54 protein-coding genes, 1 tRNA gene and 1 other RNA gene (2 of these 56 only partly in view) are annotated in these 57,671 nt (G+C 54.6%); 38 read left to right on the forward strand and 18 right to left on the reverse strand.

Translation table 11 applies throughout. The annotated features are described in order from the left end of the window. The 3 genes in view from EUU23_RS03420 to EUU23_RS03430 are tightly spaced (at most 4 nt apart) and all read left to right on the forward strand, a layout consistent with a single transcriptional unit that may run on beyond the window. Nucleotides 1-1,041, forward strand: the 3' portion of a protein-coding gene (locus tag EUU23_RS03420) for a thiamine pyrophosphate-dependent enzyme (protein ID WP_160352702.1). It extends 246 nt beyond the left edge of the window; only the last 1,041 of its 1,287 coding nucleotides appear in the window; its start codon lies off the left edge, out of view; the stop codon is at nucleotides 1,039-1,041. Continuing rightward, nucleotides 1,041-2,069, forward strand: a complete 1,029-nt coding sequence (locus tag EUU23_RS03425) for an alpha-ketoacid dehydrogenase subunit beta (RefSeq protein WP_160352703.1) — start codon at nucleotides 1,041-1,043, stop codon at nucleotides 2,067-2,069. The genes EUU23_RS03420 and EUU23_RS03425 overlap by 1 nt, the downstream gene beginning before the upstream one ends. Nucleotides 2,070-2,073: 4 nt before the next feature. Continuing rightward, nucleotides 2,074-3,339 (forward strand): dihydrolipoamide acetyltransferase family protein, encoded by a 1,266-nt coding sequence (locus EUU23_RS03430; RefSeq protein WP_160352704.1) that lies wholly within the window; start codon nucleotides 2,074-2,076, stop codon nucleotides 3,337-3,339. Nucleotides 3,340-3,349: 10 nt separating this feature from the next. On the opposite strand, the gene EUU23_RS03435 is transcribed toward EUU23_RS03430, so the two are convergent. The 4 genes from EUU23_RS03435 to EUU23_RS03450 all read right to left on the reverse strand — a co-directional run bounded on the left by EUU23_RS03435 (nucleotide 3,350) and on the right by EUU23_RS03450 (nucleotide 11,138). Beyond that, the gene (locus EUU23_RS03435) at nucleotides 3,350-8,101 is read right to left on the reverse strand and encodes a carboxypeptidase-like regulatory domain-containing protein (RefSeq protein ID WP_246156069.1); all 4,752 of its coding nucleotides are present in this window, start codon (nucleotides 8,099-8,101) and stop codon (nucleotides 3,350-3,352) included. A 383-nt stretch (nucleotides 8,102-8,484) separates the two neighbouring features. Further along, on the reverse strand, nucleotides 8,485-9,582 hold the full coding sequence (locus EUU23_RS03440; RefSeq protein ID WP_160352706.1) for a hypothetical protein: 1,098 nt from the start codon (nucleotides 9,580-9,582) through the stop codon (nucleotides 8,485-8,487). A 66-nt stretch (nucleotides 9,583-9,648) separates the two neighbouring features. Further along, the gene (locus tag EUU23_RS03445; protein WP_160352707.1) at nucleotides 9,649-10,122 is read right to left on the reverse strand and encodes a DUF11 domain-containing protein; all 474 of its coding nucleotides are present in this window, start codon (nucleotides 10,120-10,122) and stop codon (nucleotides 9,649-9,651) included. Continuing rightward, complete coding sequence (locus tag EUU23_RS03450) at nucleotides 10,119-11,138, reverse strand: DUF11 domain-containing protein (protein ID WP_160353516.1); 1,020 nt, start codon at nucleotides 11,136-11,138, stop codon at nucleotides 10,119-10,121. The genes EUU23_RS03445 and EUU23_RS03450 overlap by 4 nt, the downstream gene beginning before the upstream one ends. A 348-nt stretch (nucleotides 11,139-11,486) precedes the next feature. On the opposite strand from EUU23_RS03450, the gene EUU23_RS03455 reads away from it, so the two are divergent. Beyond that, a tRNA-Asp gene (locus EUU23_RS03455) sits at nucleotides 11,487-11,563 on the forward strand. Between the two features lie 12 nt (nucleotides 11,564-11,575). Here the strand turns inward: EUU23_RS03455 and EUU23_RS03460 are convergent. From EUU23_RS03460 to EUU23_RS03480, 5 genes are all read right to left on the reverse strand, one after another. After that, nucleotides 11,576-11,812 carry a DUF2842 domain-containing protein gene (locus EUU23_RS03460; protein ID WP_160352708.1) on the reverse strand — a complete coding sequence of 79 codons (237 nt, stop codon included), beginning with the start codon at nucleotides 11,810-11,812 and terminating at the stop codon, nucleotides 11,576-11,578. Further along, a complete protein-coding gene (locus tag EUU23_RS03465; protein ID WP_160352709.1) occupies nucleotides 11,809-12,378 on the reverse strand; it encodes a 5-formyltetrahydrofolate cyclo-ligase in 570 nt (189 codons plus the stop codon). The genes EUU23_RS03460 and EUU23_RS03465 overlap by 4 nt, the downstream gene beginning before the upstream one ends. A 25-nt stretch (nucleotides 12,379-12,403) precedes the next feature. Beyond that, a non-coding RNA gene (gene ssrS, locus EUU23_RS03470) (6S RNA) lies at nucleotides 12,404-12,560 on the reverse strand. Between the two features lie 25 nt (nucleotides 12,561-12,585). Further along, a complete protein-coding gene (locus tag EUU23_RS03475) occupies nucleotides 12,586-12,912 on the reverse strand; it encodes a cell division protein ZapA (RefSeq protein WP_160352710.1) in 327 nt (108 codons plus the stop codon). Continuing rightward, on the reverse strand, nucleotides 12,912-13,103 hold the full coding sequence (locus EUU23_RS03480; protein ID WP_160352711.1) for a hypothetical protein: 192 nt from the start codon (nucleotides 13,101-13,103) through the stop codon (nucleotides 12,912-12,914). Before EUU23_RS03480 ends, EUU23_RS03475 begins: the two co-directional genes overlap by 1 nt. 257 nt (nucleotides 13,104-13,360) lie before the next feature. On the opposite strand from EUU23_RS03480, the gene tkt reads away from it, so the two are divergent. The 27 genes from tkt to EUU23_RS03615 all read left to right on the forward strand — a co-directional run bounded on the left by tkt (nucleotide 13,361) and on the right by EUU23_RS03615 (nucleotide 39,323). Continuing rightward, nucleotides 13,361-15,328, forward strand: a complete 1,968-nt coding sequence (gene tkt / locus EUU23_RS03485) for a transketolase (RefSeq protein WP_160352712.1) — start codon at nucleotides 13,361-13,363, stop codon at nucleotides 15,326-15,328. Between the two features lie 11 nt (nucleotides 15,329-15,339). Next, entirely contained in the window at nucleotides 15,340-16,347 is a 1,008-nt protein-coding gene (gap, locus tag EUU23_RS03490) for a type I glyceraldehyde-3-phosphate dehydrogenase (RefSeq protein WP_160352713.1), read from the forward strand. An 11-nt stretch (nucleotides 16,348-16,358) separates the two neighbouring features. Further along, the gene (locus EUU23_RS03495; RefSeq protein WP_160352714.1) at nucleotides 16,359-17,555 is read left to right on the forward strand and encodes a phosphoglycerate kinase; all 1,197 of its coding nucleotides are present in this window, start codon (nucleotides 16,359-16,361) and stop codon (nucleotides 17,553-17,555) included. A 78-nt stretch (nucleotides 17,556-17,633) separates the two neighbouring features. Further along, nucleotides 17,634-18,521 carry a fructose bisphosphate aldolase gene (locus EUU23_RS03500; RefSeq protein ID WP_160352715.1) on the forward strand — a complete coding sequence of 296 codons (888 nt, stop codon included), beginning with the start codon at nucleotides 17,634-17,636 and terminating at the stop codon, nucleotides 18,519-18,521. Between the two features lie 70 nt (nucleotides 18,522-18,591). Continuing rightward, nucleotides 18,592-19,215: a thiamine phosphate synthase gene (thiE, locus tag EUU23_RS03505; protein ID WP_160352716.1), complete on the forward strand. Its 624-nt coding sequence runs from the start codon at nucleotides 18,592-18,594 to the stop codon at nucleotides 19,213-19,215. Nucleotides 19,216-19,295: 80 nt separating this feature from the next. Then, nucleotides 19,296-19,859 (forward strand): elongation factor P, encoded by a 564-nt coding sequence (efp, locus tag EUU23_RS03510; protein WP_160352717.1) that lies wholly within the window; start codon nucleotides 19,296-19,298, stop codon nucleotides 19,857-19,859. Continuing rightward, a complete protein-coding gene (locus tag EUU23_RS03515; RefSeq protein WP_160352718.1) occupies nucleotides 19,859-20,677 on the forward strand; it encodes an inositol monophosphatase family protein in 819 nt (272 codons plus the stop codon). The genes efp and EUU23_RS03515 overlap by 1 nt, the downstream gene beginning before the upstream one ends. Before the next feature lie 98 nt (nucleotides 20,678-20,775). Next, the gene (ndhC, locus tag EUU23_RS03520; protein WP_158898634.1) at nucleotides 20,776-21,150 is read left to right on the forward strand and encodes an NADH-quinone oxidoreductase subunit A; all 375 of its coding nucleotides are present in this window, start codon (nucleotides 20,776-20,778) and stop codon (nucleotides 21,148-21,150) included. Then, the gene (locus tag EUU23_RS03525; protein ID WP_160352719.1) at nucleotides 21,141-21,677 is read left to right on the forward strand and encodes a NuoB/complex I 20 kDa subunit family protein; all 537 of its coding nucleotides are present in this window, start codon (nucleotides 21,141-21,143) and stop codon (nucleotides 21,675-21,677) included. Before ndhC ends, EUU23_RS03525 begins: the two co-directional genes overlap by 10 nt. Then, complete coding sequence (locus EUU23_RS03530; protein WP_343032672.1) at nucleotides 21,674-22,429, forward strand: NADH-quinone oxidoreductase subunit C; 756 nt, start codon at nucleotides 21,674-21,676, stop codon at nucleotides 22,427-22,429. Before EUU23_RS03525 ends, EUU23_RS03530 begins: the two co-directional genes overlap by 4 nt. Further along, complete coding sequence (locus EUU23_RS03535; protein WP_160352720.1) at nucleotides 22,426-23,637, forward strand: NADH-quinone oxidoreductase subunit D; 1,212 nt, start codon at nucleotides 22,426-22,428, stop codon at nucleotides 23,635-23,637. Before EUU23_RS03530 ends, EUU23_RS03535 begins: the two co-directional genes overlap by 4 nt. After that, nucleotides 23,634-23,816 (forward strand): hypothetical protein, encoded by a 183-nt coding sequence (locus EUU23_RS03540; protein WP_160352721.1) that lies wholly within the window; start codon nucleotides 23,634-23,636, stop codon nucleotides 23,814-23,816. Before EUU23_RS03535 ends, EUU23_RS03540 begins: the two co-directional genes overlap by 4 nt. Then, nucleotides 23,809-24,480 carry a complex I 24 kDa subunit family protein gene (locus EUU23_RS03545; RefSeq protein WP_160352722.1) on the forward strand — a complete coding sequence of 224 codons (672 nt, stop codon included), beginning with the start codon at nucleotides 23,809-23,811 and terminating at the stop codon, nucleotides 24,478-24,480. Before EUU23_RS03540 ends, EUU23_RS03545 begins: the two co-directional genes overlap by 8 nt. A 124-nt stretch (nucleotides 24,481-24,604) precedes the next feature. Then, nucleotides 24,605-24,742: a hypothetical protein gene (locus EUU23_RS03550; RefSeq protein WP_160352723.1), complete on the forward strand. Its 138-nt coding sequence runs from the start codon at nucleotides 24,605-24,607 to the stop codon at nucleotides 24,740-24,742. Next, the gene (nuoF, locus tag EUU23_RS03555; protein ID WP_160352724.1) at nucleotides 24,742-26,031 is read left to right on the forward strand and encodes an NADH-quinone oxidoreductase subunit NuoF; all 1,290 of its coding nucleotides are present in this window, start codon (nucleotides 24,742-24,744) and stop codon (nucleotides 26,029-26,031) included. The genes EUU23_RS03550 and nuoF overlap by 1 nt, the downstream gene beginning before the upstream one ends. Nucleotides 26,032-26,160: 129 nt before the next feature. Then, nucleotides 26,161-28,161: an NADH-quinone oxidoreductase subunit NuoG gene (gene nuoG, locus EUU23_RS03560; RefSeq protein ID WP_160352725.1), complete on the forward strand. Its 2,001-nt coding sequence runs from the start codon at nucleotides 26,161-26,163 to the stop codon at nucleotides 28,159-28,161. Nucleotides 28,162-28,279: 118 nt separating this feature from the next. Continuing rightward, nucleotides 28,280-29,326: an NADH-quinone oxidoreductase subunit NuoH gene (gene nuoH / locus EUU23_RS03565; RefSeq protein WP_160352726.1), complete on the forward strand. Its 1,047-nt coding sequence runs from the start codon at nucleotides 28,280-28,282 to the stop codon at nucleotides 29,324-29,326. Further along, entirely contained in the window at nucleotides 29,323-29,811 is a 489-nt protein-coding gene (nuoI, locus tag EUU23_RS03570; RefSeq protein WP_143775498.1) for an NADH-quinone oxidoreductase subunit NuoI, read from the forward strand. Before nuoH ends, nuoI begins: the two co-directional genes overlap by 4 nt. A gap of 12 nt (nucleotides 29,812-29,823) precedes the next feature. Then, on the forward strand, nucleotides 29,824-30,444 hold the full coding sequence (locus EUU23_RS03575; protein ID WP_160352727.1) for an NADH-quinone oxidoreductase subunit J: 621 nt from the start codon (nucleotides 29,824-29,826) through the stop codon (nucleotides 30,442-30,444). Between the two features lie 130 nt (nucleotides 30,445-30,574). After that, nucleotides 30,575-30,880, forward strand: coding sequence for an NADH-quinone oxidoreductase subunit NuoK (gene nuoK, locus EUU23_RS03580; protein WP_143775500.1), 306 nt, complete (start codon nucleotides 30,575-30,577; stop codon nucleotides 30,878-30,880). A gap of 7 nt (nucleotides 30,881-30,887) precedes the next feature. Beyond that, on the forward strand, nucleotides 30,888-32,891 hold the full coding sequence (gene nuoL / locus EUU23_RS03585) for an NADH-quinone oxidoreductase subunit L (RefSeq protein ID WP_160352728.1): 2,004 nt from the start codon (nucleotides 30,888-30,890) through the stop codon (nucleotides 32,889-32,891). Continuing rightward, nucleotides 32,891-34,456: an NADH-quinone oxidoreductase subunit M gene (locus tag EUU23_RS03590; protein WP_160352729.1), complete on the forward strand. Its 1,566-nt coding sequence runs from the start codon at nucleotides 32,891-32,893 to the stop codon at nucleotides 34,454-34,456. The genes nuoL and EUU23_RS03590 overlap by 1 nt, the downstream gene beginning before the upstream one ends. Continuing rightward, nucleotides 34,456-35,898 carry an NADH-quinone oxidoreductase subunit NuoN gene (gene nuoN, locus EUU23_RS03595; protein WP_160352730.1) on the forward strand — a complete coding sequence of 481 codons (1,443 nt, stop codon included), beginning with the start codon at nucleotides 34,456-34,458 and terminating at the stop codon, nucleotides 35,896-35,898. The genes EUU23_RS03590 and nuoN overlap by 1 nt, the downstream gene beginning before the upstream one ends. A gap of 5 nt (nucleotides 35,899-35,903) precedes the next feature. Then, nucleotides 35,904-36,611: a biotin--[acetyl-CoA-carboxylase] ligase gene (locus EUU23_RS03600; RefSeq protein WP_160353518.1), complete on the forward strand. Its 708-nt coding sequence runs from the start codon at nucleotides 35,904-35,906 to the stop codon at nucleotides 36,609-36,611. A gap of 14 nt (nucleotides 36,612-36,625) precedes the next feature. Then, nucleotides 36,626-37,408, forward strand: coding sequence for a type III pantothenate kinase (locus EUU23_RS03605; RefSeq protein WP_160352731.1), 783 nt, complete (start codon nucleotides 36,626-36,628; stop codon nucleotides 37,406-37,408). After that, complete coding sequence (locus EUU23_RS03610) at nucleotides 37,408-39,051, forward strand: ribonuclease J (RefSeq protein WP_160352732.1); 1,644 nt, start codon at nucleotides 37,408-37,410, stop codon at nucleotides 39,049-39,051. The genes EUU23_RS03605 and EUU23_RS03610 overlap by 1 nt, the downstream gene beginning before the upstream one ends. Continuing rightward, a complete protein-coding gene (locus tag EUU23_RS03615) occupies nucleotides 39,048-39,323 on the forward strand; it encodes a DUF1467 family protein (protein ID WP_160352733.1) in 276 nt (91 codons plus the stop codon). Before EUU23_RS03610 ends, EUU23_RS03615 begins: the two co-directional genes overlap by 4 nt. A gap of 4 nt (nucleotides 39,324-39,327) precedes the next feature. Here EUU23_RS03615 and EUU23_RS03620 read toward each other — a convergent pair whose 3' ends face one another. Next, nucleotides 39,328-41,073 (reverse strand): coiled-coil domain-containing protein, encoded by a 1,746-nt coding sequence (locus EUU23_RS03620; RefSeq protein ID WP_160352734.1) that lies wholly within the window; start codon nucleotides 41,071-41,073, stop codon nucleotides 39,328-39,330. A gap of 625 nt (nucleotides 41,074-41,698) precedes the next feature. On the opposite strand from EUU23_RS03620, the gene EUU23_RS14110 reads away from it, so the two are divergent. From EUU23_RS14110 to EUU23_RS03635, 4 genes are all read left to right on the forward strand, one after another. Continuing rightward, complete coding sequence (locus EUU23_RS14110; protein ID WP_246156071.1) at nucleotides 41,699-42,013, forward strand: Hpt domain-containing protein; 315 nt, start codon at nucleotides 41,699-41,701, stop codon at nucleotides 42,011-42,013. Nucleotides 42,014-42,196: 183 nt separating this feature from the next. Next, nucleotides 42,197-43,429, forward strand: a complete 1,233-nt coding sequence (locus tag EUU23_RS03625) for a hypothetical protein (RefSeq protein WP_160352735.1) — start codon at nucleotides 42,197-42,199, stop codon at nucleotides 43,427-43,429. A gap of 95 nt (nucleotides 43,430-43,524) precedes the next feature. After that, nucleotides 43,525-44,445 (forward strand): hypothetical protein, encoded by a 921-nt coding sequence (locus tag EUU23_RS03630; protein ID WP_160352736.1) that lies wholly within the window; start codon nucleotides 43,525-43,527, stop codon nucleotides 44,443-44,445. Beyond that, the gene (locus EUU23_RS03635) at nucleotides 44,442-45,785 is read left to right on the forward strand and encodes a sensor histidine kinase (RefSeq protein WP_218939495.1); all 1,344 of its coding nucleotides are present in this window, start codon (nucleotides 44,442-44,444) and stop codon (nucleotides 45,783-45,785) included. The genes EUU23_RS03630 and EUU23_RS03635 overlap by 4 nt, the downstream gene beginning before the upstream one ends. A 6-nt stretch (nucleotides 45,786-45,791) precedes the next feature. On the opposite strand, the gene EUU23_RS03640 is transcribed toward EUU23_RS03635, so the two are convergent. Continuing rightward, complete coding sequence (locus EUU23_RS03640; RefSeq protein ID WP_160353519.1) at nucleotides 45,792-47,078, reverse strand: citrate synthase; 1,287 nt, start codon at nucleotides 47,076-47,078, stop codon at nucleotides 45,792-45,794. Between the two features lie 340 nt (nucleotides 47,079-47,418). On the opposite strand from EUU23_RS03640, the gene EUU23_RS03645 reads away from it, so the two are divergent. After that, nucleotides 47,419-49,506: a ComEC/Rec2 family competence protein gene (locus EUU23_RS03645; RefSeq protein WP_160352738.1), complete on the forward strand. Its 2,088-nt coding sequence runs from the start codon at nucleotides 47,419-47,421 to the stop codon at nucleotides 49,504-49,506. On the opposite strand, the gene lexA is transcribed toward EUU23_RS03645, so the two are convergent. The 3 genes from lexA to moaC form a co-directional block, all read right to left on the reverse strand. Further along, the gene (lexA, locus tag EUU23_RS03650; RefSeq protein ID WP_160352739.1) at nucleotides 49,500-50,186 is read right to left on the reverse strand and encodes a transcriptional repressor LexA; all 687 of its coding nucleotides are present in this window, start codon (nucleotides 50,184-50,186) and stop codon (nucleotides 49,500-49,502) included. The two genes, EUU23_RS03645 and lexA, sit on opposite strands and share 7 nt — an antisense overlap. 92 nt (nucleotides 50,187-50,278) lie before the next feature. Further along, the gene (locus EUU23_RS03655; protein WP_160352740.1) at nucleotides 50,279-51,460 is read right to left on the reverse strand and encodes a molybdopterin molybdotransferase MoeA; all 1,182 of its coding nucleotides are present in this window, start codon (nucleotides 51,458-51,460) and stop codon (nucleotides 50,279-50,281) included. Then, nucleotides 51,454-51,930 (reverse strand): cyclic pyranopterin monophosphate synthase MoaC, encoded by a 477-nt coding sequence (gene moaC, locus EUU23_RS03660; RefSeq protein ID WP_160352741.1) that lies wholly within the window; start codon nucleotides 51,928-51,930, stop codon nucleotides 51,454-51,456. The genes EUU23_RS03655 and moaC overlap by 7 nt, the downstream gene beginning before the upstream one ends. Before the next feature lie 184 nt (nucleotides 51,931-52,114). Here moaC and EUU23_RS03665 point away from each other — a divergent pair, with 184 nt between their 5' ends. Beyond that, nucleotides 52,115-53,086 (forward strand): NAD(P)H-dependent flavin oxidoreductase, encoded by a 972-nt coding sequence (locus EUU23_RS03665; RefSeq protein WP_160352742.1) that lies wholly within the window; start codon nucleotides 52,115-52,117, stop codon nucleotides 53,084-53,086. Between the two features lie 793 nt (nucleotides 53,087-53,879). Beyond that, nucleotides 53,880-54,356: a YHS domain-containing (seleno)protein gene (locus EUU23_RS03670; RefSeq protein WP_160352743.1), complete on the forward strand. Its 477-nt coding sequence runs from the start codon at nucleotides 53,880-53,882 to the stop codon at nucleotides 54,354-54,356. A gap of 53 nt (nucleotides 54,357-54,409) precedes the next feature. On the opposite strand, the gene EUU23_RS03675 is transcribed toward EUU23_RS03670, so the two are convergent. The 4 genes from EUU23_RS03675 to EUU23_RS03690 form a co-directional block, all read right to left on the reverse strand. Then, nucleotides 54,410-55,039: a YceI family protein gene (locus tag EUU23_RS03675; protein ID WP_160352744.1), complete on the reverse strand. Its 630-nt coding sequence runs from the start codon at nucleotides 55,037-55,039 to the stop codon at nucleotides 54,410-54,412. A 74-nt stretch (nucleotides 55,040-55,113) separates the two neighbouring features. Beyond that, nucleotides 55,114-56,133: a ketol-acid reductoisomerase gene (gene ilvC / locus EUU23_RS03680; RefSeq protein WP_160352745.1), complete on the reverse strand. Its 1,020-nt coding sequence runs from the start codon at nucleotides 56,131-56,133 to the stop codon at nucleotides 55,114-55,116. Between the two features lie 72 nt (nucleotides 56,134-56,205). Then, on the reverse strand, nucleotides 56,206-56,721 hold the full coding sequence (gene ilvN / locus EUU23_RS03685) for an acetolactate synthase small subunit (RefSeq protein ID WP_160352746.1): 516 nt from the start codon (nucleotides 56,719-56,721) through the stop codon (nucleotides 56,206-56,208). Beyond that, nucleotides 56,721-57,671: the 3' portion of an acetolactate synthase 3 large subunit gene (locus EUU23_RS03690; protein WP_160352747.1), read on the reverse strand. Its footprint extends 792 nt past the window's final position; only the last 951 of its 1,743 coding nucleotides appear in the window; its start codon lies off the right edge, out of view — the gene reads right to left on this strand; its stop codon occupies nucleotides 56,721-56,723. Before EUU23_RS03690 ends, ilvN begins: the two co-directional genes overlap by 1 nt.

Raw genomic sequence — 57,671 nt, forward strand, 5'->3', positions numbered from 1 at the left:
CGATTGATGCTGCGCAAGATGTTGACCTTGCGCGCCTTTGATGACCGGATGTTCCGCGCGCAGCGGCAGGGCAAAACAAGCTTTTACATGAAATCATTTGGTGAGGAAGCGACATCGGTCGCGACCACAATGGCTTTACACCGGGATGACATGTGTTTTCCGAGCTATCGCCAGCAAGGCATTTTAATTACACGCGATTATCCACTGGTCGACATGATGAACCAGATATATTCCAACCGTGGTGACCGGTTGAAAGGGCGGCAATTGCCGATCATGTATTCCGCCAAAGACTATGGCTTTTTCAGCATTTCGGGAAATTTAACGACGCAATATCCGCAAGCCGTAGGTTGGGCAATGGCGTCGGCGTCGCGGGCCGATACCCGTATTGCAGCTGTATGGTGCGGTGACGGCTCTACGGCCGAAGGTGATTTCCACAGCGCGCTAACGTTCGCCGCCGTTTATAATGCGCCAGTTATTTTTCAGGTTGTGAACAACCAATGGGCTATTTCCTCTTTTTCAGGATTTGCCGGAAGTGAACGGACGACCTTCGCTGCGAAAGCCATCGGCTATGGCATTGCTGGACTACGGGTCGATGGAAACGATGTGCTGGCAGTTTATGCCGCGATGCAATGGGCGGCCAATCGGGCGCGGACCAACAATGGCCCGACCCTGATCGAATATTTCACCTATCGTGGGGAAGGGCATTCGACCTCCGACGATCCCAATGCCTATCGCGCCGCTGAAGAATATGCCCTGTGGCCCTTGGGCGACCCTGTTGAACGGTTAAAAGCGCATCTGATTGCGACGGGGGAATGGACGCACGAGCAGCATGAGGCGCTGGTTGCGACTTTGTCCGATGAGGTCAAAGCCAAGCAGAAAGAAGCCGAGCAAAATGGCATTTTGGGCCATGGTCTGCATCATCCATTTGAAACCATGTTTGAAGATGTCTTCGAAGAAATGCCGGCGCACTTGAAAGAACAATGCGCGCAAATGCTCGAAGAACAGCACGACAAATTCGGTCCGGAATGGGAGGCGCGCTGATGTCTGACGCTGCGACCAAAACCATGAACATGATCGAAGCAATTAACAGCGCACTTGACGTCATGTTAGGCCAGGACCCGGATGTTGTGATCATGGGTGAAGATGTTGGCTATTTTGGCGGGGTGTTTCGCGCCACGGCAGGTTTGCAGAAAAAGCATGGCAAGACCCGGGTGTTTGACACACCGATCAGCGAATGCGGCATCATCGGTGTTGGTGTGGGCATGGCAGCCTATGGCCTGCGTCCCGTGCCAGAAATCCAGTTTGCCGATTATATCTACCCCGGTCTTGATCAATTGGTCAGCGAAGCGGCACGTATGCGCTATCGGTCCGCAAATGACTTCATCTGTCCGATGACCGTGCGATCCCCCTTTGGTGGCGGCATTTTCGGGGGCCAAACCCATAGTCAAAGCCCGGAAAGCCTGTTCACCCATGTTTGCGGCATAAAAACGGTTATCCCTGCCACGCCCTATGACGCCAAGGGACTGCTGATCGCCGCCATCGAGGATAATGATCCCGTCGTCTTTTTTGAACCCAAGCGTATCTATAATGGCCCGTTTACAGGCTATTACGACCGACCCGTCGAGCCTTGGTCAAAACATGAAGGCAGCGCAGTGCCGGAGGGGCATTACCGGATAGAATTAGGCAAAGCGGCGATCGTTCGCGAAGGCGGGGCCGTCACCGTTCTCACCTATGGCACCATGGTCCATGTGGTCAAAGCCGTTGTCGCCGAACATGGAATCGATGCGGAAATCATAGATCTGCGTACTTTATTGCCACTCGATATTGAAACGATCGAAGCCTCGGTCAAAAAAACCGGGCGTTGCATGGTGGTGCATGAGGCGACACGGACGAGTGGTTTTGGCGCCGAATTATCAGCGCAGGTGCAGGAACGCTGCTTCTATTATCTGGAAGCGCCTGTTGAACGTGTGACCGGTTTCGACACGCCCTATCCACACAGCCTTGAATGGGCTTACTTCCCGGGACCGGTGCGGCTTGCACGCGCATTTGACAAGATCATGAAGGATTGAGCTGATGGCCAAATTCACATTCAACCTCCCCGATATTGGCGAAGGCATTGCCGAGGCAGAAATTGTGGCGTGGCATGTCAAAGTAGGCGACCATATTACAGAAGACCAGCCGCTTGCCGATATGATGACCGACAAGGCCACGGTTGAAATGGAAAGTCCGGTCGCCGGCGTGGTGACTAGGGTCGCGGGCGATGAAGGCGATGTTATTGCCATCGGGTCCATGCTGGTTGAAATCGAAACGACGAGTGACGTCAGTGACGTCAGTCCGAAGATACTGGAAGCTGTGGCGGTACCTGCCGAAACAAAAGCGGATGAGGATGAAATACAGCAAGCGCCGGTGCTTGCCACCGTAGCTGTTGAGGCCCAAACGGAAAAGGCAACGGTACCGGAATCTGCCATTACGGCCCACCGCGTCGTTACCGCATCGCCCGCTGTGCGCGCTCGTGCGAAGGATCTGGGTGTGGATTTGAGTGACGTCAAGGCGGCAGGCGGGCATGTGCGCCATGCCGACCTTGATGCCTATTTGAACTATGGTTCAGGGCAGGGCTATCGCGCGCCGCAAAGTTCGGCCAAGCGCAATGATGAGAGTATCAAGGTGATTGGCATGCGTCGGCGTATTGCCGATAATATGGCGGCGTCCAAGCGCCATATTCCCCACTTTACCTATGTCGACGAAATTGACGTGACAGCTATCGAAGCCATGCGTGCGGACCTGAATGCGAACCGGGGAAGCAAACCAAAGCTGACCCTTTTACCAATGTTGATCGTGGCAATTTGCAAAACGATCCCGCAATTCCCGATGCTGAATGCCCGTTTCGATGACGAAGCTGGCATCGTTACACGTCACGGATCGGTTCATCTGGGTATGGCCACGCAAACCCCGGCCGGATTGATGGTTCCAGTCATACGCGACGCACAGGACCGGAATATCTGGCAATTGGCGTCAGAAATTAGCAGATTGGCTGACGCCGCACGCAATGGCAGCGCGAAAAGCGAGGAATTGTCAGGATCTACGATGACGATAACGTCATTAGGGCCGCTGGGCGGAATCGCCACCACACCTGTCATCAATCGGCCTGAGGTTGCGATCATCGGTCCAAACAAGATCGTCGAACGTCCGATGTTTGTGGGTGATACGATCGAGGCGCGCAAGCTGATGAACCTGTCCATTAGCTGCGACCATCGCGTCGTCGACGGCTGGGATGCCGCAAGTTATGTGCAGGCGCTCAAAAAACTGGTCGAGACGCCCGTGCTGCTCTTCGCCGACTAGGTGTAAGACCTTAAAATTTGATGCCGGCAAGGCTATTCTGGTCGAACTTGAGCTTGAGCGTTATATACGGCCCGGATCGGGTGTAGCGGCTCTCTTCAAAGTCGCGATCTTCAAAGCCCACAATATTATACCCAACCGATATATTGCTGTTGTCGATAGGGGCAACGGTCAGGACCGGGCCAACGGAATAAGCAATATTTTTGCCGCCGGTTCCGATACGAACGGTGCCTGCGGCACCGAAATCTGCATATTTGCTGAAGTCGAATTTCGCGTCGACACCGACCACATTGCTCCAGCCTTCGACATCATCGGGGCCGAAGCGGTCTGTGGAGTAACGGGTTCCCCAAAAAAGGGCATATTCGCCGCGTTCGACAAAATTCCCGTCCAGATCGTCAATCGGGGTGTAGTTCACCGAAAGGCTGTTGATGACACGCCGTGATTTGGCATCGCCATCAATATTGAGCGGTGCGCCGCCAATTGGGCCTGCTTCGCCAGCAACAGCATCGCGCACCGCATCATAGCGGAATTCGGTTTTGTTCAGGATCGCCCACTGGCTATCGGCAGGGCGGTGGGCCCAGCTTATTTCGGCTTGCGCTGTGGTGGTAGATGCTCCGCCAATTTCATTGGCGCGGAACCAGCTAAATGCTCCGCCCACGGCACGGCCTTCGCCAATCTGGCGCAGGATGGCGGTGGTCAGGCCATAACGGGTGGTGGTTTCACCGTCGCGATATTCAGCGCGGCCAGTCCAGCTCCACCGGTCACCGCGATAGGTTGCGCCGCCGGTTACCGCTGTGAAATCTTCGGTCAGGCTGCTGTCGCTTCCCAGAAATCCACCTGATGCGACAGGTTGCAAGGGATTGACGACATCTGCGCGGCTAAAACCGTTCAATGTCTTATTGCCGTCGACCGTCATGTCGACAGACCATTTTTCGCTAATCCGGAAAGACTGGGCGAGGCCGTAAGCGGCAAAGGTACGGGGGCCAAATTCGGTAATCTGTTGCTGGTTGGCGCTGGCCAATATGCGGCCACCGGCCCAAGGCGCAACGTCGAAACCAAGGCGGGCCGTTCGCGCATTTATGTTTTCGCCCTTGGCAATTTCATAACCTGCGATCAACGCGACATCGGACCGAATGGCATAGCGCGCCGATACACTATGCCGCGCGGGGAAGTCGACGCTTTCATCCTGATCGTTTAAGGCAAATTCGGTCTGGCCCGACAATTCCAGTTTACCATCCAGTAGACGTTGTGAAGCGCCCAGTTTGACGAGGGACGACTGATTGTTCGTACCATCGGAAAGTTGGTCATCGGCATGTGTCAAACCTGCGCGTAATGTGGTGTTTCCGTCCCGATATTCCAGCTCGCCAATTGCAGCGCGGCGACGCGCATCGTTTCCGAAAAACTCTTCCTGATAAGCAATTAACGATGCCGACAGCTTTTCAGTCAGGCGCACACGGCCATCAACGCCAAATTTGCGCGTGCCGATTTCGGAGCGATTGATCTGGCCAACCCCAAATCCGGCCTGCTGTTCACGTACATAAGCGACTATGTCGTAATTTTCATCATGATGTTCGGCCTCAATCATCCAGGCGATTGCACCACGTGCGGCTGGCGCGTTTGATTTTGACTGGGCTGATGACCCGGCAAATTCGGCGCGGATTTCGGTTCCAATGCCGGGACGATAAATGAGATCCGCACCGACCAGATCGGTTTTGGAAACATCATTTTCGTCGTGAATGCCCGTGGCGGCGATTTGCAGTTTTTCATCCGCGCTTTTCCAGCGGACGCGTCCGCCTGCGTTTGCCACACGCTTGCCGATACCGTCGACTTCATATTCAGCAATGATGAACTGCGGATCAAGTCCGCTACCACGCGATAAAATGGGTTGGCGGAAACGCAGAGTACCGGCCAGATAATCAATGTCATAGTCAATGTGACGGAACAGCGTCTTGCGTTCGACAATCCGGTCCGACCGCAATCGGTCGCGCGTTTCCAAAATGATAAGCTCGCTATTTGCAATGACATCGCGCGCCGAAAGGGCATAGGGGCCGGACAAGCCATTGCCCTGTATTTCCTCACGACGGAAGCGCGTGGGCGTATCCGATCCAAATGCCGTCGCCTGTATGGCATCGTTGCGATATTCCGCCTTCACGCCATTGAAAGAACGCTGATAGCGGGCGAGTTCCGGTTCATCGATGCCGGTTTGATAATCTCCAAACAGCGCATAAAATTGCGGACGCTCCAGCTTAAGATATAGTCGGCGAACTGATGCTGCGTCATAACGCTGGTCAGTGCGGTCGGCATAAATCGTGTAATAGCTGCGCGGGTCGATAACACCGGCAAAGCGGGTTTCGTCTTCTTTTTTGTCCGTGTCATACGCCATGGTCATCAGCCATTTGCCGCTAACACGACCCTTGGCATAAAGCGCTATACGACCATCAATATTGAGCGAGTCTGTATCGCCGGCATGTTCTTCCAAGCCTTCTTCAAGCTTGTTAAATCCAATGGTTCCAGCAGCGAAACCGACGACGGTCCAGGGACGATTGCCCGGGTCCAGCCAAGTTTCCACCCGCTGTTCACGCCGAACTTCGCCATCGACAAAGTTGAAACCGATGGCGAGTGAGCCCGATGCCGTCGTGGGTTCAAGTTCGATATAGGCGATGCCATCGTCGCCTTGCACCCGCCATACGGGCGCTGCACGTTCCAGACCCGACAATTGACGGGCTTGCTCGGCGTCGACCTCAATTGCCGGACGGTAGGGCGCTGTGACGCTGAAATCGCCGACCGAACCGTGTTGGATTGGCTTACCACTGCGATCGGTTAACCGGACTGCAATGCGCGGCCGCGTCACGCCATCTGCTAGCAAGATGGACTTGTCTTTCAAAAATTGTGCCTTCATCGGGGCATGGGCGAAATATACATCCCGCTCGAGTGTTTCGACCACATTGCCGGACGCATCTTTGATATTTGCGATCAGCTTGTTCGGCCCATCTTCAATACCGACACCGCGCCACAAGGCGACATTGACTTGGCCATCGGCACTTTTTTTTGTGCCATCATAATTGAGAGGATCGACCTTTTTGCCATTGGCCAATAATTCAACGGTCTGACCCGAACTGTGCTTAACCGCAATGCGGATCGACTTTACGCGGGGGTTGTGATCCATTGCTGGGTAAAGAAATTCTGTTCCAGCCGCTTGTCCGGCAATCCAGTCACGGTCAGCGCCCGCCGCTTCCGGATCGCTCATTACATCGGGAAAGGGGGTGGCTGCTATGCGATTTTCAGCGCGCGCCGCAGTTTCAATGGCCCGGAAATCTGCGCGTTTCAGGCTGCCGCCCCGTCCTTCGACAAAGCGGGAAATCGCGCTACCTGCGCTGCGCGTATTTTGCGCGCAATCCACAGGGGCCTGATTAAGCGGAAAGCTACTAGGGTCGACCTGCACGACATGAATGCCGGGAATTAACCCTTCAAAATGATAGCGTCCATCTGAATCGGTGACGGTGTATGACCCGTCCTGCAACATCACGCGGACGCCGGCGATACCCTTGGCATCGCGCGGATCGATGGAACATCCCCCCTCGGTAACGCGACCAACCAGAGTAAATCTTTCGCTGATCCCGTCGCGCACAATTCGAACGGCGGCATCAACGCGATCACTGGTGGCGCCACGATTATCGTTCGCAAAGGCCAGGTTGACTGCGTTCCCCGGCCGCGCATCCTGACGTATTTCCGCAAGATAAGTCAGTAAGCCTGCGCCACCCGCCGCCAGCGGTGGCAATGAAACTGAAAAGCTATTGCCGTCATTCCCTACCGTCGGGGTAATATTTACCCCCTGATATCTGACGCTATTTAGGCGTAAACGCATCGATTCAGGTAGTTGATCGGTGATTGTAATCGGTCCGGTATTGCGTGACCTGTTTGGATTACGCACTTCTATCCGGAATTGAACGATATCGCCCGGCGTTGCAGTGGCCGTGGAGGTTGTTTTGCTCAACGCCAGTTCTCCGCCCGGTTGATCGAGAGGGATATCGATGCGGACAGGCGCAGGATCCGACAGGGTAATGACCCCACCAAATGAACCCGCCACTATTTCAAATTGCCCGCCATCGGGCCGATTTAGCACGGCCAATTCTGACAGCGAGGCAACCGACGGGAAAGTAAAAGGGGTAGGAGGCGAAACAATAAGGCGATAGGTACCCTGTCGCAAAAAGGGGAACCGGTAAAACCCTGACGTGAATGCATAAATTCGACCGCTGCTGTCGGTCACCGTGCTGCCAGTGACAATGCTATTGGGGAAAGCGGACACCCCGTCATCGCCGAAAACTTCCGCTGGTGCACCAGTTGTGGCATCCACGATTGTCACTGTCGTTCCATTGACAGGAGCGCCATCGCCACTGTCAAATGACATTCCGAATGGATCGATCAGAATTTCAACATCCGCATCGCCGAGCCGGTTTCCGGTTGTCTTGTCATCAAATTCCACATTGATCTTATCGCCAGGGTTGACTGAAAGCACACAATCACCTTGCGCTGGAACCGGCGGGATCGCTCTGGTGTTAAGGAAGCCATAAAATCGCCCGCTATTCGGGTTAGATTCTGTAAGCGTGATACGTTCCTGATCACCGGCTTGTGTAGAAATCACCACCTCGAATGTATCAATCGAAGTAGAATTTAGATTTTTGATGGCAGCATCCATCTGGATGACCAACGGTTCGCCCGCCCGGATCGCATTGGCCGGCAACAGGCGGGCCGGCGTGGTGCTCAATCCAGCGTAGACCCCTTCGAAACGGACAAAGGAAGGACCGCTATTCCCGACACAAACAGTTGACGGGAGGTTGGCGGTGGTTGCCCCTGTTGCGTTCGAAAACCGCAACAACGACAATGTCGCTTCGGGAACGGGGGGCGGTTCAACAGCAAATTGTATTGTATTGGACGTTCGCGACAGTTTCTGTGCCCCGACGTCCCATTCTACGGTCGCGGTATTGGTTATAATTTGCGGGGTCGTTTGCGCGATCGCAGGTAAGCTGGCGACAGGAAACATGAGTCCTGTCGCCAGCACACCTGCGGCTTGTATAATAATTTTTGTAAAGGGTCCCATTTTTTGAAAAGGGCGACGCCGACATCGTCGCACGCCGCCCCCTTTGTCTCTTAGTTGATGGTGGCGCGGAAAATAAGCGCGCTGGAGCTACCTCCAGCGATGTTATTCAACGTGCCTGCCACTGTGTTGGCTGGAGTGCCGAAGCTGCCGGCATCTACGTCCGAAGCATCAGTTACGGCCGTACCTGCAGCACAGGTTTGTCCTGCACCAGGGCTTGTCACCGTCCCATTTACGCGGATCGTACCAGCCTGATACGTCGTATTGGTCGGCACAAGGTCAGAAATGGTGATGTTCGTTGCCGTCGCACCGCTAGCGGCGTTTGCCACCGAGATGCAATATTCAACCACAGCACCCGGCACAGACTTGAAGTTGCTGCTGCTTACGCCGTCGCTGATGATCCGGCTCGTCTTGAAGACGCTAAGGACTGCAGCAGAAACAGTGTAATCGTCGGTTGCGACATCGATACCGTCACGCGCAACCGAGGTGCCACCGTTACCGGATTTCGCGGTGTCGGCGAAGATGGTTTCCACCGTGCCAGCACCGTTGACGGTTGCGTCGGTTGCAGCGGTAATTGCCGTTCCATTGCTGTTGAGCGCGGCTGCGCTCAATGAAATGCCTGCAACCTGACCATTTGTAGCCGACAACGGAATGTCACCAACCACCAAAATGGTCGTATTCGCATCAGCAACCAGATCATTGATCGTCAAAGTTGCCGTAGCTGCAGCATCGCAGGTATTATCCGCGTTCGCATCAAGGCAAACCAGCAGATTGGTGACGTTAAACGCATCCGTACCGCCATGCGCGGCCGTTCCGCCTACGAGTTGTGATGGCGTGATTGTGAAATCGAGCGTGTCGTTTGACGTGTTGGCCAATACAAAGGTCGTAATCTGACCGGTCTGGCCCGGACTCACAGATGTCGTGCCGATCGGCGCTTTTTCCGCGAGAGAAAAGATTACTTTACGGTCAACGACAAAAACGTCAGAGGCCGACGCTTGTGTTTGCGGAACGCCGCCCACTTGGAAATTGACGTTCACATTGTTTGTAATGCTAGTGCCCTGCGTTGTACCACCAGCAAATGCTGGCGCAGAGCACAGCATTGCCAGAGATACGCCTGATGATGTGACGAGCAGTTTTAGCTTACTGGTCATAGCTTTTACTCCTGTTGCAAATTATGGATCGCGCCCACTCCGCCGCGATCGAAACGGTTTCGGGTGTCATTTTACGACTCCCCGAAATATCAATTTGCCTTCCGCCCCGGCGGTCAGCGGTTGATTCAGATTCCATTTTATATGTGTGACATCGCTACGTTGCGCCGCTCGGGTGGCGCCATCTTCTTTCGCAACGCGCAAATCGCCAAGGAATCCCCAGTTCTTTCCTCCGTCGATGGAAACGATTTCCTGTCCGTCCGATGTACCGTTAAAGGCCACAGCGGGCGGCAAAGGATTGGTGACCACGAAATTGGTTGCCGTGGTTGCACTGACATTTTTATATTTGACGACAAAAACAAGACTGTCGCCCGGCGTCACCATTTTCGGTTTTTCGAGAACAACCGTTTTGGTTCCGTCGACACCTTCAATTGTGCGCTCGACAAAAACATCGCTGCTCAACTGCAATGGCGTTGCCGCCACTGCTAAAGATGCGCCGGTTAAAGTGGCAAAAGCCATCATGATGCGAATGATCAATTTCATGGGATAAGCACCTTGAAAGTCACGGTTCTTGTTTGACCGGCAGGTACATTGCCGGCGGCGACACTGATGCGTGTGCCATTGAAATTACCGGCATCGGCATCGGCGGCGTCGGTCAGGGCGGTCGCTTCCAATGTCAACGATGCGGGCTGATATTGCGATCCGACAGGAATAGGGTCTGTAATGACCAGATTGTTCAGCAGGCCAGTGCCCGCGACGGTTGCGACTAGAGAATAGGTGACAATGGCACCTGGAACAGGACGATTGCCACCGAACGGATCCAGGATGGTCGCGGTTTTGTTTAAAGTTACGGATGTCGCCTGAACTGCAAGAAAGCCGCTGGCCGAACTTTGTGCACCGGTCGGACCCACCACCGCATTACCGCCACCCTGGCCTGCATTGGCAAAGCTGGTTCCGGGCGCGCCCGTACCGGTGACGGCTGCTGCTACTATGCTGACATTGGCCCGATTGGTGTCGACAACGCCCGCGGGGGTTGAGGTTATGACAAATACTGTGATATTCTGATCCGGCGCAATGACGGGTTCATTGACGCCTGCGGTATATACGACATCCACACCCGCATCGAAAACGCCATTACCATTGGCATCAATGACAATCTGTTGCAGGCTGGGGTCGAAATCGTCCCCGCCATTTGCAACCGTGGCGGTAAGCGCAAATGCTTCATCCCCGTTTCCGGTGTTGGAAACCCGGAAACGTTGAACATTCGATGTTTGCCCGGGTGAGGTTATGACATCGCCCGGATCGGTTGATGACACCGTGACGTCAAGAAGTTCATCGACCTTGATCGTGACTGTGTTGGATTGGATGGTTACCGGCCCGGCTGCCGTATCAAAAGTCGCCGACGCGACGTTTTGAATGTCAGTCCCAGCCAATGTACCCGCAGCATGGGCGGCATTGGGCAACGAAAATACCGCCACCGAAATCGACGCCAAAAGTGCGTAAATGCAACTTTGTGGACGTATGTTATGGCGCGGACGAATATGATATCTGGTCTTCATCACGCACCTTATGTCGCAATAATGTCAAGAAACCGTTAATCTCAGACACAGCAGTTAACCACCTTAACTATATGAAAATAAGTAAAAAACATGTATTGCAAACGGTAACAATTTGTAAAATCTTAAAAAATATAACTTTAGATATAGCATGGGACGTCGTGACGTCAAACAGCTAAAAAATCGGCTGTTTGATGGGGAAATTCAGAGTCAAAAATTCAGCATATCGCTGTTGGTAGGACGACGGAATTTTGACGCGGTGACCGCGCCATTTGTTACAATTTTGCGAATAGCGACAAAGTGCGTTGACAGAATCTGTCCTCGCTTCTAGTGCGCCTCCACCGCAAGTTAGCGGGTGTAGCTCAGTTGGTTAGAGCGCCGGCCTGTCACGCCGGAGGTCGCGGGTTCGAGCCCCGTCACTCGCGCCACCCCTTAAAAATTCAGGGTAATGGTGGCGCTTTGAACGATCCGGTTTCAATCCAGATCAACAACGGCCGCAATGGCGCAATCCAGATTATTCCAGCGACCAGATAAATGACGGCCTGCGCCAATATATGCATCTGGCCGATATATTCCGACGCGCTTACAATCAGGATAGCCCAAAGCAGAATGATCCCCAATATAGCCAGCATCCCGACAGGTTTGCGCCATGATGGCGGGGTAGGTGGTTTGGTCATAATGTTATCCAGGATTTTTCGGTCAGCATAGCGTCGAGCGGAATGTCCCAAGGGTCATTAGGCAAGACCGCAGCATGCTGTATGCACCAGCCAAGGCCGACGACAAAGCTGTTTTCTAATAGACTCAGTGCTCGGTCATAATGGCCCGCACCCTGTCCAAGGCGCATCAGGCGGTCGTCAAAAGCGACAAGCGGCACCAACAGGACATCGGGCCGCACAACTTCTGCGCTGGCATCAGGTTGCATCAAGCCAAAGGCCCCTGCAATTAACGGTTCGCCCGGCGACCATCGCAAAAAACGCATCGGCGCGCTTTTCGAAGTAACATGGGGCAGGGCGATCTGGCACCCTTGTTCATGGGCCTGGGCCAACAACCGTGAAGGATCGGCCTCGGACCCTTTGGCAATATAGCCAGCCAGGACAGTTCCAGCCTGTAAATGCATGTTCAAAAGACCGGGAATGTGGGAGAAACACAAGGCGCGATCATTGTCCCCCAGATTTCGAACAAAATCATCCCTGATCTGACGGTATCGGGCACGTTGTGTGTTTTTATCCGCAACGCTGTCCACGATATCAATTTCCCTTCAAGGGGTTAGCGGAACCACAATGGGTCGTTTCCCGGAATATCCTCTGACGCCAAAACGTCAGGTGGGCGCCGTTTAGTCTGGACCACGGTCCAAACAGGGACAGCTCCCTTAGATAAATAATCGCCTCAGGGATGTTCTCATCAGTTCGTGCCGTGCAGTCCCGCCACGGTTTATATAGGGTGTCCCGGCTTATTCCTCAAGCCTGTCGGCAAGAGATTCAATTCGACCAGCCAGTTTTTCCAACGCGACTAAGGCTTGGGCGAGCGCCGGGTCGTCGTTGGCCTGCGCTGTTGTACCGCCATTTACTGAACCATTTTTGCTGTCGTGCAATTTATCTGCGAGCAACAGGGCCGAAAAAAGGAGCAACCGGCTTTCATTCAACCCGCCAGAAGAGCCACCCGCTTCACGCGCCATTTCGTCAACCATTGCGCCCAATGTATGAAGTCTGGATTCTTCGCCATCTTTGCACGTGACGATATATTCGCGACCGGCGATCAAAAGCCTGACATCGGCCATCAGCGCGCGCCTCCGGCCAGAATAATGTCTATTTCATTAAGTGCCAAACGTGCCTGCGCTTTCAATTGTTCGTGTTTTTCAAGCAATTTTGAATCCTGAACTCCGTTCGTTCGCGTGGTTGAGACTTGTTCCAACCGGGAAAGAGCGCGCTCGATCCTGCCTATTGTAAGAATTAGTTGTTGCTGGGGCATGAGTTACTCCCGTTATTTCGTGCAATTTAGCAAATTAAACCCATTTGGCAAATGCGCTTCCAAATGACACAGAACCGCGCTTAAGGTGCAATTTGCGCGCCTTTGGCTTGACGCCTGCAACTTCGCTCCGCAAAGGGTGCGCTCCGGCGACTCGGAACTGCCCGGGCTCCGCCAATCAAAGCCGTTTTCTGTGGGCCTCCGGGCTGGAGATAAGCGAGGTCGAAATTGGGTCCGGCCGTAATAGGGGAATGAGATAGATGACTGTCAACCAACGGCAGATGGCCAATGCGATCAGAGCACTGGCTATGGATGCGGTTCAAGCTGCCAATAGCGGGCATCCCGGAATGCCGATGGGCATGGCAGATGTTGCGACAGTTCTTTATTCCGACTTTCTGAAATTCGATCCCGCCGACCCGAAATGGCCTGACCGCGACCGTTTTGTGCTGTCGGCTGGACATGGCTCTATGCTCGCTTATGCCACGCTGCATCTGACAGGTTATGCGCGGCCGACCATGGATAATATCCGCAATTTCCGCCAGTTGCACAGCCCTTGCGCTGGCCACCCTGAAAATTTCGAGCTGGAAGGTGTAGAAGCCACGACTGGGCCCTTGGGGCAAGGTCTGGCGATGGCAGTCGGTATGGCCATTGCCGAGCGGCACCTGAACGCGGTTTTCGGTGATCAGTTGGTGGACCATAGAACATGGGTCGTTGCTGGCGACGGCTGCCTGATGGAAGGCATCAACCATGAGGCGATCGGCCTTGCCGGACATCTTGGCCTCGGTCGTTTGAATGTGTTGTGGGACGACAACCGGATCACCATCGACGGTGCGGTCGATCTGTCGTCGAGCGAAGATATCGCTGCGCGCTATGCCGCCACCGGATGGCATGTTGTCAAATGCGACGGGCATGATTTCGACGACATCAGGCGTGCGATGGCAGAGGCCGTCGCGGACCCGCGGCCGTCGTTGATCGCCTGCCACACGATCATCGGCTATGGCGCCCCCAACAAGCAGGGCAGTTCCAAGGTCCATGGATCTCCGCTGGGCGACGAAGAAATAGCCGCCACACGCCAGCAACTTGGCTGGGACAGCGCCCCGTTTGAAGTGCCCGACGACATTTTGTCGGCTTGGCGCGCATTGGGTGTCAAGGGCGTATCAGCTAAGAATGAATGGCAAGTACGGCTTTCAAATAGCTCCAATAAAACCGAATTCATGCGTCGCATGGCAGGCGATATCGACGCAACGTCGGCGATGTCGGCCTATAAGGCGCAGCTAGCTGTGGACCAGCCCAAGGCCGCAACGCGCAAATCTTCCGAAATGGCTCTGGGTCCTTTGACCGAGGCATTTCCGGAATTGTTGGGCGGTTCCGCCGATCTGACCGGTTCAAACAACACCAAAACATCTTTTACCAAGCCTCTGAATAAAGATGATTATTCGGGCCGATATATCTATTATGGTATCCGTGAATTCGGCATGGCGGCGGCGATGAACGGGATGGCTTTGCACGGCGGCGTCGTTCCTTTTGGCGGCACGTTCTTGATCTTCTCTGACTATGCCCGCCCCGCAATTCGCCTGTCGGCATTGCAAGGGTTGCGGGTTGTTTACGTGCTGACCCATGACAGCATCGGGCAGGGCGAAGACGGCCCTACGCACCAACCGATCGAACAATTGCAGAGCCTGCGAATGATCCCGAACCTCGAAGTTTTCCGCCCTTGCGATGCCATTGAAGTGGCAGAATGTTGGCAACTCGCGCTGGAACGCAATGATGGGCCGTCCGTATTGGCTCTTTCGCGTCAGGATTTGGCGATGGTGCGGACGTCGGTTGACAGCAATATGTCCGCCAAGGGTGCTTACCGCATCCAGTCCGCCGGGACCGCGCGTAAGGTCATCCTGATCGCCACCGGGTCGGAAGTGGCGCTGGCCGCCGAAGTCGCGGCGCAGTTGGAAGCCAAGGGTATCGGCGCGGATGTGGTATCCATGCCCAGCATGACCCGTTTTCTGGCGCAGGATGCAGCCTACCGGAACGACGTGCTGCCGGATGATGGCACGCTACGTGTGTCGATTGAAGCTGGCACCACCTTTGGCTGGAGCGATATTACCGGCTCAAACGGACTGAATATCGGTCTCGACCGCTTCGGAGCATCGGCGCCCGGCAAGGTTCTGATGGACCATTTTGGTTTCTCTGCCGACAAAATTACCCCTCAAATCATCGCCAAATTAGGCTGATAGGAGCATATATGACTGTCAAAGTAGCTATTAACGGATTTGGCCGCATTGGTCGTTTGGTTGCCCGCGCGATACTTGAGCGCGATGACCATGACCTGGAACTCGTTGCGATCAACGATCTGGCCCCGGCAAAGGCGAATGCATTGCTGTTCAAGCGCGATAGCGTGCATGGTCCATTCCCAGGCACGGTCGAAGCAGATGGCAACGACATCATCGTCAATGGCAAGCGCATCCATGTGACTGCCGAGCGTGACCCTGCAAACCTGCCGCACGCCGCAAACGGTGTCGATATTGCGCTGGAATGCACCGGCTTCTTCACGGATCGTGCCAGTGCCGAAAAACATCTGGCCGCTGGCGCCAAGCGCGTGCTGATTTCGGCGCCAGGCAAAAATGTAGATAAAACAGTGGTTTTCGGGGTCAACCATGAAGTATTGACTGCCGCCGACGTGATTGTTTCCAACGCAAGCTGCACCACCAACTGCCTGGCGCCGCTCGCGAAGGTCCTGAACGACGCCATCGGTATCGAGCGCGGCCTGATGACCACCATCCACAGCTACACCAATGACCAGAAAATTCTGGACCAGATCCACGACGATATGCGCCGTGCACGCGCCGCTGCGATGTCGATGATCCCCACCACCACCGGCGCTGCCCGTGCGGTGGGTGAGGTTATGCCCGAACTGAAGGGCAAGCTGGACGGTTCGGCAATTCGTGTGCCGACGCCCAATGTCAGCATCGTCGATCTGACCTTCACGCCAAAGCGTGACACCACCAAGGAAGAGGTAAACGCGCTGCTCAAGGCGGCTTCGGAAGGCGCGCTGAAGGGCGTTTTGGCCTATTCGGACGAGCCGCTGGTTTCGATCGATTATAACCATTGCCCGGCCAGCTCGACCATCGATAGCCTGGAAACAGCGGTTATCGACGGTAAACTGGTTCGCGTTCTGAGCTGGTATGACAATGAATGGGGCTTCTCCAACCGTATGGTGGATACAGCCGGCGTCATTGGCAAGCTGCTGTAAGGGCTGAAACCATGGCATTTCGCACTTTGGACGATCTTGGGGACATCAAGGGCAAGCGCGCGCTGGTGCGTGTTGACCTGAACGTCCCCATGGCCGACGGCCGTGTCACCGATGACATGCGCCTGCGCGCCTTGTTGCCGACCGTATTGGAGCTGAGCAACAAGGGCGCCAAGGTGCTGCTGCTGGCGCATTTTGGTCGTCCAAAGGGTGCAAAGCATAGTGAAATGTCGGTTTCCATGGTGCTGGACGCGCTGCAGGAAGTTGTCGGGCGAGAAATCATGTTTGTGCCCGAAATTGCGGGTGATGTAGTGCGGCAATCGGTTGGTATCCTTGCCGATGGTGATATCGCGCTACTCGAGAACACACGCTTCTGGCCGGGCGAGGAAAAGAACGATCCGGAACTGGCGAAGGCTGTTGCGGAAAATGGCGATTTCTACGTGAATGACGCATTCTCCGCCGCACACCGGGCACATATGTCGACCGAAGGGCTGGCCCATGTATTGCCTGCTTATGCCGGTCGCTCGATGGAGGCCGAACTCAAGGCGCTGGAAGCGGCCTTGGGTAATCCTGAACATCCCGTAGCGGCTGTCGTCGGCGGAGCGAAGGTTTCTACCAAGCTCGACGTGCTCAACAATCTGGTGAAGCAAGTCGATCACCTGATCATCGGTGGCGGCATGGCCAACACCTTTTTGGCGGCGCGCGGCATCGATGTGGGCAAGTCGCTGTGCGAACATGACCTCGCTGACACCGCGAACGCCATTTTGGAAACCGCGGATGCATCGGGATGCACTGTCCATCTCCCTTATGACGTCGTGACGTCAGTCGAATTCCGCAGCAATCCGCCGATCCGGACCGTCAATGTACACGAAGTCGCTAAGGATGAAATGATCTTGGACGTCGGCCCTGCCGCTGTTGAAGCACTCGCCGATGTGTTGAAAACGTGCAAAACCTTGGTTTGGAACGGCCCTTTGGGTGCGTTCGAGATGGAGCCTTTCGATAAGGCAACCGTAGCTTTGGCAAAGACCGCCGCCGCGTTGACCAAAGAAGGTTCGCTTATCTCGGTTGCCGGTGGCGGCGATACTGTCGCTGCTTTGGCCCATGCCGGTGTCTCGAACGATTTCACCTTCGTTTCCACCGCCGGCGGTGCGTTTCTCGAATGGATGGAAGGCAAGCCCTTACCGGGAGTAGATGCGCTTCAAACGGATTAACCCCACGGGGCGCATTGCCCCGTTTTTTTTATTGTGCTCTTGCATACGTATGCAAACAGGAAAGATTAGGAATTGAGAATGCACGATCCGAAAATGTTCGACAAGATCGCCAGCGGCGCAGGCTTTATCGCCGCGCTCGACCAGAGCGGTGGTTCGACCCCCAAGGCGTTGCGTGGCTATGGCGTTGAAGAGGACGCCTATAGCAATGATGAGGAAATGTTTTGCCTGATCCACGACATGCGGACCCGCATCATCACATCGCCCAGCTTTTCCAACGGCAAGGTGATTGGGGCGATCCTGTTCGAACGCACCATGGACGGTACAGCAGACGGCAAGCCCGTACCAACGGCACTGTGGGAACGCGGCGTCGTTCCTTTTCTGAAAGTCGACAAGGGACTGGAAGACGAAGCCGACGGGGTTCAGATGATGAAACCGATGCCGGAACTCGACAGTTTGCTGGCCCGCGCGCGGGAAAAGGGCGTGTTCGGCACCAAGAAGCGCTCGGTCATCAACAGCGCGTCGCCCACGGGAATCGCGGCAATTGTGAAGCAGCAGTTTGAAGTTGCCGAACAGATTTTGGGCCAAGGCCTGATGCCGATTATCGAACCTGAAGTGAACATCAAGAGTGCGGATCGGGCACAAAGCGACGTGATCCTGCGCGACGAAATCCTGAAGGCTCTCGACAATGTGTCGGGTGACCACAAGGTCATGCTGAAGCTTTCAATCCCGGCCGAAGCCGGACTGTTCGATCCGCTGGTCCAGCATCCGCGCGTACTGCGTGTGGTGGCGCTGTCCGGCGGATTTGCCCGCCCCGAAGCATGCGTGGAATTGGCAAAGAACCAGGGTATCATAGCCAGCTTCTCGCGCGCGTTGCTGGAGGACCTGCGTCACCAGATGACCGACGCCGAATTCGACGCCTCGCTTGGCGGTGCGATTGACGAGATTGCCTCCGCTTCGGCGACCTGAGGTTGGAGAGGGGCTGGCGGCTATGCGTAAGACATTTGCCGCCAGCCTAAACCCCCGCTAAAGGCGCGGCATGACCGACATTGGATGCCAGCTATATCTCATTTCCCCGCTCGACGTTGGCGGGGCATTTCCTGAAAAACTAGAACAGGCCTTGGCCGTTGGACCCGTTGCGGCGTTCCAGTTTCGGGTCAAGGGCATTGACCAGCATGAAGCAACTGCCTTGGCGGCACCGTTGCAGGAAATCTGTGCACGGCATGACGTCGCTTTTATCGTCAATGATAGCATTTCGCTTGCCAAACGCCTGAAGGCCGACGGCGTTCATCTGGGGCAGGGTGACGGCGATGCGCGGGATGCCCGTGAACAACTGGGCCGCGATGCCCAGATCGGGGTGACATGCCACAACAGCCGCCATCTGGCGATGGAAGCGGCCGAGGCCGGGGCGGATTATGTCGCCTTTGGCGCATTTTTCCCGACGAACACCAAAGAGGTCAAGCATATCGCCGAACTCGATACCGTGCAGAAATGGACGCTGGTGACGGAAATCCCATGTGTCGCCATTGGTGGAATCACGCCGGACAATGCAAAGCCGCTTGTCGAGGCTGGTGCCGATTTTCTGGCGGTGTCCGGTGCGGTGTGGAATCATCCCCAAGGTCCCGCCGAAGCGGTAAAAGCGTTTAACGCCCTGCTTGCCTAATTCGGTCGCGCCCGTTAAAGGCCGCGACCAACGGCACGCAGCGCGTGTCTGCTCTTTCCATTTGTTAGCGAGTTCGTTCCATGAAAATCAACGCGGTTGAAATCAAGCCGGGTAACATCCTTGAATATGAAAACGGTCTGTGGCGTGTGGTAAAAACCGCGCATACCCAGCCGGGCAAGGGCGGGGCCTATATGCAGGTCGAACTCAAAAACCTGCGTGATGGCCGCAAGAACAACATCCGTTTCCGTTCGGCTGAAAGTGTCGAAAAGGTTCGTCTCGACCAGAAAGATTTCCAGTTCCTCTATGCCGAAGGCGAGAATCTCGTTTTCATGGACAAGGAAACCTATGATCAGGTGACCCTACCAAGCGACCTTTTGGGCGATGCCGCTGCATTCCTGCAGGATGGGATGGATGTCGTTATGGAAATGTATGAGGAAGAGGCGCTTTCCGTGGCCTTGCCGGACCAGATCGAAGCAACCGTTGTTGAAGCCGACGCGGTCGTTAAAGGGCAGACAGCTTCGTCCAGTTACAAGCCAGCCATCCTTGATAACGGCGTGCGCGTCATGGTGCCGCCGTTCATCAGCGCAGGCACGCGGATTGTCGTAGATGTTTACGAACGGGAATATGTCCGGAAGGCTGACTGATGCCTGCACTGACCGGTCTTTTGACCATCATGGAAAAAGCAGCCCGCAAAGCGGGTGGCAAATTGCGTCGCGATTTCGGTGAGATCGAGCATCTGCAGGTTTCGCAAAAGGGGCCGGCTGACTTTGTATCCAAGGCCGATGAACGCGCCGAAGACACTATTTTCCGCGAACTGGAAATTGCCCGGCCTGACTGGGGCTTTCTTTTGGAAGAAGGCGGCGAAATTGCGGGGGCCGATGGCAAGCCGCGCTTCATTGTCGATCCGCTCGACGGGACAAGCAACTTTCTACACGGTATTCCGCATTTCGCGATTTCGATTGCTGTGCAAGACCCAAAACCCGACGGTTCGGGATGGGGCGATATCTTCGCCGGGTTGGTATACAACCCGATTACCGATGAAAGCTTTTGGGCGGAGCGTGGCAAGGGCGCCTGGCTCGGGCACCGCCGCATGCGGGTGTCGGCGCGTCGTCAATTGAACGAAGCGCTGGTCGCCACTGGAACCCCATATAAGGGGCATGGCGACTTTGAAGAATGGGGTAAGATATTTGCCGCCATAGGTCCGCAAGTCGCCGGCATCCGTCGTTTTGGTGCCGCCAGCCTAGACCTCGCCTGGCTTGCAGCCGGACGTTACGACGGCTTTTGGGAAAGTGGGCTTTCGGCATGGGATACAGCGGCGGGATGCCTGCTGGTGCGTGAAGCCGGTGGCTTTGTAACCGACTATCGGGGGCGCAGTCCGCACATCGCTGACACGCAGGTTCTGGCCGCAAATGACATTTTGCACAGCAAGCTGCACAAGTTGTTGGCAGGTGCTTTGAAATAAACCGCTAAAATGGCTTGAAAAGCGGAGTGCAGGCCTTGCAGGCTGGGATTCTTCTGCCTAAAAGCGCGGCACGTTTACGGGGCCAAAGCGAGTCTGTTATGACTGATTTATCGCAATATCTGCCGATCTTATTATTTCTGTTTGTGGCGCTTGCCCTGTCGTCGGCGTTTGTGTTTTTACCTATGGGCGTGTCGCGGTTAACGGGATCGCACCAGCCGACCGAGGCAAAGCTTGCGGAATATGAGTGCGGGTTTCCTGCGTTTGAAGATTCGCGCAGCCAGTTTGATGTCCGTTTTTACCTTGTCGCCATCCTGTTCATCATCTTCGATCTCGAAGCTGCGTTCCTGTTTCCTTGGGCCGTCAGCTTGGGTGAAACGGGCTGGGTGGGCTGGGGCACCATGATGCTGTTCCTGTTCGAACTGGTCATAGGCTTTATTTATGCGTGGAAAGTGGGAGCCCTCGAATGGGAGTAATCGCGCAGACACCGGCGGACGCATCCGTTCCTGATTCCGGTTTCTTCAACGATATTGAAAGCGAAGTAAGCGACAAAGGCTTTGTCGTTTCGTCGACGGAAGATCTGTTTAACTGGGCACGGACCGGTTCGTTGTGGCCAATGACTTTTGGTCTGGCCTGCTGTGCGGTCGAGATGATCCACGGTTATATGCCGCGTTATGACTTTGAACGTTTCGGTATCGCACCGCGCGCATCCCCGCGTCAGTCCGACGTCATGATTGTTGCCGGCACGCTGTGCAACAAAATGGCGCCGGCGTTACGCAAGGTCTACGACCAGATGTCGGAACCCAAATATGTCATTTCCATGGGCAGCTGTGCCAATGGCGGCGGCTATTATCATTATAGCTATAGTGTCGTGCGCGGTTGCGACCGGATTGTTCCGGTAGACATCTACGTACCCGGATGCCCTCCGACAGCGGAAGCGCTGCTTTATGGTATCATGCAGCTGCAGCGGAAGATCCGCCGGGTAGGGACACTCGAACGGTGACCCATTCTGCTCCGCATATGGAAAAGCCGAAAGGCACCGTTGCCGCGATCAAGAAGCTGCTGGGCAAAGACCTCGTCAGCGTGGATGAGGCCAATGGCGAACTCGCGCTGCATGTGAAGCGGGATGCTCTGGTGGGCGTCCTCACCCAACTGCGCGATGAATGCGGATATCAACAACTCATGGAAATTGCGGGGGTCGATTGGCCCGACCGCGATCCGCGTTTTGAGATCGTCTATTTCCTGCTGAGCCTCACCAAAAACCACCGCATCCGCGTCCATGTGACGACCAGCGAAGATGTCGCTGTTCCATCGGTGACCGGCATCTGGCCTGTCGCTGGCTGGTTGGAACGTGAAGTGTTCGATATGTATGGCGTGCTGTTCTCTGGCAATGAGGATCTCCGCCGTATCCTGACCGACTATGGCTTCACCGGCCATCCGCAGCGCAAGGATTTCCCGCTGACCGGCTATGTAGAGTTGCGTTATTCCGAAGAAGAAAAGCGCGTAAAATATGAGCCGGTGCAGCTGGCACAGGATTTCCGCAGCTTCGACTTCCTCTCGCCATGGGAAGGTGCGGACTATGTGCTGCCCGGTGATGAGAAGGTGATCAAATCAAACGAACCGCCGCGTGGCACGCCGCCGCAGGTGAATGATCCCAAAACGACGGATAAGCCATCGCAGACCGGCGCCGGAGCGGCGGCCAATGTGGAAGCTAAAAAGCGCACGGTGCGGAAACCGAAGGCGGTGAAAGAATGAACCTTCAACAGGATCTGGCCCCCACCACCGGTGATGAGGTCATCGAAAACTACACGATTAACTTCGGTCCGCAGCATCCAGCAGCGCACGGCGTGTTGCGTCTGGTCATGGAGTTGGATGGTGAAATTGTCGAGCGGCTCGACCCCCATATCGGCCTGCTGCATCGCGGCACCGAAAAGCTGATCGAATATAAGACCTATTTGCAGGCGCTACCCTATTTCGACCGGCTCGATTATGCGTCGCCCTTGGCGATGGAACATAGCTATGTACTGGCGATCGAGAAGCTGCTGAACCTCGAAGTGCCGTTGCGCGCGCAATATTTGCGTGTGTTCTTTGCGGAAATGACCCGCATTTCGAACCATCTGCTCAACATCGCGCACCATGCGCTCGACGTGGGCGCGATGACGCCGGGTCTGTGGCTTTACGAAGCGCGCGAAGATTGCATGGGCTTTTTTGAACGCGCCAGCGGTGCGCGGATGCACACCGCATGGTTCCGTCCCGGCGGCGTGCATCAGGATGTGCCGCTGAAGCTGTTGACCGATATTGGCGAATGGCTCGACGACCGTCTGCCGCGCCTGTTTGAAGACGCGATGAAGCTTGTTGTCGACAACCGCATTTTCAAACAGCGCAACGTCGATATTGCTATCGTCAGTCGTGAAGACTCGATCAAATGGGGCTTTTCCGGCCCGATGATCCGCGCGGCGGGCATCCCCTGGGATATCCGCAAAAGTCAGCCTTATGACGTTTATGCCAAGATGGATTTCGACATTCCCGTCGGCACGCGAGGCGATTGCTACGACCGCTTCATGGTCCGCGTCGAGGAAGTGCGCCAGTCGATCCGCATCATGAAACAATGCCTTAGCCAAATGCCCGAAGGCCCTGTGTGCAGCGACGACCGCAAGATCGTCCCGCCCAAGCGCGCCGAAATGAAGCAGAGCATGGAAGCGTTGATCCACCATTTCAAACTGTACACCGAAGGCTTCAAGGTTCCGGCAGGCAGCGTCTATGTCGCTACCGAAAGCCCAAAGGGCGAGTTTGGCGTCTATCTGGTGTCGGATGGCACCAACAAACCCTATCGCTGCAAAATCCGCCCGACAGCCTTCTCGCATTTGCAGGCCATGGACTTCATGTCGCGCGGCCACATGCTGGCGGACACGACCGCTATTTTAGGCGCGCTCGACATTGTGTTCGGGGAGTGTGACCGGTGATTTTGAGAGAAGTCCTGTTCATGGCGGCTGCCCTATTGGGGTCGTTTGCACTGGTGGCGACCTATCTCTGGCTGTTTCATAGCCACGTAAATGTGAAAGAACTCGGTTCGACCGGGGCGGCCATGGCCTTTGGCGCTTACGCCGGACGAATTTGGGGACGTAAGGAACGACATGGCTGACGCAGCACATATCCCTGACGAAGCAGAAACCCGCGCAAAGTGGGGCAATTTTGCTTTCTCGCCCGAATATAAGAAGAAAGCCGACATCTATATCGGCCGCTACCCCGCTGGTCGTCAGCAATCAGCGGTGATGGCGCTGCTCGACCTTGCCCAGCGGCAGGTTGGAGAAGAGACGAAGACGCAGGGCTGGCTGCCGGTTCCGGTCATCGAATATGTCGCCCAATATCTCGGCATGCCCTATATGCGCGCCTATGAGGTTGCGACCTTCTACACCATGTACAACCTTGCGCCCGTTGGCCGTTATCATGTGCAGGTGTGCGGAACGACCCCGTGCATGCTGCGTGGATCGGACGATATCATGGCGGCGTGCAAAAACCGCGGTCTTGTCAAAGGTGCGACCACGCCGGACGGTTTGTTCACGCTGACCGAAGTCGAGTGCATGGGCAACTGTTCCTCCGCACCGATGGTCCAGATCAACGATGATAATTTCGAAGATCTCGATTATGACAGCATGACCGCGATCCTTGGGGATCTGGCCGATGGTAAGCAGCCCAAGATTGGCACGCAATTGCCCGGACGGCATACGGTGGAACCCTATGGCGGGCCGACGACATTGAAGGCGATGGTCGACAAGAATCATGATTATCGGGGGGAGTGGAAGTGAATCAACTTTTACACTCTACCCACCGTCACCCTGAACTTGGTTCAGGGTCCTACTTCAGGACGTTGAAAACTAAGATGCTGAAACAAGTTCAGCATGACGGGTTTTTGAAGTGGGAGCTAAACTAATGGAATGGCTTCCCCTCATCGGCGTTCTGGTCGCCGCATTCGTCGCTTGGAAATTGCTGACCGGCATCATTAAGCTCGCGGTAATCGGTCTGATCATCGCAGGCGGTGCCTGGTTCATGCTGGGAGGATTGGGTTGATGCTCCAGGATAAAGACCGTATTTTCACCAACCTCTATGGCTATCAGGATTTCGGCCTGAAAGCTGCGCAAAAGCGTGGAGATTGGGACAAGACTGCCGCTTTGATGAAAGTCGGGCAGGATGCGATTATCGAGGAAGTGAAAGCTTCCGGTTTGCGCGGACGCGGCGGGGCAGGGTTCCCGACGGGGATGAAGTGGAGCTTCATGCCCAAGGCTCCGACACCCGAACGTCCCAACTTTCTCGTCATCAACGCCGATGAATCTGAGCCCGGTTCGTGCAAGGACCGCGAAATCATCCGTCATGATCCGCACAAGCTGATCGAAGGTGCGCTGATTGCTGGTTTCGCCATGCGCGCCCGGGCCGCCTATATCTACATTCGCGGCGAATATATTTTCGAAGCCAAGGTCCTCGAAAAGGCTGTGGCCGAGGCGTATGCCGCTGGCCTGCTCGGCAAGAATGCTGCCAAATCGGGCTATGATTTCGACGTCTTCGTCCATCGCGGCGCAGGCGCATATATTTGCGGTGAAGAAACCGCGATGATCGAAAGTCTGGAAGGCAAAAAAGGCCAACCGCGCCTGAAACCGCCTTTCCCGGCAGGCGCCGGCCTTTATGGCTGCCCGACGACTGTGAACAATGTGGAGAGCATCGCGGTGGTTCCGACCATCCTGCGGCGCGGCGCTGCGTGGTTCAAAAGCTTTGGCCGTGAAAACAACCATGGCACGAAGCTGTTCCAGATCTCGGGCCATGTCGAAAAGCCCTGCGTCGTCGAAGAGTCGATGAGCATTCCGTTCCGCGAGTTGATTGAAAAGCATTGCGGCGGTGTGCGCGGCGGGTGGGACAATCTGCTCGCAGTGATCCCCGGCGGATCGTCGGTTCCTTTGGTTCCCGCCGCCATGATGATGGACGTGCCGATGGATTTCGACGGCTGCAAGGAAGTCGGCTCCGGTCTTGGCACTGCCGCGGTCATCGTAATGGACAAGTCCACCGACATCGTCCGCGCCATTTCGCGGTTATCGTATTTCTACAAGCATGAAAGCTGCGGCCAATGCACGCCGTGCCGTGAAGGAACAGGCTGGATGTGGCGTGTGATGGAACGCATGCGTACCGGCGATGCCGCGGCATCCGAGATCGACATGCTGTATGAAGTCACCAAACAGGTCGAAGGCCACACCATCTGCGCGCTTGGCGATGCAGCGGCGTGGCCGATTCAGGGCCTCATCAAGCATTTCCGCCCCGAGATGGAGCGACGGATTGCGGAACGCGGCGCGATGTTGGAGGCGGCGGAGTGACGCATAACTCAGCCACCACCGTCACCCTGAACTTGTTTCAGGGTCTATTTAGCCTTTCTAGCTCCGGACGTGCTTCACGATGGATGCTGAAACAAGTTCAGCATGACGGTAAAGTAAAAGGTTCGGTCCATGCCTAAAGTCACTGTAGACGGCCTCGAAATCGAAGTCCCCGCTGGAGCCACCGTGCTGCAAGCATGTGAGCTTGCGGGCAAGGAAATTCCGCGTTTCTGCTATCATGAGCGGCTGTCCATTGCGGGCAATTGCCGTATGTGTCTGGTGGAGGTTGCTCCCGGTCCACCCAAGCCGCAGGCAAGTTGCGCACTGCCTGCGACCGAAGGGCAAATCATCAAGACCGACAGCCCGATGGTGAAGAAGGCGCGGGAAGGGGTGATGGAGTTCCTCCTGATCAACCACCCGCTCGATTGCCCGATTTGCGATCAGGGCGGGGAATGCGATTTGCAGGACCAGTCCGTGGCCTATGGCCGGGGCGCCTCGCGCTATGATGAGAATAAGCGTGCGGTGACCGAGAAATATATGGGCCCTATCGTCAAGACGGTGATGACCCGCTGCATCCAGTGCACCCGCTGCGTCCGTTTTGCGGAAGAAGTTGCAGGAATTGAAGAAATCGGTGCAATCGGTCGCGGCGAGAATATGCAGATCACCAGCTATCTGGAACGTGCGGTGACCAGCGAATTGTCCGGCAATGTGGTTGACCTGTGCCCCGTGGGCGCGCTGACGTCGAAACCTTATGCGTTTGAGGCCCGTCCGTGGGAACTCAAAAAGACGCCGAGCATCGACGTTATGGATGCCGTTGGCACCAATATCCGTCTCGACAGCCGGGGTCGTGCCGTGCTGCGCGCTTTGCCGCGGATCAACGATGATGTGAATGAAGAATGGGCGTCGGATAAAACCCGTCACGCCGTCGACGGTTTGACCCATCGTCGCCTCGACAAGCCTTATGTCCGCAAGGACGGCAAGCTGGTCGCCGTAAGCTGGGCCGAGGCATTTGACGCTGTGAAGGCACATTGGTCGGGCGAAGCCGCGGTGCTTGCAGGTGACCAGGTCGATTGCGAAACCATGTTCGCCGCGCGCGAGCTTGCCGGTTCGGCGATGCTCGAAGGCCGCCAGACCGGTCTTGCCTATGACACCTCGTCGTTGAGCGCGGTTAATTTCAATACCACCATCGCTGGCATCGAAAATGCCGATGTCATTTTGCTCGTGGGCAGCGACCTGCGTCGCGAAGCCGCGTTGGTAAACACCCGTGTGCAGAAGGCTGTCCGCAAAAAGGGTGCGAAGGTTTTCGCGATCGGTCCGGTGACCGACCTGACTTATAAGGTCGAGTGGCTGGGCGACGATCTTTCGGCCTTGACCAAAGCGTCCAAGGCGTTGGCGGATGCATTGAAGGCGGCTGAGCGTCCCGCGATCATCGTCGGCGGCGGCGCTCTCCGCTACGAAGGCGTCCACGGCGCGGCATTGGCCTTTGCCAAAAAGTATAAATTGGTGCGTGATGGCTGGAACGGTTTCAACGTCCTGCATTTCGCGGCGGCCCGCATGGGTGGCCTGATGCTGGGTTATGCCTATGACGGCGGAATCAAGGCATTGGCGAAGAAAAAGCCGAAGCTGGCGTTTTTCCTTGGTGCGGATGAGGTGGATTACAGCCTCTTTGCCAAGACGTTCAAAGTCTATGTCGGCCATCACGGCGATCAGGGCGCACATCATGCCGATGTGATCCTGCCGGGTGCAGCTTACAGCGAAAAATCCGGTACCTATGTAAACCTCGAAGGTCGCGTCCAGCGCGGTGAACGTGCGATATTCCCGCCCGGAGATGCCCGTGAAGATTGGGCGATTTTCCGTGCGCTGTCCGATGTGCTCGGCAAGCGTCTGCCATTCGATAGTCTTGATGCGCTGCATGCAGAAATGGCGAAGGCCGTTCCTGCTCTCGGCGTAGAAGGTCTGGCCAATTATGGCTGGAGCGAACCCAAACTGCCTGCGATGGTCAGCGGCAAGATCGCCGACTATCCGATCAAGGATTTTTACCTCACCAACGCCATTTGCCGCGCGTCGGAGACGATGCAACGCTGCTCGGCCGAACTGGTGCATGGTGAAGAGTTTCTGGAGGCAGCGGAATGAGAGCACAGCGCGCCACGACGCACACTGTCACCCTGAACTTGTTTCAGGGTCTTACTGCTGCGACATCAATAACTAAGATGCTGAAACAAGTTCAGCATGACGCATTGGGGGAAGTGAAGTGACCTCATTCTTCCAATCCCTCGGCATGTCCTATGAAGGTGCGTGGTTTACCGCCACCATTGCCGGAATTTTGCTAATCGCGTTACCGCTCATGCTGGCGGTTGCGATGATCATTTATGCGGAACGGAAATTATGGGCGGCTTTTGCGCTGCGCCGTGGTCCGAACGTTGTGGGTCCTTTCGGCGTTTTGCAATCTTTTGCCGACGGCTTGAAGGTGTTCCTTCAGGAAACAATCATCCCAAGCGCGTCGAACCGTGGCCTGTTCCTGATCGCGCCGATCATTACCTTTACCGTGGCGTTGATGGCGTGGGCGGTCATACCCTTTGCCGATGGCGTCGTGCTTGCCGATATCAATGTCGGCCTGCTCTACATCCTCGCGATCAGCAGTCTCGGCGTCTACGGCGTCGTGATTTCGGGTTGGGCATCCAACTCCAAATATCCTTTCTATTCCGCGATGCGCGCAGCGGCACAGATGATTTCCTATGAAGTGTCCATCGGTTTCATCCTGATCTGCGTCGTCCTGTGGGCTGGCACGTTCAACATGGGCGGCATTATTGAGGCGCAAAAGGGCCATGTGCTGGGCTTTATCAACGCTTTTGCGCTTAACCCGCTGCTGTTCCCGATATCTGTGATGTTCCTGATCAGCGCTATGGCCGAAACAGCACGTGCGCCATTCGATTTGACTGAAGCGGAAAGCGAACTGGTTGCCGGGTACCAGACCGAATATTCGTCGATGGCCTTCGCACTCTTCTGGCTTGGTGAATATGCCAATGTGCTACTGATGTGCGCGCTGAACGCGATCCTTTTCTGGGGCGGATGGCTGCCACCGGTCGATTGGGCACCGCTCTATATGGTGCCGGGCATCATATGGTTCTTTACCAAAATCCTCGTGATGTTCTTCATCTTCGCCTGGGTAAAATCCACCGTGCCGCGTTACCGCTATGACCAGTTGATGCGTCTGGGCTGGAAGATATTCCTGCCGATATCGCTCTTCTGGGTATTTCTGGTGAGCGGATACCTCATGTACACGGGACATTTTGCATGACCACCATTGCCCATCTCATAAAGTCCTTCACCCTGTGGGAATTCGTCAAGGCGCATTGGCTGACCTTGCAATATTTCTTCAAGCCCAAGGCGACGGTGAACTATCCGTTTGAAAAGAACCCGCTGTCGCCGCGTTTCCGGGGCGAACATGCGCTGCGGCGTTATCCCAATGGCGAAGAACGCTGCATCGCATGCAAGCTGTGCGAGGCGGTGTGTCCGGCGCAAGCAATCACCATCGAGGCCGAACCTCGCGAAGACGGCAGCCGCCGGACTACGCGCTACGACATTGATATGACGAAGTGCATCTATTGCGGTTTCTGTCAGGAAGCCTGCCCTGTCGATGCCATCGTTGAAGGGCCGAATTTTGAATATGCCACCGAAACGCGTGAGGAGCTTCTCTATGACAAGAACAAGCTGCTCGCCAACGGCGACAAATGGGAACGCGCGATTGCTGCGAACCTTGCCGCCGATGCGGCCTATCGATAAGGGGCGCGGATTGTGATTCAGGTCATCTCATTTTACCTCTTCGCCAGTATCCTCATCGCGTCCGCCGCGATGGTGATATTTGCGCGCAATCCGGTGCACAGCGTGCTGTGGCTGATCGTTGCCTTTTTTAACGCGGCGGGCCTGATGGTCCTGATCGGTGCGGAATTTATCGCGATGCTGCTCGTCATTGTCTATGTTGGCGCGGTGGCGGTGCTGTTCCTCTTTGTCGTGATGATGCTCGACATAGATTTTACCGAATTGCGGGCCGGTTTCGTCAAAAATGTACCGCTCGGGCTCTTGCTGGCGGTGATATTGGTAGCCGAGCTCATTCTTGGCATCGGTGCCTATCGCGCAGGCGCGGTCAAGCTTGGCATTCCAGAGGCTGGACCGGCAACGGTGTCCAACAGCGTGCCGAATATCGAGGCGATAGGGAACCTGCTCTACAGCAAATATATCTTCCTGTTCGAAAGCGCCGGTTTGATCCTGCTCGTTGCCATGGTGGGCGCGATTGTTCTGACCCACCGCCGTAGTCACGGCACAAAGGGCCAGAATATCAACAGCCAGAATATGCGCCGTCCACAGGATGCGACGCGCAATGTGAATCAGCCGGTCGGGCAGGGGGTCGAACTGTGATACGTCATGCTTACAACGCCAAAACTGTCACCCTGAACTTGGTTCAGGGTCTTACTATCGCTGTGCCGTCGAAAATTAAGATGCTGAAACAAGTTCAGCATGACGGTTTTGGGAAATTGGGGCTGGGCCAGTGATTGGGATCGAACATTATCTCGTGGTCAGCTCCATCCTGTTCGTGATGGGCGTGCTGGGCATTTTCCTGAACCGCAAAAATGTCATCATCATTTTGATGGCGATCGAGCTGATCCTGCTCGCCGTGAACATCAACCTTGTGGCCTTCAGCGCTTTCTTAGGCGATTTGACCGGTCAGATTTTTGCGATGTTCGTGCTGACTGTTGCCGCCAGTGAGGCGGCAATCGGGCTTGCCATTTTGGTTATCTATTTCCGTGGTCGCGGCACGATTGCCGTCGACGATGTCAATCGGATGAAGGGGTGAACATCCAGTGACTTCGATACATATCATCGTTTTCCTGCCGCTGCTGGCAGCGCTGATCGCCGGCCTTGGCCAGCGTTTCATCGGTACGGTTGCGGCCAAGACGATCACGACCGCTGGTCTGTTTACCGCCTGTCTTCTCAGTTGGCCAATTTTCATCGGCTTCCTGACAGGCACTGAAAAGGCTTATGTCGAGCCCGTAATGACCTGGGTCCAGTCGGGCGCGCTTGCTTTTGACTGGGAATTGCGCGTCGACGCGCTGACGGCGGTCATGCTGGTGGTCATCACCACCGTATCTGCGCTCGTCCATCTATATAGCTGGGGCTATATGGAGGAAGATCCCGATCAGCCACGCTTCTTCGCCTATCTGTCGCTGTTTACCTTCGCCATGTTGATGCTGGTGACAGCGAACAATCTCGTGCAGATGTTCTTTGGTTGGGAAGGCGTGGGGCTTGCGTCCTATCTGCTGATCGGTTTCTGGTACAAAAAGCCCAGCGCCAATGCGGCCGCGATCAAGGCATTTGTCGTCAACCGCGTCGGTGATTTGGGCTTCATGCTAGGCATTTTTGGTGTTTTCTGGCTGTTCGGTACGGTTTCGATCCCTGATATCCTTGCCGCTGCGCCGGACAAAGTAGGATCGAGCATCGGTTTCCTCGGCTACCGCGTGGATACGATGAGCTTGCTCTGCGTCTTGCTGTTCATCGGCGCGATGGGTAAATCGGCACAGTTGGGGCTGCACACATGGCTTCCCGACGCGATGGAGGGCCCGACACCAGTGTCGGCGCTGATCCACGCGGCAACGATGGTGACCGCTGGTGTGTTCATGGTCTGCCGTTTGTCGCCGCTGTTTGAAACAAGCCAGTTTGCGTTGAATGTCGTCACAATTATTGGTGCAACGACCGCGATCTTTGCCGCCACCGTCGGTCTGGTCCAGACCGATATCAAGCGCGTCATCGCCTATTCGACCTGCTCACAGCTCGGCTATATGTTCTTCGCCGCTGGAACCGGTGCCTATGGTGCCGCAATGTTCCATCTGTTTACCCACGCTTTCTTCAAGGCGTTGTTGTTCCTTGGCGCAGGATCGGTGATCCATGCGATGCACCATGAACAGGATATGCGCTATTATGGCGGTTTGCGGAAACATATCCCGCTGACTTTCTGGGCGATGATGGCAGGAACGCTCGCCATTACCGGTGTGGGCATTGTCGGCGTGGGCGGATTTGCAGGTTTCTATTCGAAGGATGCCATTATCGAAGCTGCCTTTGCAAGCGGATCGACCTATCACATGTATGGCTTTGCTATCGGGGTCATCGCGGCATTGCTGACCAGCTTCTATAGCTGGCGGCTGATGTTCCTGACCTTCTTCGGAAAGCCGCGCTGGATACAGAGCGAGCACATCCAGCACAGCGTCCACAAGACGCCAGAGACCGCCTCAGATTCTACAGGCGGCTACCATCCGCATGAAAGTCCGTTGTCGATGCTGATCCCGCTTGGAGTGTTGACCCTCGGCGCGGTAATTGCAGGCTTCCTGTTCCATGGCGGCTTCATCGAGGCGGAGACAGGCAAGGGATTCTGGGCCAATAGCACGCTCTATTTCAACGAGCATTTGATGCACGCGATGCATGAGGTGCCGTTGTGGGTGAAACTGTCGTCAACTGTGGCGATGCTGACCGGTCTTGCCGTTGCGTATCTGATGTACCAGCGCTCTGACGATGCACCGCAGAAGGTCGCAACCATGTTCGCTCCGCTCTACCGTTTCTTCCTCAATAAATGGTATTTTGACGAGCTTTATAACCTGATCTTCGTCCGTCCGGCCTTCTGGCTTGGCCGCCTTTTCTGGCAGCAGGGGGACATTGGCATCATTGATAGATATGGTCCCAACGGTTCAGCCGCGTTGGTGAACTTCAGCAGTCGGATGGCTGTGCGGATGCAGTCGGGATATCTTTACACCTATGCACTGGTCATGCTTCTGGGACTTGTCGCGGCGGTAAGCTGGATGATGGTGAAAGCATAATGAACGCCGCAGCACTCCCAATTCTTTCGATCATGCTGGCCATCCCGATGGTGGCCGCAATCGCCTGTTTGTTCGCGCGCGCCGAAACCGCCCGCCTGCTGGCCCTTTTCGCGACATTGCTTAATCTTGTTTTGGGTGTGTGGTTGTGGGTCAGCTATGATCCGGCGGGCGCGCAGTGGCAGTTTGTCGAAAACGAGCAATTATTTGGCCCCATAGGTTGGAAGCTCGGTATTGATGGTATTTCGTTGATGCTCATCATGCTTTCGGTGTTTCTGATGCCGATTTGTATAGGGGCTAGCTGGCGCGCTATTCAGAGCCGTGTTGGCGAGTATATGGCCGCGTTCCTCCTTATGGAAACTTTGATGATCGGCGTGTTTGCCGCCCAGGATCTGCTGCTTTTCTACATCTTCTTCGAAGCCGGTCTGATCCCGATGTATCTGATTATCGGCATCTGGGGCGGGGCAGAGCGTATTTATGCTTCATATAAATTCTTCCTATATACGCTTCTCGGGTCGGTCGTGATGTTGATCGCAATGTTGTGGATGATCCAGACTGCTGGAACAGCAGACATCCCGACGCTGCTGAATACCGACTTCCCGGTCGAGGCACAGAAATGGCTGTGGCTGGCGTTCTTTGCGAGCTTTGCTGTCAAGATGCCGATGTGGCCTGTCCATACATGGTTGCCGGATGCCCACGTTCAGGCACCGACCGCCGGTTCGGTCATTCTGGCGGGCGTTTTGCTGAAAATGGGCGGCTATGGCTTCCTGCGTTTCTCGCTGCCGATGTTTCCAGAAGCCAGTGCCGACTTCATTCCGCTGGTTTTCGGCCTTTCGATGATCGCCGTTGTATACACCTCTTTGGTTGCACTGGTGCAGAATGATATGAAGAAGCTGATCGCCTATTCGTCGGTTGCCCATATGGCGATTGTGACCGTCGGTCTCTTCACCTTTAACCAGCAAGGTATTGAAGGCGCGATTATCGTTATGTTGAGCCATGGTCTGGTCTCGGGCGCGCTGTTCCTGTGTGTCGGCGTGATTTACGACCGGCTGCATACACGCGAAATCAATCGTTATGGTGGGTTGAGCATCAATATGCCCAAATATGCGCTGCTCTTCATGTTCTTTACGATGGCCAGCGTCGGGCTTCCCGGAACCAGCGGTTTTGTGGGCGAATTCCTGTCGCTGGCGGGTGCCTATAAGGTGTCGACCTGGGCTACTTTGATCGCAACCACCGGCATCATTTTGGGCGCGGGCTATATGCTCTACCTCTATCGTCGTATTGCCTTTGGCGAGCAGAAAAATGCTGATGCGGCGGCAATGCCCGACATTGACGGCCGTGAAATCTGGCTGCTCGCGCCAATAGCGGCGGCGGTGTTGTGGATGGGGGTCTATCCCGAAAGCTTCCTCGGCCCCATACGCCGCGATGTGGCGACCATCGTAGAGCGGATTGAACGGGCTGCACCCGCAGGGGACAGCAAATTAAAGGCCAATGATCCCACGACCGCGAAATATCGGGTCAGGGGCCATGGCGAAGAAAAGAACAAGGCTGAGGGGAGCCAGCACTAATGGACCTTAATGCTTCACTTTTCCTCGTTCGTCCCGAGGTTATTCTCAGCTTTTCTGCGCTGGTTTTGCTGCTTCTTTCTGCCTGGCGGAGTGAAGCAGGTAGGTTGGCAAGCATCTTGGCGGTTGCCGCATTGGTCGGCTCCGGTGCTTATGTAGTGCACTCCCTATGCACGCAAACCGATGCCACAGCATTTGATGGCTTGATCGGGAATGACGCATTCGGAAATTATGCGAAGATTTTGATCTACTTTGCCGCCGCCATTTCATTGATGATCGCACCGCGATTTCTGGAAAAGATGGGGGCTATGCGGGCGGAATATCCCGTGCTGATCCTGCTTGCTGCCATTGGCATGAGTATCATGGTTTCAGCGACGGATCTGGTGACGCTTTATATCGGGCTCGAACTTAACAGTTTGGCGGCTTATGTCTTGGCGAGTTTTGCGCGTTATGACGGGCGTTCTGCCGAAGCCGGTTTGAAGTATTTCGTACTGGGCGCGTTGGCGAGCGGCATTCTGCTGTTCGGCATGTCATTGCTGTACGGCTTTACCGGCTCAACCAGTTTTAGCGCCATTGGTGTTGCTTTGAATGGTGACGTCGGTCTTGGAATGATCTTCGGCGTCGTGTTCGTTCTTTCGGGCCTTGCCTTCAAGATCAGCGCTGCGCCATTCCATATGTGGACGCCGGACGTTTACGAAGGTGCGCCGACACCGGTAACCGCTTTTTTTGCGAGCGCCCCGAAGGTTGCAGCGACGGCGTTGTTGATCCGTGTGGTAATTGAGGCATTCGGAAACGAAGTGATTGTATGGCAGCAAATTGTCATCGTCGTGGCTCTGATGTCGATCATCATCGGTGCCGTAGGCGCGATTGGACAGCAGAATTTGAAACGTCTGCTGGCCTATAGCTCTATCAACAATATCGGCTTCATCCTCATCGGCCTCGCCGCCGGGACGGAGCAAGGTGTTGCTGCCATGCTTGTCTACCTTGCGATTTATGTCGCCATGACGCTGGGTAGCTTTATCGCGCTAATGCAGTTGAAGGCGCATGACGGGTCGTATCGGGAAACATTTGGCGATATCGCCGGCCTCTCGAAAACCCGCCCCGCTTTGGCTGCCGTCTTCGCTATCTTCATGTTCAGTCTGGCGGGTATACCTCCGCTGTTCGGGTTCTGGGGCAAGCTGGTAGTGTTTCAGGCCGCTGTGGCTGCAAACCTACTTCCGCTCGCCGTCATCGGGATTTCCGCTTCGGTAATCGGAGCGTTCTACTATCTGAAGGTTGTCAAGGTCATGTATTTTGACGAACCGGTAGATGTGATTGCGCCGTCCGACGACCTGGTCTTGAGCTGGACCGGCGGAATTATGGCCGCGGCTGTCTCGCCACTTGGCTATCTCGCTATTCCGGTTCTGGCAGCTCTGTCGGCCCAAGCCGCAAGGGCGCTCTTCTGAACCCCATTTTCGAAGAAGTTACATTAACCGGGTCGACCAACGCCGACCTGCTGCAGCGTGCGACTATTGGCGCGCCCGAAGGTCTTTGGCTTCGCGCCGATGCTCAAGACGGCGGCCGCGGGCGTATGGGGCGCAGTTGGGAAAGCTCGGATGGTAATCTGTTCGCCAGCACCATCGTCCGCCTGCAGCCTAGCGATCCGCAGGCACCGTCGCTGGCATTTGTTGCTGCGTTGGCGGTACGTGACACGCTGCACCAAATTGCACCGGAATGCGCCGTGCAGATCAAATGGCCTAATGACGTTCTGTCGGCAGAAGGTGCTAAATTATGCGGTATCTTGCTCGAACGGACAGGTCACGCGGTTGTTGTCGGTATCGGGATCAATCTAGCTTCGTCACCTGATATTCCGGGGCGTGCAACTACCAACCTGCAGTCACTCGGCGCCCTGCCGCCGCATCCGCAAGCCGTCGTCGAGATTTTGGCGTCTAACATGGCAATCTGGTTGGCGCGCTGGCGTCAATATGGCCTGCAGGCATTGACCGCCGAATGGCAAAAGGCGGCCCATCCCGTCGGGACGGCGTTATCGGTGCAGTTACCCGATGGGGCGCGTGAAGATGGACTTTACGCCGGGCTGACCGCAGAAGGTGCGCTTCAGCTTCGCTTGGCGGATGGGACGATCCATGCCATTCATGCCGCCGATGTTTTTCTTGTTTAATCAGAGGACCGACTATGCTGCTCGCCATTGATACCGGCAACACCAACGTCAAATTCGCACTGGTCGACGACAGTGGAGAAATTGTGAAGCGTTGGCGCATCGCTACAGATGCGCGGCGCACTGCGGATGAATATGCGGTGTGGCTGGATCAATTGATCCAGATGGCCGGTTTCCGTAGAAGCGATATCAAGGCCGTGATTATTGCAACGGTTGTGCCCCGCGCGCTTCACAATTTACAACTGCTCGCCTCCCATTATTTTGATTGCGAGGCTTTAATAGCGGGGCGAGGGGCTGTGGGCTGGGGCATCCAGTTGAAGGTTGATGAACCACAATCGGTTGGTGCTGATCGCGCCGTCAATGCCATTGCTGCACAGTCTTTGGCGGAAGGTGACAAGCTGGTGATCAGTTTCGGTACGGCGACCACGTTCGACTATATCGGTCCCGACGGTTCCTATCGGGGGGGGAGCATTGCCCCGGGCGTTAATCTCAGCCTTGATGCACTTTACGCTGCCGCCGCCATGTTACCGCGTATTGCAATCGAGCCGCCGCCAAATGAAAGCGTTATTGGTACGACAACAGTTGGACAAATGCAGATTGGTATCTATTGGGGCTATGTGGCGATGATCGAAGGGATGGTCGCACGGATGAAGGCTGAAATTGGCAAGCCGGTTACGGTCATCGCGACCGGTGGTCTTGCCATCCTTTTTCAGCAGCATGGCCATTTATTTGACCGGGTAGAACCGGATTTGACGCTGCGGGGGCTGGCGTATTTATACAGGAATCGAGACAGGCAATAATGACTACCCCGAAAAATGAACTTCTTTTCCTCGCGCTGGGCGGGTCGAACGAGATTGGCATGAACGTCAATCTCTATGGCTGCCAGGGCAAATGGGTCATGGTCGACCTTGGCCTTACATTCGCAAATGCGGAATATCCCGGTATTGATTTGATATTGCCTGATCTGGAATTTATCGAACAGCGCAAAGACGACCTGTTGGGGATCGTGCTGACCCACGGCCATGAAGACCATATTGGCGCAGTCGCCTATTTTGCCGCGGATTTAGGTGTGCCGCTCTATGCCACACCCTTTACCGCGACGCTCATACGCGGGAAGTTGGAAGAAGAGGGCATATTGGACAGTGTCGAGCTGAACATCATTCCGATGGAGGGCAGCTTTGCACTTGGCCCGTTCGGATTTCAGCTTGTAACATTGGCGCACTCAATATTGGAAATGAGCGCCTGCGTCATTTCGACGCCCTATGGCAAGATATTCCACAGTGGGGATTGGAAACTGGATGAACAGCCAGTCATTGGCAAACCGTCCACCGCCGAACAGCTGAGCGCAATTGGCGATGAAGGAATTTTGGCTCTTATATGCGATTCAACCAACGCCTTTAACGCAGGAGACAGCGGCAGTGAAGGTAGCGTGAAAGCGGACCTTTTGAAATCAGTAAAGGCGGCAAAGGGGCGCGTGCTTTTGACGACATTCGCTTCGAACGCAGCGCGTTTGCAAACCATGGGTGAAGTCGCGCGGGAAACGGGCCGAACCCTGTGTTTTGCAGGCCGGTCGTTGCACCGCATTATCGAAGCTGCACAAGCCAATGGTTATCTTAAAGACCTGCCCAAGACGGTTGATATGGAATCTGTCGACGGACTGGCACGCAAAGAGGTCATGGTCGTTGCAACAGGTGGGCAAGGTGAAGCACGTGCCGCTCTGGCGCGAATTGCGGAAGGCAACCATCCGGTTAAACTGGAAGAGGGCGATACGGTTATCTTTTCTTCGAAACAGATCCCCGGAAATGAAATCGCCATTGGCGTTATCATGAACAAGCTTGCCGAGCGTAATATTCTGACCGTGACCGAAAAGCAGGCGCATGTGCATGTATCCGGCCATCCCGGGCAGCCTGAATTGGCCAAGCTTTACGATTGGATCAAGCCGGAGCTATTGGTGCCTGTCCATGGTGAGCGTCGGCACATGGCTGAACAAGCCCGGTTTGCAATGGCGCATGGTGTAAAAAATGCGTTGGTTCAATCCAATGGCGATGTTGTCCGTCTTGCGCCGGGCAAGCCGGAAATCATCGGCAAGGAACGAACCGGTAGATTGATCCTGGATGGCGACACCATCATTTCAGCAGATGGCTCGACAATAAATGAACGTCGTAAACTGTCATGGTATGGATTGATTTCCGTCGCATTTGCTTTGGATAGTCGCGATAAAATATCGGGTAGCCCTCAAATCCGCTTGCATGGGATACCAATAGAGGAAGATCTGGAAGATTTTCTGGATGATGTCACCGCTGCAGTGAACAAGACCGTTCGGGAAAATAAAGGCGACTTTGAGAAACTTCGTGAATCAACAAGGTTGGCAGTTCGTCGTGTCGCCACCAGTTGGACCGGCAAAAAACCGATCGTAGATGTCATGATATTGGAGACCGCATGAACTGGATATCAATCGTCGCAATTTACGCTCTTTTCTGGGTGATGAGCGCATTTGTGATATTGCCAATTGGCGTAAAAACCCATGAAGAAATGGGACTGGAGAAGATTCCCGGGCAAGCCGACAGTGCCCCCGGAAATTTTCGGCCCGGCGTAATCATCTTACGAACAACGGTGCTTTCGGCGCTGCTCTTCGGCCTTTATTACGCCAACTATATCTATGGCTGGGTCACGCGCCACAGCTTCGATTTTCTCATTTCACCGCCCAATAGTTAAGGGCTTAGCTTCGAAGCCGCTCAATCGCTTGCGCCAAAGCCACATAAAGCTTGCCCACATCCGATGATAGCATTGTGACACATATTGCATTTCCATCACGGGTGCTGAGCAACACGCGCATCATGGCCTCGAAGTCATGGATATACCGGTTTACATGTTCCCGAAACTCGGCGTCCTGGCCATAATGCGTTGCGATTGTTCGCGACTCTCCTGCGTCTAAAAGCCTGACTGCACGCCGGGTAAAGACGCCGCGGTCTCCTTTCAAATAGGCAGCCCAAGCGGTGTCTGTGACTTCATTTGAAAGAATTTTGGCAACATCGATCGAAGTAGAATTCAACGATTCAGTCAGCAGCACCATTCGGCGGGCAAAACTGTCATCATCGATACCTTCAAAGCCGCTCCGGCTTTCTGCAATGCGCTTTTCAAGATTGGTGGCCAGTTCTTCAAGTTGACTGATTTGCGATGTTAGCTTGACCGTCGACGTTTCAGATAATGTCAGATTCCGCTCAATCGCTGCGTGGATAAGATCATTCATGGAATTGACCTGATTATTGATTGCGGTGGCAAGCGATGCCTGATTTTGTTCTGTCAAACGATCGGCGACATGCGCCAGCTCTTCATCGATTATCCGACGACTATCTTCAGCCGCCTGTTTTGTACTCGCACGCAGCCCCTCGAGCGAAATGTTCAATTTGGATTTAGCTTCATTCGTAATCGTATCCAGCAGGGCGCGGGTTTCTGCCAACGCCAAAGTGAGTGTTTCCACCTGTTCATGACGCGCCACAAAATAGGCGTCGCTTTCGGTCATTATCTTTTCAACGTCGCCCCTCTGACTGTTGATTAAGGTGCCAAGATTGTTCGTTCTGTCCAAAAGAGACTCACTCAGCTCATTGAGTTGCTGAGCACTTCCCGACGCCGCATGAATTTGTTCTGCTGCGACGGAAAAGTTCGTATCAATCAATTCTATCGACCCGGGAATTGTGCTCGATATTTCATGGTTGACCGTTTTCAATGCCAGCAGAAGTCGATCGGACAATTCCATCAAAGACCGGGTAATTTGCTGATTATTGTTCAGATCGGTTCCGACTGCGCGTGTACTTTCGCTCAAAGCAGAAACTGCGAATGCAAGTTTTGCCGTCTGGTCAGTTGCGGCTTGATCGATTTCAGTAATTCTGGCCGAGCTCAATCCTATATGTTTTTCAACCTCGCCGATAATCGCAAAAATGCGGGAGCGTTCTTCTTCTGATTGCTCCGATAGGTCTATGAGGCTGTTCTTGACCTGCGAGACATTTTCTCCAATTTTTTCAGAACTTTCTTGAATAAGGCTTTCCAAATCGCTGGATATGGTTGCTATTTTCTGCACCATATTTTCAGCAGCGCTGTTTAACAAAGCTGCGGACAATGCCGCGCGTTTCTCACTTTCGACGCCCGCATGGTCTAATGCAGCGGCGCCTTCACGTGAAATTTTATCGAGTTTTTCAAAAACAGTTTCTGCACGAGATCCGACTTGGTCGATATAATCACGGGTTGAAATACCAGCCTCTCCGATACGTTCCAGGCCGGAAATTAGAAGTTTTATCTGAAGCTGTGCATTGTTTCCGGCACTTCCGATTTGATTGGTGACATCCTTGGCCGCGCTGGTAACGACAGGCAAATGTTTCCGCAATTGCTCCAGGTTGCTCGTGGCTGCGTTGCTGACGGCCTCTAAAGTCTTTGCCTTTTCATCGCTATCGGCAAGCGATGCGGTCAATATTTCGGCCGCTTCCAACATATGTTGTGATGAGCGTTTACCGACCGATTCCAGCTCCAGCGCATTTTGCGAGAGAAATTGCCGTGCCATGGAAATTTCTTCGTTGACCGTTCGCATACGTGCCTCAAGCGATTCACTTTCTTGCCGTAACAATCGGGCGACATCGCCAAAACGGGTCGACTCTGCGCGACTGTGACGCATTGCCAGCAGCCATGTGACCGCCAATAGCACAAGGGGCAATGCCCACATATTTGTTAACGTAATTGCACGTTCCGCGGAAATTCCCTGCATGACTTCAGGATAATTTGTGACGCCGAAAAATACTGACCACATTAAAGCGGACAGGATAGCAAATGCAGGAAATAGATATTCTTTCCAACTGCTTGTCCGGATTTCCGGATATTCCCAATCCGATTGATAGCCACTGCTTTCAAGGTCCGCATCAGTGATGAATGGGGACTCATCAGCCGCGCTTTCCGGTACAGGCACATGTGTTGCCAGCTCGGGGCTTTCTATATGCCTTGTAAGGCCTATAATTTTTGATCGTGAAGTCATAACAACCTGTTTACCATATTTTATCCACAGGGAAACGCAAAGTTAACCCTATGTTCGTTATAAGTTTTGAATGTCTATGGATTATGGCTCGTTTGACACAGCTTTAAAGGCTGCCGCTGGCGAAGACAGCGCGCTAATAGCTGAACTGCGCGCTACTTTTGTCGAAAGTGCCAAGAGGCAATTAAGCCTTCTAACTCGGTCACGATGTGATGCGAACTGGCAATATACAAGCTGGAGACTTAAGGGTCTTGCAGCTAGTTTCGGGGCCATGAAATTGATGCTTTTGGCGGACGAAGCTGTGGAAGGTGCTCCCGGAGATCCGGTTGTCTTACGCAAAATCGGGAGAGCTATCCAAGAAATCGAGACGTACGAATTTACCGCGTGATGAAGTTAGGTCAGATGTGGAAGATCGGACGAACCCACCCCGTTTCCGCTTCAGATGAGAGGATACGGAGCCTTGGCCGATATGCATAGGCCTAGTTGGAGAGGCACCGCAATGGTGACCCATCGATAAATTGGTTAAACGCAAAAAATTGGGTGGCAATAGTTGATCACAGCCCATATCGGCATGAATATGTCGATTTCTGCTCACTCGATGAATGTCGCTGCACTTCTATCAACGGCAAATGCGTCCGATGGAGTAAACGTCCGGAACGGCGCTGAAAGTCATAAGCCGGTGGTGGGGCACACTATTTTGGAGTTGCAGATAAGAGCGCTCCATAAGGCGGGCTGTACCTTTTTTATCATTGAGGTGGATCAGGTTTCCGGCGCGCTGCTGGAATTGGTTGATGGCTTTCGAAGAGAGGGAGTGTCAATCGAGTTTGCGCGTTCTATCAAAGATTTACAGACACTTGTCGAACCTGAAATGCGACTCTATCTTCTTGCAGAAGATCACTTTTTGTCGGAAAAATTCGTCATCGAGTTGACGACAAGTGACGGCGCATTCATTGCAACTTTCGACAGTAGGGAAGAGAATGCCGGTTTTGAGAGAATTGATCTCAACACACGTTGGTCGGGTTTTGCATCGATCGAAGCCAAGCGCATTTTTTCGATGAGCGACCTTCCGGACGACTGGAGTATTATTTCTTCGTTGCTCCGCCATGCTATTCAAGAAAAAGTCCCGTTTTTGCCATTGCAACAGATAGTTGTTCAGAAAATGGATATCGTACACGTTTCCAATTCGGTCATTGCCGATGCGCTCAATATACAAATATTGCGGAACAGGGCCGATTCTATCCTTGGATGGACCGAGCGGCTTATCTACGCCCCTATCGCAAGGTGGCTTGCGCCCCATATCTGGAAAAGTGATGGATATCGCGTTGGCTCAAAATTTTCAGGAATTTCTTTTGCTATCATCTGTTTCACAATGGCGATGCTGGATTGGCAAGATCTGGCGCTATGGACTGCGCTGTTGGCGGTTTTCTGCAACCATTTGAATGTTATCGCGATGGGAGAAGATCGTAACCGTAATGCGCCGTCGGCGCTTGTTGTCTTCTTCTGGCTCTTCCTATGTGCGGCAGGATTGGCGATGGCATATTCCGCAAGCGATTATGGATCCGATCCGGTTTTGTTTATGGCCATTTCTATCGGGCTTGCCCTATTGGCGCGAAAACTGGAATTGCCGGCATGGACGAAATCTGTGACACATTCGCCAAGCCTGTTTGTTTTTGGTTTGATTGTAGCTCAAACTCTATCGGCCTTTTCAATTGGTCTTCGGGTTTTAGCGATTTCGCAACTTTTACTTCTCATTGCCGGGCGGTATATATTTGAGAGCAAAGTGGTAAAGTTGAATCAGGCTTAAAGCGACGTTAACCTTTATTGGTTACGATTCACGATCTAATTAGCTTGGAAATTCCGTTGGATCACGGTTTTGGCGAAAAATTTGAGTTATTGAAAGTGGCAGCTACACATGCGCGCGACATTCATGCATTGTGTTCGGATGTCGCAGGGATTATCTTTCCGAAGGCGATAAATCCGCTGAGCGATGAAACGATCAATCAGGTTTCAACCAGAATCATAACGCTGGTGTCTGATCTGGAAAAGATATTCAATATCAGCTCAGATACGCCACGTCCCGTAACTTGGGAGATATTGGCGTCCTCTGGATTTTTGCGCGAACCGGATCTGATCGACTTCATATTGGCAAGGGTCGCCGAAGAGCGCCTGAATTCCTTTATCAAAAATAAAGTGACCAGCCTGCCGGTGCTGCTTCTTGACCATTCGGATGGTGCGATTGCCGAGGCTGCACAAACATTGTTGGCGGCCGAAAGCCTTCAGCGGCTTGGTTCCGGCCATAGCTATCTCGCGCTCCCACCGGAATTGCTGCACAAGTTATGTTGGCGGATAGTCGCCGCAATAGAAGTCATAGAAGGTGACAGGCGACCTGACATCATTGCTTCAGCGAAATTCCTCCTATCGCAATATTCGGAGGCTGATCGCGCTCAGGATGCTGCGAAGAAAATTGTGCATCTCACCAATGGAGTAGATAACAGTGATTTCTATTTTCCGGAGGTTTCCGGATTGCACTTATACACTGCCGCACTTTCCGCGCGTTTGGAACTCGATTTCGACCATGTTTTGCGACTGCTTAACTCGCACTCAACAACCCCTCACGCCATCCTCTTATCTGCCTGCAATTTTCCAATACAGCATGCAGTTCAAAACATTGTTCTGTTTAGCGGCGATCTAATATCTTCCCATGATGCAGGACTCTTTGAAGTCGGATATTCGTCGATTTCGTTTGAAGCTGCATCGGAAGAAATTGGTTTCTGGGCGTCAGAACGGTCGCAGTTTCTTTTAGCTGGAATATCGGGGTGAACGTTCCGCATCTATCCAGGCCAGTCTTTGCCGAAGTTGACAGTAAAGGGAAGCTGCTTTGGGCTGATGAAGCGCTTTCGCTTCTAAACCAGCGGGCGGGTGGAATCGAAGGAGGGGCACTAGCAGTCCCTGCGATTGCGAAATTGGTCCGGCTATCACTTAACTTACAGATGAAGCTCTCCCGTGCCGTTAAGGTCGCCGACTATGAAGAGAAACTGGAGTTGTGGATTGAAGTTTATCCATCACCGCAAGTCGCTAAAGTCGCCATTGTCAGCTGGAGAACATTGGCAGATCAAAAGCATGGAGGCCATAAATCATCCCGTCCGTTCGAATCTATAAACAATAACCTAATTTTTGACACCCAGTTGCGATTGTTAAGTGCAAAAGGCGATGTCTCACACGGTTTGGCGACGACGGACTTTGGTAAAGATGGCTGCGCCATTCTCGCTTCCATTATGGAAAACGGGGATTCTTTGAATGTTGTATTAAATGCTTTATCTTTGGGTAGTTCAATAGAGAATGCACAAATAAGGCGACAAATTGATGGGCGGTTGTTTGATGTTTGGGGCGAGCAACTTGTTGATGAACAACAGCGTGCCGTTGGATTTCGGCTGAGTTTTGTCTCGCATGGTGAGGAGACACTTGCTATTGCCGCACTGGCCCCTGTGGGCGGGGCGCTTTTTGGCAAGAATCTTGCGCCAGTGCTTCGCCAGCCCCTGGGCAGAATAATTGCGAATGCGGAAACTATTGGCGGGGAATTGCAGGGGCCCATCCGCGAAAATTATGCCTTATATGCGCGGGACATTGCCAATGCCGCGCGACACCTGTCGGCTTTGGTTGACGACCTTGGCGACCTGGAGGCGGTTGAACGGCCTGATTTTCGCACAGCCCGTGACGAGATTGAACTGGGTGATGTGGCACGCCGGGTAGCGGGTTTACTCGCGCTCAAGGCTGCGGATCATCGTATCGTGATCCATACCCCGACCGACGCGTCCAAGGTTACCGCAATTGCCGAGTTTCGAAGAACGCTGCAAATTCTTTTGAATCTGGTCAACAATGCAATCCGATATTCGCCGGATGGCACGGTGATATCTATCGAAACAGAAACGGCAGATCGCTTCGCCGTGGTTACGGTAAGTGATCAGGGAAGGGGTATCTCAATCGAAGACCGAGACAAGATCTTTGAAAAATTTGAACGTCTCGGTCGCTCCGGCGATGGGGGAAGCGGTCTGGGCTTGTATATCTCCCGACGACTGGCCCGCGCCATGGGCGGTGAATTGTCGGTCACCAATTCAGACGACGGAGGCGCGAAATTCGTCCTCCGTCTGCCGAATTCCTAAAAATATTTACCGCGCGTCAAACGAGGTATAAGGCCGCGCCTGCGGTCCGGTATAAAGCTGGCGGGGGCGGCCGATTTTCTGGCCCGGGTCAGAGATCATCTCATTCCACTGTGCTACCCAACCTACTGTACGTGAAAGCGCAAATAGCACGGTAAACATTTCCGTCGGGAAACCGATGGCAGACAAAATGATGCCTGAATAAAAATCGACGTTCGGAAACAGCTTTTTCTCGATGAAATAAGGATCGTTGAGGGCCATTTCTTCAAGCTGAAGCGCAACATCGAAAATCGGGTCGCTGACTTTGAGTTCGGTCAAAACTTCACGCACCGTTTTTTGCATGACCGTGGCCCGCGGATCGTAGTTTTTATACACACGATGGCCAAAGCCCATCAACCGGAAGGGATCATTCTTGTCCTTCGCGCGCTCGATATAGTGCGGGATTTTATCCGGCGTCCCAATTTCCCGCAGCATATTGAGCGCGGCCTCATTCGCACCGCCATGTGCCGGGCCCCAAAGACATGCAATACCTGCCGCGATGCAGGCAAACGGGTTGGCACCCGACGACCCGGCGAGGCGCACGGTAGACGTAGATGCATTTTGTTCATGGTCAGCATGGAGAATGAAAATACGATCCATTGCCCGTTCAATGACCGGATTAACAAAATAAGGTTCAGCTGGAACGCCGAAAGTCATGCGAAGGAAGTTGCCAGTATAGGACAAGCTGTTGTCGGGATAAAGGAACGGCTGACCCATTGAATATTTATACGCCATTGCGGCAATGGTCGGCATTTTGGCAATCAACCGGTGACTTGAAATCATACGGTGGGTTGGGTCGCTTATGTCGGTAGAGTCATGGTAAAATGCCGATAAAGCCCCAACCACGCCGCACATGATCGCCATTGGATGGGCGTCGCGACGAAAACCACGATAGAAGGTCGCCAACTGTTCGTGCAGCATTGTATGGCGAGAGATTGTCTGGCTGAAATCACCAAGCTGCGCTTTGCTTGGCAGCTCCCCGTTTAGCAAGAGGTAGGAGACCTCCATAAAGCTAGACTTTTCAGAGAGTTCTTCAATCGAATAGCCCCGGTGCAGCAAAATGCCTTCATCACCATCAATGAATGTAATCGCCGATTCACAACTTGCCGTAGAGGTGAAGCCCGGATCGAACGTAAAATGGTCTGAAGCACTATATAATTTTCGAATATCAAGGACATCCGGCCCTTCGCTGCCTTTCATGACAGGTAGCGCGTAGCTGTTATCACCAATTGTCAGCGTTGCATTATTATCAGCCATCATCAAACTCCATTACTTCCGTCCCGATGTTTCGGGCGCCCCTGTTTCAAGCCCTGATTAAAGGCCATGTTCCATGTTCGACAAAAGGCGTCAGAAACGCCAGATGTGATTGCTTTAGGCCCCTCAACTGCCGCTATTTCTTGGGGAGAAATTGGCATTATTGTTTTGTCGGCCATGGTGCGAAAATACACGGTCGTCAAGGCAAAGCATTTAGTTTTGATATTGTTATATTTGTCATCTGTGACATAGATGCTACGTTTCTGACATGATTGGGTTTTTTCGTCATTACTTGAATAAACAGCTCCCGAATCCCGTCTATCCAATCCATCTTGCAGATATCATGGCAAAGGTCGAAGGCTGGCTGGAACTGGAACGCCATCAATTGCCGCTTTGGTTGCCAGTCACCATCGGAACGGGAATTGGGCTTTGGCAATTTGCGGGCACTGAACGGCTCATACCCTATGTCCTGATATTCCTGTCCCTTTCTGTCGCGGGAGCATCTCTTGGTCTTGATCGTCGGTTGGGCCGCACGCTTTTCATTGCAGGTATCGCCTTCAGCGTAGGTTTCGGTGCGATCGCGTTGAAATCTGAGCGCGTGGCCGCGCCGGTTTTGGGCAAAATCTGGGTTGGTCCGCTTTATGGGCGCATTGCAAAGGTGGAGATTTTGGGTGCACGCGATGTCGTTCGCCTTGAGCTTGATACCAAGGGACAGCAACAACTTCCACCGAAAATCAGGGTCAATTTGAAACCCGCACAATATGAGAACCGGAAATTCAGGGTTGGAAGCATCGTTTTTCTGCGTGCGCGCTTGATGCCGCCCGCCGGGCCTTCGCTTCCGGGCGGTTATGATTTTGCGCGACGTGCATGGTTTTCTCAGATCGGCGCAACCGGCAGCGCTATTGGCCCGGTCACTATTTTCAAACAATCGGGAAACGCCATATTCCTTGACGATATTCGCACTGCATTGACCGGGCATATCATTGGTGAAATGCCGCAGGGCACTGGCGAAATCGGCGCTGCCTTGATTACCGGAGATCAAGGGAATATCGACCCTTCTGATGCACAAGCCATGCGCGACAGTGGAATGGCGCATCTGCTTTCGATCAGCGGATTGCATGTCACCGCCATAATAGGCTTTCTTTTCTTTCTGTGTAGCCGGGTCCTGTCGATCTTTCCGGCAATAGCGCTCAGATTTACGGTTCCATTATTGTCGGCCTGCTTTGCCGCTATGGGGGCCGTGGCATATACAATGCTTGCCGGTGCCGAGGTTCCCACGGTCAGGTCCTGTATCGCGGCCTTGCTGGTCTTGCTGGCAATGGCACTTGGCCGCGATGCTTTGACATTACGTCTTGTCGCATTCGGCGCCTGTGTCATCTTGTTATTCTGGCCGGAATCCATGGCAGGGCCAAGTTTCCAGCTAAGTTTTGCAGCAGTCGCGACCATCCTGTTTTTGCACGAGACCCGGTGGATGAAGCAATGGGCCGCTCCAAGGGAAGAATCGATCCTGTTTCGGGCAGGCCGGGGCCTGGTGGCATTGATCCTGACCGGGATTGCCATTGAGCTGATATTAGCCCCGATAGCGCTGTTCCATTTCCATCGTACCGGCATGTACAGCGCGCTTGCCAATGTGATCGCCATTCCCTTGACCACTTTCATCATCATGCCGGCGCAAGCCTTGGCTTTAATGACGGATATCGCAGGATTGGGATCACCATTTTGGTGGGTGGCCGGGCAGGGGGTTGCTGCCATTCTTGTCATCGCCCGATATGTCAGCACCTTGCCGGGAGCCGTCACGATGTTACCCGCCATGCCCTTTTGGGCATATTTGGCGATTGTCTGGGGCGCCCTGATTGCCGGTTTAATCAAAAGCCGGGTTCGATATCTTGGGATATTGCCAATATTAGCGGGATTTATCGCAATGGTGAATGCGCCCCGGCCCGACATAGTGGTGACAGGTGACGGACAGCATCTGGCGCTTGCCGAACCCAATGGAGAGGTAACCTTGCTGCGGTCCCGGGCCGGGGAATTTGCGCGGGATATGCTGTTGGAGAAGGTGGGCACATTGGCCGAGCCTGTCGCTATTGAACAATGGCGCGGCGCGCAATGCTCGGTCGACATCTGTATCATATCGATTCTCCGGGACAAACGGCGCTGGCTAATTCTTGCCACCCGAACGCCTTACCCGATACCGGCCATGGAAATGGCGGCGGCGTGTAAACGGGTTGATATTGTCATTAGTGACCGGTGGCTGCCATCTTCATGTCGGCCCAAATGGATCAAAGCCGACCGGAAAATGTTGGAACAAACCGGCGGACTGGCCTTCTTTCTATCCCAGCAAAGGCTTATCACCGTTAATGACAGCAACGCCCATTATCCGTGGGTCAAGGCCGCCCGCGCCGCCAGGACGCAGGCAGATCTTCCTCAATGATAGCGCCGCAATAGCCCTGCAAGCTTGCCCTGCACCTCAACTTCGTGTGCGTCGAAATATTGCGGCTCATACGCCTGATTGGCCGGATCAAGCCTGATCCGCTGGCCATCACGGCGCAGATATTTTAGCGTTGCCTCTTCACCACGGACCAAAGCGACCACGATTTCGCCGTCACGCGCGGTGTTTGCTTTTTTGATCAGGGCATAGTCACCATCCAAAATGCCCGCCTCGACCATAGAGTCGCCGGAAACTTCAAGCGCATAATGTTCCCCGCTGCCCAGCAAGGCCATCGGCACCGAAAGCGAGCTTTGCCCCTCCAACGCCTCAATCGGAACACCGGCAGCGATCTTGCCATGCAAGGGGATTTCAAGAACGTCATTGGCGGCCACTGGCAAATTAACCTGCGCCTTGTTCGAAGCAATTGCGGGTGTCAATTTGGTGACCGTCGCAGAACGGCTGCTGCCGCCTTCGGGCATTTTCATCACTTCAAGTGCACGGGCACGATTGGCCAGCCGCCGGATAAAGCCCCGTTCTTCGAGCGCGCCGATCAAGCGGTGCACACCAGACTTGCTCTTTAAATCCAAAGCTTCCTTCATCTCCTCAAAAGAAGGAGAAATGCCGCTGCCTTCGAGGCGCTCATGTATAAAAAGAAGCAATTCATGTTGTTTCGCGGTGAGCATTATCTTGTTCCCGTTTCATTGAACATGGCAGGAACGATTAGAGAACAGAATGGATCAAGTCAAGAACAATAAATTCTGCACATTTCCGGCAATCAATCCAGCAAATGATAGTATTTTGTTAATTCGGCTGAAGCTTCGTCACCGGTTTTTTGGGGGTTGATGAGCAGGGCATTGGCTTGGGAAAGCGGGGTTATCAGGCCGCTGTCTCTGCCATAAATATCTGTTAAATAACTATTAGTTATCTTGGCGCGGAAATATTCCGTGCGCGCGCCGGGCGGTGGCAGGTCGCATGTATCACGCAGGGTAAAAACTTCTGGAAAAGGCGCTTTGCACCCCGCCAGATGCCGCACCAAAGGCAGCAGGAACAAAAACGCGGTGACAAAGGCCGAAGAAGGGTTCCCGGGCAAACCCAGCACAATCGAAGCGCCGATCCGCCCCGCCATCAACGGTTTGCCCGGTCGCATGGCGACCTTCCAGAAATCAATCGTGGCGCCTATATTCTGCAAGGCGGGCAAAACCAGATCATGATCACCCACCGACGCGCCGCCGCTGGTCACGATAATGTCGGAACCGCTGCAGGAACGCAGCATCGCCTCGACATCATCTAGCCTGTCGGCGACGATGCCCCTGTCATCAATGTCACAGGGCAGGGACGCCAGCATCGCCGTCAGCATGACGCTGTTGGACGAGGGGATATGGACATCATCGCAGGCGACGCCTGCCGGGCGCAATTCATCGCCGGTGGCGATGATCGAGATTTTGGGACGTCCGCCGACATTCAGCGCGCCATATCCTGCCATCACCGCCGCCGCGATGCCGCCTGCGTTCAACTTTTCACCCATTGCCAAAAGCGCATCGCCCTTTGAAAAGTCGCTGCCCTTTCGCCTGATATGCGCGCCGGTTTCGGGTGGCCCTTCACCCGTCAACGCCATAATAGCGCCGTCACGCGAAGCTTCTTCCTGTATTAAAATACTGTCGGCGCCCATTGGCAGATGCGCGCCGGTAAATATCCGCACGGCTTCACCCGGGCCCATGTCACCCGAAAAAGGCCGCCCGGCCGCACTTTCGCCTATGACGCGCCATGGGCCGGGCAGGTCGGCAAAACGAATGGCATAGCCATCCATCGCCGATAAATCCGCCGCTGGCTGGGTCCGTTGCGCGATGACCGGTTCGGCAAGATAATGGCCGGCACAGGCCGCAACGGGCCTGCTGACTGGGGCGAGTGGATCGGCCAATGCCACTAAACGGGCCTGCGCCTCCTCGACCTTTAGCATTCGCCTCGACTCCATTCGCCGGATTTTCCGCCCGACTTGGACAGAAGCTGGACCCCTGAAATGGTCATGCCCTTGTCGATCGCCTTGGCCATGTCATAAATGGTCAGCAGGGCAACCGAAACGGCGGTCATCGCCTCCATTTCCACGCCGGTTTGCCCGGTCAGCCGGACCAGAGCGGTGACACGAATGCCGCTTTCTTCAAACGCGAAATCGACCGCCACTTTCGATAGCATCAATGGATGGCACAAGGGAATGAGTTCGGCCGTTTTCTTCGCCGCCATGATGCCGGCGATGCGCGCGGTGGCCAGAACATCCCCTTTTTTGGCGGTGCCTTCGCGGATTGCGACCAGTGCGTCGCGTGACATTGCAATGCGACCTTCGGCAACGGCCTGACGCGCGGTGTCCGCCTTTGCCGACACATCGACCATATGTGCAGCGCCTGTGGCATCCAGATGGGTAAGTTTTGTCATAACGGCTTATTGCATCGGGCGCGGCATGAAGTCGAGGGGGCTATTCCGCCAATTGCGGGGCGGGATGTCATCTGTGCCGTTCTTTGCCGTTACGGCACGGCGGACCACAAAACCGCCATTTGACAGCGGTGGTTTGCTGTGGCTAACCGGCAGTTAAACACGCAATTAAGAGAGGATTCGACCTATGGCTCTTCCGGCAATTTTTGACAAACTCCGTCTGCCGATTATCGGTTCACCGTTGTTCATCGTTTCGGGTCCCGAATTGGTGATCGCGCAATGCAAGGCAGGGGTTGTCGGATCATTTCCGGCGCTCAACGCCCGTCCGGCCAGCCAGCTTGACGAATGGCTGCACCAGATTACCGAGGAGTTGGCCGCGCATAACCGCGACAATCCCGACCGTCCAGCCGCGCCTTATGCCGTCAACCAGATCGTACATAAATCGAACAATCGCCTGCAGGAAGATATCGCGACCTGCGCTAAATGGCAGGTGCCGGTGACGATTACGTCCTTGGGCGCTCAGGAAGAATTGAATAAGGCGGTCCATAGCTGGGGCGGGATCGTGTTGCACGACGTTATCAATGACCGTTTCGCGCACAAGGCGATTGAAAAAGGCGCAGATGGCCTGATTCCGGTGGCGGCAGGTGCCGGGGGACATGCCGGTGTAACCTCACCTTTCGCGTTGATGCGTGAAATCCGCGAATGGTTTGATGGGCCGGTGGCTTTGTCGGGGTCGATCGCTCATGGCGCATCCGTTTTGGCGGCGCAGGCCATGGGCGCAGACCTCGCCTATATCGGCAGCGCGTTCATTGCGACCAAGGAAGCCAATGCGGTCGAAGGCTATAAGGACAATATCGTCGAGGCAAAGGCCGCCGACATTGTCTATTCCGACCTGTTCACCGGGGTCAGCGGCAACTATCTGCGCCAGTCAATCGAACGCGCCGGAATGGACCCCAACAACCTGCCCAAGGGCGATATTTCGACCATGAACTTCGGCTCCGGCGGCAATAGCGAGGCCAAGGCGTGGAAGGATATATGGGGTTCCGGCCAAGGAATAGGCGCGGTCAAGGCGGTCAAGACGGTGGCCGAATTTGTCGACCAACTGGAAAGCGAATATCGCGCGGCGAAGGCCAATCTGGACAAGGTGTATCGCGGGTAGGGTTTTGCGTTGAGAGCATTGCCTGTTTGAATATTTCTCAAGATCACCCTGAATTACCTTAAACGTCACCCTGAACTTGTTTCACCTGCGGTGACTGCGTTCCAGGGTCCATCGTGCAGCGGCTCCGGCGGGATGTTTGGATAGCAACCGTGCGTAACGGCGTGGCTTGTCACAACAGGGCAGGGACAGGCTTACAAATGGACCCTGAAACGAGTTCAGGGTGACGGTTTTTTGGGAACGGTGACGTGTTGAGTTAGCATTCACTGAAGAAAATTTTCACGCAAAGGCGCAAAGATTTTCAAGAGGGCGGACGCCCCTTAATGTGTCACACAAGCATAGGCGCCATTGACTTTGATATGCATGGCCGCCCTCTTAAAAATCTTCGCGCCTTTGCGTGAAATATGCAGCATATCTGCGAACTCTACAGGGCATTTCGACAACATCCTCCGCTACGCCGCCACCCCAACAATCCCAACCGTCACCCTGAACTTGTTTCAGGGTCTTAGTGCTTGGACGTTGAAAACTAAGACCCTGGAACGCAGTCACCGCAGGTGAAACAAGTTCAGGGTGACGGAGTTTTTTTAGAAGGGTGACGGATTTTTTTTGGGTAACGGTAACCGCGAGTTCGTTTAGGTGTTCCGGTTATTGCGCCTACGCCGAATGCCAAATTCAAAAATAAATTTCATCCCCTGAAACCAAATGGCCGGTTCCATCGAACAGGGTGATAACCTGACCGTAATATGGCCACCCCTTCATCGTCGCGGTCAGGTACCCTTTTAATGGAGAGTGCCGCGTGAAGAAATTTTTACTTCTTGTCCTTGCCACCGGTATCGCAGCGCCTTTGGTGTTGACTGATGCAGCGGTTGCAGGGCCCGTTTATGTTGCCTCGCAAAATGAAGGCGTCGCGGTCAGTGGTTTTGATGTCGTCAGCTATTTTCGGGGCGATGGCGCGCCGGTGATGGGCAGCGCGGCGTTTACGGTGCGACATGACGGTGCCGACTATCATTTCGCCAGCGCCGAAAACGCCGCAGCTTTCAAAGCCGATCCGACAGCCTTTGCCCCGCAATATGGTGGGCATTGTTCATGGGCGATGGCGCGCGGATATCTCGCGCCGGGGGACCCAACGCAATATCGCGTGGTCGATGGTAAGCTATATCTGAACTTCGATGCCGAGGTTCGGGCGACGTGGCTCAAAGATATTGCGGGCTATATCAAGCAGGGCGATGTGAACTGGCCGACCTTCCCCGACGACGCCAAGTTCGGGGGCTAGTTTGTAGGCGGTGTGAGGGCAATCGGTCATGCGACTGCCCCCATTACCCAAAGTTATGACGCTTTTTCGAACGCGACCGAAATATCGAGCACCACGTCGTCGGAAATAACCGGAATGCCATAAGACACGCCAAATTCGCTCCGCTTGATCGTGGTTGTCGCATGGAAGCCGATAGTGGCTTTCTTGTTAAACGGATTGTTCCCCGCGCCTGAAAATTTCGCGTCCAGAACGACCGGTTTTGTTACGCCGTTCAGCGTCAGATCGCCGGTGATCTTTGCCGTCATGCCGCTGGCTTCGACTTTGGTCGACACAAATTTAGCATCGGCCGGGGCGGCACCGAAAAAGTCGGCTTTCCCGCCATTCTTACCGGGTGAGAGCATATGGCCGGTCAAACCGGCATTGGCTGTCGTCAATTTGCCGACGGGAATAGTGATGTCGACCTTGGCGGCGTTCGGCTTCGCTGGATCGATATTCAACGTACCTGTCGCGTCGCCAAAAATGCCGAAATAATCGTTGAAGCCGAAATGGCTTACGCGCCATCCGATCAATGTGTGGCTGGGGTCGGTTTTATAGGTACCGGCGGCGACCCGGCTAATGTCGGCAACGCCGGGCAATTGCGGCGCGCTTTGCGCCATCAATGGCAATGCGGCCAAAAGGGGCAAAGCAAGAAGAAATTTACGCATGGGGGATGCTCCAAAAATAAAAGGGGAGGCACCATGTTGATGCCTCCCCTTAAATAGTCAAGCTTTGATAGCGCCTAATTTTTCGCTTGGTCGACCAACTTATTCTTTGCGATCCATGGCATCATGGCGCGCAATTGCGCGCCGGTGGCTTCGATCGGATGGGCTGCCGCGGCCTTGCGCGCGGCTTTTAGTTCGGGTTGACCGGCGCGGTTGTCGAGAACGAAATTCTTGACGAAGCGGCCCGACTGGATGTCGGCCAATACGCGCTTCATTTCGGCCTTGGTTTCATCGGTGATGATACGCGGGCCGGTGGTGATGTCGCCATATTCGGCGGTGTTGCTGATCGAATAACGCATATTGGCGATGCCGCCTTCATAGAGCAGGTCGACGATCAGCTTGGTTTCATGCAGGCATTCGAAATAGGCCATTTCCGGCGCATAGCCAGCTTCGGTCAGGGTTTCGAACCCGGCCTGGATTAAATGGGTGATGCCACCGCACAGCACGGCCTGTTCGCCGAACAGATCGGTTTCGCATTCTTCACGAAAGTTCGTTTCGATAATCCCGCTGCGCCCACCGCCAACACCGCTGGCATAGGCAAGGGCGATATCATGCGCGTTGCCGCTGGCATTTTGCGCGATGGCGATCAGGCAGGGGACGCCGCCGCCTTTTTGATATTCGCTGCGGACGGTATGGCCGGGGCCTTTGGGCGCGATCATGATGACGTCAACATCGGCGCGTGGCTCGATCAGGCCGAAATGGACGTTGAGGCCATGGGCAAAGGCCAGCGCCGCGCCGGGTTTCATATTGGCGTGCAGATCGTCGGCGTAGATGGCGGCCTGATGCTCGTCCGGTGCAAGGATCATCAAAATGTCTGCCCAAGCGGCCGCATCGGCATTGGCGAGAACCTTGAAACCAGCGGCTTCGGCCTTCTTTGCGGTGGCTGACCCAGCGCGCAGGGCGATGGCCACATCGGCGACGCCGCTGTCGCGCAGATTCTGGGCATGGGCATGACCCTGACTGCCATAGCCGACAATCGCGATCTTCTTGTCCTTGATAAGGCCGAGATCACAATCGGCGTCGTAAAATACTTTCATCTCACTATTCCCTTTTCCATTACCGTCACCCTGAAACAAGTTCTGGATGACGGCGGTTTTGATTTCTATTGATTAGCTCGCTTCGCTGCCCCGCATCAGGCCAACGATTCCGGTGCGGCCAACCTCGACAAGGCCGACTTCGCGCATCAATGTGACGAAGGTGTCGATCTTGTCTGGGCCACCTGTAATTTCAAAAATAAAGCTGCTGACCGTCGCATCGATGACGCGGGCGCGGTAAATGTCGGCCAGCCGCATAGCCTCGACCCGCTGGTCACCCGACCCCTGAACCTTGACCAGCGCCAGTTCGCGTTCGACATGGGGGCCGGCCTCAGTCAGGTCGGTTACCTTGTGCACCGGCACCAGCCGTTCGCATTGCGCGATGATCTGGTCGATGACGGGCGGCGGACCTTTGGTGACGATGGTGATGCGGCTTGTCGTATGGTCTTCGCTGATGTCGGCCACGGTCAGGCTGTCGATATTATATCCGCGCGATGTAAACATGCCCGCGATCCGGGCCAAGGTTCCGGCTTCGTTATCGACGGTCAGCGTCAGGACGTGCCGCTCGGCGAGTTCTTCCTTGATATGCATCAGACCAGCGCCTTTGCTTCGTCATCCATCGTACCGGAAACTTCGTCCGAATTCAGGATCATTTCCGTGTGCGCCGCGCCAGATGGGATCATCGGGAAGCAATTCGCCTTTTTCGACACGCGGCAATCGAACATCACAGGGCCATCATAGGCAAGCATTTCGGCGATGGCGGCGTCCAGTTCCTCCGGCTTTTCGCAACGTATGCCCTTCCAGCCATAGGCTTCGGCAAGCGCGACAAAGTCGGGCAGGCTGTCCGAATAACTTTCGGAATAGCGGCTTTCATAGGTCAGTTCCTGCCATTGGCGAACCATGCCCATCCATTCATTGTTGAGGATGAAGACCTTGACCGGCAGGCGATATTGGGTGGCGGTGCCCATTTCCTGAATGTTCATCTGGATCGATGCTTCACCGGCAATATCGATGACCAGCGCATCAGGATGGCCCATCTGCGCGCCAATGGCGGCGGGCAGGCCATAGCCCATCGTGCCAAGGCCGCCGCTTGTCAGCCATTTATTGGGCGCATCAAAATGGAAATGCTGCGCGGCCCACATCTGGTGCTGGCCAACCTCGGTCGTGATGATCGGGGCCTTGTCCTTCGTTGCGGCAAACAGCCGTTCGATGGCAAATTGCGGCATGATTTCGTCGGTGCTGGCGGGGTAGTTCAGGCATTCAACCGCCCGCCAGCCTTTGATGCGTGCCCACCATTCGGTCAGCGGCTGCGGCTTGTACTTGCGCCCTTTCCACACATCGATCATTTGCCGGATCGCGGTGCCGACATCGGCGATAATCGGCAAATCGACACGGATTGTCTTGTTGATCGAGCTGCGGTCAATATCGATGTGGATTTTGTAACTGTCCGGTGAAAAGGCGTCCAGACGGCCTGTGACCCGATCATCAAAGCGCGCACCGAGGCAGAACATGACATCGCACTGGTTCATCGCCATATTGGC

It is taken from the genome of Sphingorhabdus profundilacus (assembly GCF_009769755.1).
Classification (GTDB): domain Bacteria; phylum Pseudomonadota; class Alphaproteobacteria; order Sphingomonadales; family Sphingomonadaceae; genus Sphingorhabdus_B; species Sphingorhabdus_B profundilacus.

Coding starts and splice junctions, on each gene's coding strand:
- EUU23_RS03640 (WP_160353519.1), bottom strand. CDS start 47,078: ATGGCTGATAATAATGCAACGCTGACAATTGGTGATAACAGCTACGCG.
- nuoN (WP_160352730.1), top strand. CDS start 34,456: ATGGACCTTAATGCTTCACTTTTCCTCGTTCGTCCCGAGGTTATTCTC.
- EUU23_RS14110 (WP_246156071.1), top strand. CDS start 41,699: ATGTCTATGGATTATGGCTCGTTTGACACAGCTTTAAAGGCTGCCGCT.
- ndhC (WP_158898634.1), top strand. CDS start 20,776: ATGACTGATTTATCGCAATATCTGCCGATCTTATTATTTCTGTTTGTG.
- thiE (WP_160352716.1), top strand. CDS start 18,592: ATGACCGACATTGGATGCCAGCTATATCTCATTTCCCCGCTCGACGTT.
- EUU23_RS03440 (WP_160352706.1), bottom strand. CDS start 9,582: ATGACCAGTAAGCTAAAACTGCTCGTCACATCATCAGGCGTATCTCTG.
- EUU23_RS03605 (WP_160352731.1), top strand. CDS start 36,626: ATGCTGCTCGCCATTGATACCGGCAACACCAACGTCAAATTCGCACTG.
- EUU23_RS03545 (WP_160352722.1), top strand. CDS start 23,809: ATGGCTGACGCAGCACATATCCCTGACGAAGCAGAAACCCGCGCAAAG.
- EUU23_RS03625 (WP_160352735.1), top strand. CDS start 42,197: ATGAATATGTCGATTTCTGCTCACTCGATGAATGTCGCTGCACTTCTA.
- nuoI (WP_143775498.1), top strand. CDS start 29,323: ATGACCACCATTGCCCATCTCATAAAGTCCTTCACCCTGTGGGAATTC.
- EUU23_RS03675 (WP_160352744.1), bottom strand. CDS start 55,039: ATGCGTAAATTTCTTCTTGCTTTGCCCCTTTTGGCCGCATTGCCATTG.
- EUU23_RS03475 (WP_160352710.1), bottom strand. CDS start 12,912: ATGGCCGATGTCAGGCTTTTGATCGCCGGTCGCGAATATATCGTCACG.
- EUU23_RS03495 (WP_160352714.1), top strand. CDS start 16,359: ATGGCATTTCGCACTTTGGACGATCTTGGGGACATCAAGGGCAAGCGC.
- EUU23_RS03610 (WP_160352732.1), top strand. CDS start 37,408: ATGACTACCCCGAAAAATGAACTTCTTTTCCTCGCGCTGGGCGGGTCG.
- nuoG (WP_160352725.1), top strand. CDS start 26,161: ATGCCTAAAGTCACTGTAGACGGCCTCGAAATCGAAGTCCCCGCTGGA.
- EUU23_RS03615 (WP_160352733.1), top strand. CDS start 39,048: ATGAACTGGATATCAATCGTCGCAATTTACGCTCTTTTCTGGGTGATG.
- tkt (WP_160352712.1), top strand. CDS start 13,361: ATGACTGTCAACCAACGGCAGATGGCCAATGCGATCAGAGCACTGGCT.
- EUU23_RS03445 (WP_160352707.1), bottom strand. CDS start 10,122: ATGAAATTGATCATTCGCATCATGATGGCTTTTGCCACTTTAACCGGC.
- efp (WP_160352717.1), top strand. CDS start 19,296: ATGAAAATCAACGCGGTTGAAATCAAGCCGGGTAACATCCTTGAATAT.
- EUU23_RS03550 (WP_160352723.1), top strand. CDS start 24,605: ATGGAATGGCTTCCCCTCATCGGCGTTCTGGTCGCCGCATTCGTCGCT.
- EUU23_RS03450 (WP_160353516.1), bottom strand. CDS start 11,138: ATGAAGACCAGATATCATATTCGTCCGCGCCATAACATACGTCCACAA.
- EUU23_RS03425 (WP_160352703.1), top strand. CDS start 1,041: ATGTCTGACGCTGCGACCAAAACCATGAACATGATCGAAGCAATTAAC.
- EUU23_RS03535 (WP_160352720.1), top strand. CDS start 22,426: ATGAACCTTCAACAGGATCTGGCCCCCACCACCGGTGATGAGGTCATC.
- nuoF (WP_160352724.1), top strand. CDS start 24,742: ATGCTCCAGGATAAAGACCGTATTTTCACCAACCTCTATGGCTATCAG.
- EUU23_RS03430 (WP_160352704.1), top strand. CDS start 2,074: ATGGCCAAATTCACATTCAACCTCCCCGATATTGGCGAAGGCATTGCC.
- EUU23_RS03590 (WP_160352729.1), top strand. CDS start 32,891: ATGAACGCCGCAGCACTCCCAATTCTTTCGATCATGCTGGCCATCCCG.
- EUU23_RS03500 (WP_160352715.1), top strand. CDS start 17,634: ATGCACGATCCGAAAATGTTCGACAAGATCGCCAGCGGCGCAGGCTTT.
- EUU23_RS03645 (WP_160352738.1), top strand. CDS start 47,419: ATGGCAAAGGTCGAAGGCTGGCTGGAACTGGAACGCCATCAATTGCCG.
- EUU23_RS03480 (WP_160352711.1), bottom strand. CDS start 13,103: ATGCCCCAGCAACAACTAATTCTTACAATAGGCAGGATCGAGCGCGCT.
- moaC (WP_160352741.1), bottom strand. CDS start 51,930: ATGACAAAACTTACCCATCTGGATGCCACAGGCGCTGCACATATGGTC.
- EUU23_RS03525 (WP_160352719.1), top strand. CDS start 21,141: ATGGGAGTAATCGCGCAGACACCGGCGGACGCATCCGTTCCTGATTCC.
- EUU23_RS03515 (WP_160352718.1), top strand. CDS start 19,859: ATGCCTGCACTGACCGGTCTTTTGACCATCATGGAAAAAGCAGCCCGC.
- EUU23_RS03655 (WP_160352740.1), bottom strand. CDS start 51,460: ATGCTAAAGGTCGAGGAGGCGCAGGCCCGTTTAGTGGCATTGGCCGAT.
- ilvN (WP_160352746.1), bottom strand. CDS start 56,721: ATGCATATCAAGGAAGAACTCGCCGAGCGGCACGTCCTGACGCTGACC.
- lexA (WP_160352739.1), bottom strand. CDS start 50,186: ATGCTCACCGCGAAACAACATGAATTGCTTCTTTTTATACATGAGCGC.
- gap (WP_160352713.1), top strand. CDS start 15,340: ATGACTGTCAAAGTAGCTATTAACGGATTTGGCCGCATTGGTCGTTTG.
- ilvC (WP_160352745.1), bottom strand. CDS start 56,133: ATGAAAGTATTTTACGACGCCGATTGTGATCTCGGCCTTATCAAGGAC.
- EUU23_RS03460 (WP_160352708.1), bottom strand. CDS start 11,812: ATGACCAAACCACCTACCCCGCCATCATGGCGCAAACCTGTCGGGATG.
- EUU23_RS03665 (WP_160352742.1), top strand. CDS start 52,115: ATGGCTCTTCCGGCAATTTTTGACAAACTCCGTCTGCCGATTATCGGT.